Here is a 56,581-nt window from a genome sequence, read left to right on the forward strand (position 1 = left end):
TTCTGCTCATGATGCCCACCTCCGTCCCGATTAGACGCTGGTGTTGCACCGACCGGTTGAGATCGCCCCGTGCCTCGGCAGGAAAGGCCGGCCTTCCTGGCCGGCCCCGCTACGCGGCCTTATCCGCCCGCTCCCCTCACCTCCATCAAGTCGCGCCAAGGGCCGCCCCCGCCGCCTCTCCCCTCGTCGCGGCAGCTTGTTGTAGGAGCGCGCCTGCGCGCGACCGGTTATCGCGAACATCATCATCGTTTCGATATCACCGGTCGCGCGCAAGCACGCTCCTACAACGCCACTACTAAAGGGGTGGGAGCGGATCGCATCCGCGATGGGTGCTCGCGAACGCGCATCAATCGCCCCATAGCCATCGCCGACACGGTCGGCTCCTGCCCCTTCGGTAGCCAGTGCACACCTGCCCATGGCGTTGCTGACGCCCTGTAGGAGCGCGCCTGCGCGCGACCGGTTGTCGCGAACATCTTCATCGTTTCGATATCACCGGTCGCGCGCAAGGCGCGCTCCTACAGGGGAGCGGGGTTGCAGGATGGGTCGCCGACCGCCTGCCTGGCGCGGGCGGGGCTGCGTGGGTGACAAATGTCGTATCGGCGATGAACGTGCTTCATCGCTGTGTTGAAAGACAAGTCGATATCCGATGCACCGAGGTTGCTAGGATGACGGGCATCCCTATGGAGCCTTTCCCATGTCCTACCGCGCCGCCCCCGACCGTTACGACAACCTCATGCCTTACCGCCGCTGTGGTCGCAGCGGTATCGATCTGCCTGCCATTTCGCTCGGCCTGTGGCAGAACTTTGGCGGCACCGATGTCTTCGAGACCGGCCGCGCCATCCTGCGTCGTGCCTTTGATCGCGGCGTCACGCATTTCGACCTGGCCAACAACTACGGTCCGCCCGCGGGATCGGCCGAGGAAAACTTCGGGCGTGTTCTCGCCACCGACTTCGCGCCGTATCGCGACGAGCTGATCATTTCCACCAAGGCCGGCTGGGATATGTGGCCCGGTCCGTATGGCGGCATCGGCGGCAGTCGCAAATACCTCATCGCCAGCCTCGACCAGTCGCTGAAGCGCATGGGCCTGGACTACGTGGATATTTTTTACTCACACCGCGTGGACCCGACGACGCCGCTGGAAGAGACCATGCGTGCGCTGGCGCATATCCATCGCCAGGGAAAGGCCTTGTACGTCGGCATCTCCAGCTACTCGCCCGAACTCACCCGCAAGGCCGCCGCCATCCTTGCCGACGAGCACGTGCCGCTTTTCATCCACCAGCCGAACTACTCCATGTTCAATCGCTGGATCGAGGATGGCCTGCTCGATACGCTGGATGATCTCGGTACCGGTTGCATCGCATTCTCGCCGCTGGCGCAGGGGCTGCTCACCTCGAAGTACCTCGGTGGCGTGCCTGCCGATGCACGTGTCACGCGTGATGGCTCGTTCCGCAAGGACATGTTGAGTGATGAAAATCTCCAGCGTATCCGTGCACTCAACGCCATCGCCGAGCGTCGCGGCCAGACGCTGGCGCAGATGGCCATTGCCTGGGTGCTGCGCGATCCGCGTGTTACCTCTGCATTGATCGGCGCGCGCACCGTCGAGCAGCTGGACAATTCGCTGGATGCCGTAAAACAGCTGTCGTTCTCCGCAGAAGAACTCGCGGAAATCGACCGCCACGCCACCGATGGCGGCACCGACCTTTGGCGCGAATCCGCCGTTCTCCAATCACGTTGACTGTAGGAGCGCGCCTTGCGCGCGACCGGGCATGCGATATACCCCTTCGCGCGCAAGGCGCGCTCCTACAACGGCCGGTGTCGCCAGGACCGGGCCACTGGCGCGAATCCTCATCCGCCGACCAGATACAAGTCGACCACCTAAAGACTGTAGGAGCGCGCCTCGCGCGCGACCGTTTACCCTCAAGCGGGCAAGTCCACATCGCGCAGGTTGGCTTGCCGGCACGAACTCACGGGTGGCAGTGATCGCCGAGCGAATCGCACACATTTAACGTGGATGGTCCATTTATAAAGGACCATCCTCATGCGCTGTCCGTTTGCCGTCGTCGTGATCCTTGCTCTGGGCACTTTCAGTGAGGGCGCCTTATCGTCCACCCGCTACATCGTCCGGTTCTCCAGCCCACAGTCCGTCTCCGAAACAAAACCACCAGGAAAACGTGTCCGGCGATCGGCGGCACCGACCCAGGACATCGCCGCGAATCGGCTCAGATCGCTCGGCGCCGATGCAGCGGTATACGAACAAGAGGTGGCCGATGCCGACGCACTACGCGCACTTCCCGGGGTCGTTTCCGTCGAAGAGGATCGCCGCCTGCAGCTCACGGCCGTGACCGATCCGCTCTGGCGCCGCCAGTGGTACATGCACGATCCACGCTACGGCACGGATGCGGAAGTGGCCTGGCGTTACACACAGGGCGACGGTGCCGTGGTGGCTGTCGTCGATTCCGGCATCGTTTCTCATCGGGAATTCGAAGGACGCCTGTTGCCCGGTTATGACTTTCTGTCCGACGCGCAGGAAGCCCGCGACGGGGACGAAAGGGATGCCGATCCCACCGACGAAGGCGACTGGCGCGATCCGGGTGAGTGCGGATCGCTCGTGGCGCATCCGTCGTCCTGGCATGGCACGCATGTGGCGGGACTCGCGGTCGCGCGTGGAGGCAATAGCTACGGTGTTGTCGGCGTGGCTCCGGGGGCGATGTTGTTGCCGGTTCGTGCCGCGGGCATGTGCGGTGCCTGGACATCCGACGTGGTCGATGCCATCACCTGGGCGTCGGGTGGGGACGTGGAGGGTGTGCCTCCGGTCGAGCGGCGGGCCGATGTGATCAATCTCAGCCTGGGTGGTCCCGGTGCATGTGGTGAGGCGTTTGCTTCGGCCATCGCCGCCGCACAGGCGAGGGGGAGCGTCATCGTCGTCGCGGCGGGCAACAATGGCGTCAAGGCATCCACTTTCTCACCGGCTAACTGCCCGGGCGTCATTTCGGTGGGTGCGCTGGCGCGCGATGGCAGCCAGGCGTGGTACTCCAACCATGGCGACGGGTTGACGCTATCCGCACCGGGCGGCTCGAAGTCAGGCATCCGTCGGGACGATATCGTGTCCACGCTCGATCTTGGCCGCACGTCTGCAACGCGCCCGGTGTTCGGCTACCTGGCGGGTACGTCGATGGCCGCGCCGCAGGTGGCGGGGCTGGTGGCACTCATGCGCTCGGCCGATCCGCAGATCAGCGTAGAGGAGGTAAGGCAGCAACTGGTGGACAACGCGCGGCCCGTGCAGGGGCGCTGTCCGAAGGGCTGTGGCGCTGGCGTCATGGATGCCGGCGCCACCGTGGATGCCGTGGTCGAGGACCGGGCGCGTCGCGAGGCGACGCGCTGAATCAGACGGCTTCGAAGCGGTTGGCGTCGCGGTTCTTGCGCACCGTCTTCGGGTCCCACACGCGGCCGTTCATGGCGATGTACACGCCATCGGACAGTGTCTGCACGGCGCCAACGGCGCAGCCGATGTTGAACACGGCGTCAGAGCCCTGGAAGCGGGCGGGGTTCAGGGCACCGGTGAGCACGATGACCTTGCCCGGAATGCCTTCGAGCACCTTCGCCGTTTCCACCATGGTGTCGGTGCCATGGGTGACCAGTACGTGGCGGTGCGGTTGTGCCTCGATGGTGCTGCGCATGAGGGCGCGGTCTTCGTCGGTGACGTGGAGACTGTCCTTGCGCAGGATGGGGATCACGTCGAAACGGAATGCCACGCCCAGCTGGGTGAGGATCTCACCGATCTGCGGCGAGCCGATCTGGTAGTCGGACTTGTCGTCGAAGTAGACCTTGTCGATCGTGCCGCCGGTGGTGACGATGGTGAGATGCTGCATGGGCTGACCTGGGACTGGCGTGGAGCGGGGCGGCCATTCTACATGGCCGCCCGCACCTTCCGGGCGCAGGGTGTCGCCGGTCGGTCATACGCCAGCGTGGCGTCGTCGTCGGTGTGGGGCAGCGACAGCCGGTCCAGGCCCCGTGCAATAAAGCGACGGCAGGCCGCCAGCGGGCGATCATCGCCTGCCGCTTCTCCCCAGCCGGCCGAGCGCACCAGCAGGGCCGCAGCCATGCTCCGGGCCAGCGTGAAGGCGATGCCGCGAGCCGAGGCCTCGAGTGCGCCACGGTCCGAGGCGGTATCGGCGAGCAGCGATTCGGTGGCGTCCAGCGCCGCATGGATAGGCCGCAAGGCGGTCGAGCCGGCCGGCACCAGAGTGGCCACGGTTTCTCTCAAGGCAGGAAGGCCTCCGGCGCTGAGGGTTCGCAGCATGTCCAGGGAGAGCACGTTGGTGGTGCCTTCCCAGATGGCGTAAACCTGCGCGTCGCGAAGCAATTGGGGCAGGCCGGTGTCCTCGATATAGCCGGCACCACCGAAGCATTCCAGGGCTTCGGACACGACGGCGATGGATGACTTGGCCGTCCACAGCTTGGCCAGCGGAGTAAGCAGGCGAAGCAGGGCGGTTTCACGGGGAGAGGCTTCGCCCTGTTCGCTGCGACCCAACAGGTCGGCGACGAAGAACGCGAGCGAGAACGCGCCTTCGAACTCGGCCTGCATGTCGGCCAGGGTACGTGCGTGCAACGGCTGGTCGATGAGATACGCACCGAAGGCCTGGCGCCGATGGGCATAGTCGCGGGCCAGCGAGATTGCCCGGGCCATGCTGGCGACGGCGCACACGGCGTTCCAGGTGCGTGTGATGTTCAGCATGGGCGTCACCTGCCTTACGCCATGTTCGAGCGGTCCGACCGGTGTCGCGGGCAGGCCGTCGAGATGAATTTCAGCGGTGGGAAGCTCGTGCGTACCGAGTTTTTTCTTAAGCCGGTCGATGGTGATGCCGCGCCAGGCGCCGTGTTCGTCCTTCGTTTCCACGTAGAACAGGGCCAGGGCGGCGGTGCCTTTGCCAGCTCCCTCGGGGCGGGCCAGCGCCAGCGCAGCCTCACCCACGACGGCCGAGCTGAACCACTTGCGGCCGTACAGGCGCCACTGGCCGTCGGGATCGCGACGGGCCACGGTCTCCGTCTGGCCGACGTCCGAGCCACCATGGGTCTCCGTCATCCACTGACCGGACAGCCAGAAGGTGGCGGGATCGCGGCTGAGGAAATGGGGCAGGGCGCGGTCCATCAGTGCCTGCCCGCCTGTCGCGCGGATGGCCGTGGCGGCGCCGTCGGTCATCGCCAGCGGGCAGCAGTAGAACTCACTGGCCGGGTGATACAGATAGACGCGGGCGAACTGTTCCGTTCGCGCCCAGGGCGTCGAGGCATGGCCAGCGGCCAGTACGCCGTGCCGTGTGGTGAGGGAGGGGCCTTCTTCCCAGGCCGGCGTCAGGGCGATGCGATCGACGCGGGCGCCCCAGGCATCCCAGTTCGTGAGGACCGGTTCGGTGCGCGGCGTGCGCTGCCTGCGCTCCCAGGCATGGACGGCGTAGTCGCCCAGGGCGACCAAATCGGGAGTGGTGGTGGCGAACCGGTCATCGGGCAACGTGCGTGCGAGCCAGGCGCCGAGCACGCGGTCGTTGCGGAACGGGTGGGCCAGTCGCGGCGAGTCCTGAAGGAATCCCATCGTGCGGTCCTCTTCGTCGGTATCCGCGATCTAGCCTGCACCGCCGTGCAACGGAGGTCGAGACGCTGCGCAGCATTGGCGCAGGACGCGCCAGCGCGCCGCCGGCCATTCAGCGTCGGCGACGGACGCCGGCACCGAGCGTGCCGATAAGGAGCAGGGTAAAAAGGATCTCCAGCACGGCAAGCCAGCGGTCGGCCGTGGAGCTCCACACCTCCGATACGCCGTGGCAGAAATAGAACAGCGAAAGGATGCCCACCCACAGCAAGGCGCGGATGACGTTGGGCAGGGCCAGCAGCGGGAGCAGCAGCGGCGGCACCGTAAGCGCGAAGGCGACCCAGCGCGGAATGGATACCGGCGCGTAGAGCGAATACCACAGCACCTGGACCACCAGCAGGGCGGCCCAGGCGATGAGTCCGGTCTTCTGCGTGGCCGTGAGCGGCGACGTCACGCCGGCGTGCCCAGGCGGCGGGCGACATCCGCCAGTCGCTTGCCAAGCGCACGCGCCAGTTCGCGTTCAGCCTCGGAAATGGGCTGGTCGCCTCGGTGCCCGGCGACATGGCTGGCCCCGTACGGCGTGCCGCCGCTGGTGGTGCTGCTGAGGGCAGGTTCCGTGAAGGGGATGCCGACCAGCAGCATGCCGTGGTGAAGCAGGGGCAGGGCCATCGACAGCAAGGTGGATTCCTGTCCGCCATGCATGGTGCTGGTGGACGTGAACAGGGCGGCCGGTTTGCCGGCGAGCGCCCCCGAGGCCCATTCCGCACCCGTGGTGTCGAGGAAATGCTTCAGTGGCGCCGCCATGTTGCCGAAGCGCGTGGGGCTGCCCATCGCCATGCCCACGCATTCGATCAGGTCGGCCCGCGAGACATACGGCGCACCTTCTTCTGGCTCGGGTGGCATGGCCGTTTCGGTGACCGGCGCCACCGGAGGCACCTGGCGCAGGCGGGCGCGCATGCCCGGCACTTCCTCGATACCGCGCGCCAGCAGGCGGGCGAGCTGGGCCGTGTGGCCCGTACGGCTGTAGTAGAGTACGAGTACGTCGTGGGACATGGATGGTCGCCTTTTCGAAGGCGCTAGTCTCGCAGAACTGCCACACGTTCCCAATCGTTCGGGAAGAAAGGATGGACATGCGCTTGCGTTTCGATCGGGATCGCGCCCTCAGCTTCACTCGTTTCACCTGGTCGCGTTTCCTCGACGACAAATGCTTCGAGACGGCCGGCGCGCTTTCCTACACCACGCTGGTCTCGCTGGTGCCGTTGACGGTGGCGGTGTTCGCCATCCTGTCGGCGTTTCCCGTGTTTGCCGAATGGCGCGGCAGCATTGCCGACTATGCCTTCCGCAACTTCGTGCCGGCCACGGGCGCGAAGATCCAGGAATACATGCTCGCCTTCGCCGACAAGGCGAGCCAGCTCACGGGCATCTCCGTGCTGGTGATGCTGTTCAGTGCCGTCACCATGATGATCAGCATCGAAGACCGCCTGAACCGCATCTGGCGCGTGCGCAAGCCGCGCGGCTGGACATCGCGCCTGCTGCTGTACTGGGCGGCGCTCACGCTGGGGCCCATCCTCGTGGTGGGTGGCCTCGTCTTGTCGTCCTATCTCACGGCCTTGCCCATGCTGCATGCGGCGGCGGATCAGATCGCCACGCAGAGCACTTTGCTGAATTTCGTGCCGTTCGGCATCACGTTCGTGACGCTGTTGCTCATGTACACGATGGTGCCGAACCGGCGCGTGTCGTGGCGGCATGCCGCCATCGGTGCGCTGCTGGGTGCCGTGCTTTTCGAGATCGCGCGCTGGGGCTTCACCCAGTTCATCCGCCGCTCGCCGAACTACGAGGAAATCTACGGCGCGCTGGCCGCGATTCCCATTTTCCTGTTGTGGATCTACCTGTCATGGATCATCGTGATCCTTGGCGCCTCCATTGCGGCGTCGATTTCCGCCTTCGAGTACACCACGCCGCACGAGGCCTTACCCGATGGCGCCGAGTTCATCGGCCTACTGGTGGTGCTCCAGCATTTCGTCTGCGCGCAACGCCTGGGCGAAAGTGTCGATCCGGCCATCGTCCGCGTGCGCGAGCCTTATCTGTCGTCCAATGCCATCGCGAGTTACTTCGACGACCTGCAGAAGGCCGACATGATCCAGCGTGGCGAGGCCGGTGGCTGGTTGCTCAGCCGTTCGCTCGACGCCACCGAACTGCTGCGCGTGTATCGCTGCGCCCAGTACCGCCTGCCGCTGCATCCGCGCGAGCAGGTGGAGCGCCTGGGCATCGCGTTGCCGGCCGAACTGCTGGTACTTCTGGACAATCTCGCGCTGGCGCTGGATGCCACGCTGGGGGCCCGGCTGGATACACTGTTTCCTCCCCAAGTCGTCCGTTCCCCCAACGAGGACACCTTCGAATGATCCTGCGCTTCGCCGCCGCCCTGGCCCTGGCCGCCAGTGCGCCTGTCCTGGCCACCGCCGCCACGCCTACGCTCAAGGTCACCACGGTCGATGGCCATGCCTTCGACCTGTCTGCCCAGCGTGGCAAGTGGGTGATCGTGAATTACTGGGCCACCTGGTGCGTGCCCTGCATCAAGGAAATGCCGGATATCTCCGGTTTCGTGAAGGATCACAAGAACGTCGCGGCGATCGGCCTGGCCTTCGAGGACACCGACGTCAAGGAGATCAAGGCATTCCTGGCCAAGCATCCGGTCGTCTATCCGATCGCGCAGGTGGATGTCACCGAGCCGCCGAAGGATTTCGATCCGCCGCAGGGGCTGCCCACCACCTATCTCATCGCACCGGATGGTCACGTTGCCAAGCGTTTCGTCGGCCCGGTGGATGCAAAGAAACTCGGCGAGGCCATTGCCGGAGGAAAGTGAGATGAATGCCGCACGCTTCATCGTCAGGGGTCGGGTGCAGGGCGTGTTCTTTCGCGCGTCTACCCGTGACCGGGCCGTGACCTTGAAGCTTGCCGGCCACGCGCGCAACCTGCTCGATGGAAGCGTCGAGGTAGTGGCGTACGGCGAGGCGGTCGCCATCGATCAGCTGGAGGCATGGCTCCATCAAGGACCCCCGACGGCATCGGTAGAAGAACTCTACCGCGAAGAACTCCACCCCCACGAAGCCCCCGCCACCTTCGTCGTGAAATAACCCTGCCCACCACCTTCTTCGTGAAATAACCCTGTAGGAGCGCGCCTTGCGCGCGACAGGTTTTCGCGAAACCTTGATCACGATGGCGTTACCGCGATGATGGATGCTTACTCACGGCCGGTCGCGCGCAGGCGCGCTCCTACAGGGGATATCCATCGTGGTGCTTGCGCGCGAAGCTGTCGCGCGCCAGGCGCGCTCCTGCGGGTTAGTCGTGGGGGCCGGTGGCGTTTGCCGGGCGGGCCAGCATTTTTACAGGCACGGCTTCACCATCGGAGAGCTTGAACGTCACCGTGAGCGTATCGCCGGCTTTCACCGGGTGCTTCGCGTCCATCAGCATCACGTGATAACCGCCGGGCGAGAACGACGTCTTCTGCTTTGCCGGCAGCGGCACGCTGTCCACCATTTCCATGCGGCCCATGCCACCTTCGGTGCTGCTGCGATGGATCATCACGTCGCCGTAGTCGGCACTGTCCGCCGACACGATCGACAGCGCCCGGTCCGAGGTGTTCTCGAATGTCACGAAACCACCCGCAGGCAGCGTGCCGGGCAATACGCGAATCCATCCGTCCGATGCAATGACGGGCGAGGCGGTCGCCGGCGTTTTCGCTACAGCTTTGTTTGCGGGTTTGTCGCTGGCATGTGTGCCACCGGCGACAAGAACGAGCGCGAAGGCAAGGGAACGAAGCATCACGAGTGGTTCTCCAGCGTGGTGAGCAGCGTGAGATCGTGCACGATGTCGTCCTGCGAGGCCGATGGCGTGGCAAGCAGTCGGGCCTTGCCCTGCGCGTCGAAGATGAAGATGGCCGAGCTGTGGCTCACCTCGTAGTTGCCATCGCCACGGTCCGGTTCACGGGAGAATGCCGAGCGATAGCGCTTGGCCAGTTTCTCCAGTTCGGGGTCGGGGCCGCTGAGGCCGATGGCACGCTTGTCGAACGCGGTGACATAGCTATGCATCACCGACGGCGTGTCCCGCTTGGGATCGACGCTGACGAAAAGAATGCGCACGTTTTCCGCCGCCGGCCCCAGGCGGTCTAGCACCACGTGAAGCTGGGTCAGGGTGAGCGGGCAGACATCAGGGCAGTGGGTGTAGCCAAAGTACAGGATGGCAACCTTGCCCTTGTAATCGGCACCGGTCACGTTGCGGCCCTGGTCGTCCACCAGCTTGAAGTCGAGGTCGGGCAGGTGGCCGGAGACATCATTCAGACGCCACTCGGGCTGCGGTTCGCGCTGGCAGCCGGCAAGACCGGCCAGGGCGACGAAGGCGAACAGGGCCAGCACGACCCTGCGGAAAGAGGACGACTTCATGCGACACTCCGCGAGATATCGTCCGAAGCATACGCCACCCTTCCCGCCGTCATGGCTCCAGGAGACAGGAATTCCCCATGATGCGACATCGTGTCAACGGCGCCACGGCACTCACCGTCGCCCTGTCCGGCGCCACTGCCGTGATCCTCGGTGCTTTTGGGGCCCATGCCCTGCGCGGCCTGGTCGATGCGCAGGCGATGCAGCCGTGGCACACCGCCGTGCAGTATCACTTCTGGCACACGTTGGCCTTGCTCGCTGCCGCATTGGGCCTGCCGGCCGGCGGCGGTCGCAAGACGGCCATCGTGTCGTTTGCCGTGGGCATCGTGCTCTTTTGCGGCAGTCTTTACGTGCTGACGCTGGGTGCCCCGCGCTGGGTCGGCATCATCACGCCGGTGGGCGGCATTGCCTTCATCGCCGGCTGGCTGGCGGTGGGCTGGTCGCTTGCCCGGGGATCTTCCGGCGACTGACGCCTTCAGCGTTCGCTGCCCGCACCTGCCGAGCCAACGAAACCACCTTCGGCCGGACCAGGAAGGTCGATCAGGTTCGACGATGGCTGGGCCTTGTCGATGCGTATGTCTCGCAAGGTATTCATCGCGGCGAAGAAACGCCACGGGTCACCATTGCCGGTACCCAGGGCGATGTGCGTCGAGTCGAAACGTCGCTCGGCGGAATCGAAACTGATCCAGCGCCCGTCGATATAGGCCTGCGTCCAGGCATGCGGCACGAAGACGCGCGATGCACCTCCCATCCGTTCCACATAGGCGATGCCGGTAACCATCCGCGCCGGAATGCCGAGCGAACGCGCCAGTGCGGTGAGCAGAACGGCATGCTCGGTGCAGTCGCCACGACGGCTGTCCAGTGTTTCCAGGGCCGATGCGTAGCCCACGTCGAGGCCTTTCTGGTCGATGTAATCGGACAGGAAGGCACGCAGCTTGCGCATGCGCTGCAGGTCGGTTTTCGCGTCTCCGACGATCGATTTCGCGAAGTCCGCGATTCGGGGAGAATCGGATTGCACCCATGGGCTGGGTGCCGTGTCCTCGCCAGAGGGCGAGCTTTCCCTGCCAGGGCGTGCAAAGCCGATATCGACGTAATACATGCCATCGCCCAATGACGATACATGTTGTTCGTCCGTCTCGATGAACGGCTCGGGATGGTTGCCGCGCACGGTGATGGTGTAGCGCATCGGTGCGGAGCGGAAGTTCGGTGTCAGTGCCCGTGGCGAATCGATCAGCGCTGCACGCAGGATATCCAGGTCCTGGTCGGGGGCCTGGGCGCACGCCTGGTTGCAGGCGGTCATTTCCAGGCGGAAGCCAAGCAGGGGTGAAATGCCACGCCGGATGGCTCCCTGGTCGTCCACCCAAATATCGACCGGATGCGCCGAAGGTACGTTGACCAGCGATTGGCGCAGGTGATGAAGGTGCTCATGGCTGCCATCGGGCATCTCGATGGTTTCGTCGCCCACGACGGCGACATCCACCGTGGCGACCTGCTGTCTCACCGAATCGAAGTTGCGCACGCGATACGTCGTTCCTGCACGAAATCCGTGGGCGACCGTCGCCAGTCGCTGGCCCTCGATCAGTGCCGCCCCGGTTGGCCAGATCAGCAGGTTGACCTGCGATTCGCCGCCGACGGTGTTCGATACCTGGAAGGTGCCGTCCTGACGGGAGGTTCCTTCCACCACGCTCTCCTTCGACGACATGTTGCTGTTGGCATAGAAGGCCAGCGGGGTGCCGTCGGGCGCCTCCACGGTCTTCACCGTGGTGTGCGTCACCAGGGGCGTGTGGATGCGGGTCAGGCGGAAGTCGAGGGTCTGCGTCGTGGTGACGGCATCGGGCGTGACGTCGCGATCGATTTGCAGGCTTCCCACCTTGCGGCCGTCCAGCAGGACGGTCATCCAGCGACGTTCGGCCAGGGCCGGCTGGATGGCAAGGCACGAAAGTACGGCGAGAACGGCAAGACAGCGTCTCATGGGCGTACGTCCGGCAACGGGGACAGCTGCATCTCATCACGTTCGCAGCCGGAGTCAAGTGCCGACGGAGACAGGGGGATCAGCCGGTACACTAGGCGTTTCCCGACCCCGGCAAGGCCTCCTCATGCATACCTTCGGCACCCCCCATTCCGATAACGCCCTGCGGGTGCTGCTGCTGGGTTCCGGCGAGCTCGGCAAGGAAGTGGCCATCGAACTCCAGCGCTTCGCGGTCGAGGTGATCGCGGTCGATCGCTACGCCAATGCGCCCGCCATGCAGGTGGCCCACCGCAGCCATGTGATCGACATGCTCGATGGCGCCGCCTTGCGCGCCCTCATCGAGCAGGAAAAGCCACACCTGGTGGTACCGGAGATCGAGGCCATCCATACGCCGACCCTGGTCGAGCTTGAAAAGCAGGGACTGAAGGTCATTCCCACGGCAAAGGCAGCGTGGCTCACGATGGACCGCGAGGGCATCCGTCGCCTTGCGGCGGAGGAACTGGGCCTGCCCACCTCGCCCTACCGGTTCTGCGATACGCGCGAGGCCTTTCTCGCCGCTGTGGCCGAACTGGGCACGCCTTGCGTGGTGAAGCCGGTGATGAGTTCGTCCGGCAAGGGGCAGAGCGTGGTCCGCCGCACGGAGGATGCCGACGCCGCCTGGGAATACGCGCAGTCGGGTGGCCGCGCGGGCAAGGGCCGGGTGATCGTCGAGGGGTTCATCGATTTCGATTACGAGATCACCCTGCTGACGGTGCGCCATCGTGATGGGGTGTCGTTCTGTGCGCCCATCGGGCATCGCCAGGAGGATGGTGATTATCGCGAGTCGTGGCAGCCGCAGCCGATGAGCGATGCGGCGAAGGCTGCCGCCGAGGGCCAGGCCGATGCCATTACCGCCGCGCTGGGTGGCTGGGGGGTGTTCGGCGTGGAGTTCTTCGTGCGCGGCGACGAGGTCATTTTCTCCGAAGTCAGCCCGCGTCCCCACGATACTGGTCTGGTTACGCTTATTTCGCAGGATCTTTCGGAATTCGCCCTGCATGCGCGCGCTATCCTGGGCCTGCCGGTTCCCGAGATTCATGCCTTCGGTCCGGCGGCATCGTGCGCGGTGCTGGTCGAGGGCGAGGGTCATGCGCCCACCTACCACGGCATCGCCGAGGCGCTGGCCGAGACCGGCACCATGCTTCGCATCTTCGGCAAGCCTGAGGTGCGTGGCCGTCGTCGCATGGCGGTGACCCTGGCGCGGGGAGGTAGCATCGACGAGGCCCTCGAGAAGGCCAAGCGGGCCGCGACGAAGATCCGCGTGCAGCTTTGAACCAGTGAATACCGCTCCGCCCGGTCGCGCGCAAGGCGCGCTCCTACACGAGCGCCATGTAGGAGCGCGCCTCGCGCGCGACCGGGCCGGAACGAAGCCCAGCCACTGTAGGAGCGCGCCTCGCGCGCGACCGGCGAAGCCGAAAGCAGAGGATTAACCGCCCTACAACGCCCGTTCACACGCGAATGTTAAGCTCCGGTGCTGGTAAGGACGATCCATTCCCATGAGCGGACGCAGAGATTCCCACGACCACCACGGCCGTACCGAGCCCACGCTCGGCCGGCTCGACGACCTGGACAAGCCCACACCGCCGCCCGCGGACGACGGCCTGCCCCATATCGTCATCGACGAACCGCGCCGTCGCGGCGGGCATGCGCCCGTGCCGCCGCCGAAGCGTCCGCGCAAGCGCGGTTGGCTCATCCCGTTCCTCGTGCTCGTGCTCATCGGCGCAGTCACGGCCCTGTGGCTGCAGCAGGATCGCCTGCGCACCATGCTGCCGCGCACTGAACTCAACGATCTGCTGACCCAGGCCAACCAGGCACTCGATGCCGGCCGCCTCGACGGTAGCAACGGCGACAGCGCCCGCGAACTCTTCGAAAAAGCCCGCGACCAGCAGCCCGACAGCGATCAGGCCCGCGACGGCCTGCGCCGGGTGGGGCAGGCCGAGGTGGCCCGCGCAGACGCCGCGCTCAGTGCCGGCCACCTCGATGAGGCGGAAGCCGCGCTCAATGTCGCCCGCGAACTCCTGGGCGGCGGCAGCGATATCGAACAGCTCAGCCAGCGCCTCTCCACCGCGCGCAATCCGCAGTCGCAGACAGAAACCCTGGTTGATAAGGCGCAGCAGGCACTCGCCGCCGGCAAGCTCGATGGCGACGACGGTGCGGGTCCGCTCTATCGTCGCGTGCTGGACGCCGACAAGAGCAATGCCGTGGCGGCGCGGGGCCTCGACAAGGTGGGCGACGGTCTCGCAGCGCAGGCGCGCCAGGCCATTGCCGACAATGACAAGGCAAAGGCCAACGCCCTCGTAGACCGCATCGCCCTGCTGGTGCCCAACTATGGCGACCTCCCCGCACTGCGCGCCTCGCTGGCCGAGACCCGCAAGCAGGACGACCAGGCCGTGGCCGCGCTCGTGCAGCAGGGTACCGACGCCATGCGCGCCGGACGCTTCACCGGCGAGGGCGACGACAATGCCCTGGCCCGTTTTCGCGCGGCCCTTGCGCTCGACCCCGACAACGCCGACGCGAAAGCAGGTCTCGGGCAGGTGGCCCAGGCGCTCATCGTGCAGGCCAATGCAGCCATCGACAGCGAAGACGACGATCACGCTGCGAGTCTGCTCGACGAGGCGGCCAAGCTGGCGCCGAAATCGGCAGAGCTGGTCGCTGCGCGCGCCCGCATCGCTGGCGCCGACCTGAGGAGCGCCGCACCCGCCGCGCCGAAGGCCGGCAAGTTGCCCATGGCGCAGGCGGGCGGCCAGCAGGGCGATACGGCCGAAGCATCGCTGGCCGTCAGCCCCGAGCAGAAAGCCCGGGTCGCCGCGCTGGTGCAGCGGGCGCAGGCTGCCGTCGGCCGTGGCGAGATCATGGATCCACCCGGTGACAGCGCCTACGACCTTTATCGCAATGCGCTGGCCATCGACGGCAACGACCCGGCGGCCCGCGCGGGGTTGCAGGGCCTTCCCGCGCAGGTGGAAAAGCTGATGCTCCAGGCGGTTTCCAACGGCAACGTGAAGCGCGCGGAAGATCTCTACGCGACGATGTCCGACCTGGCGCCAGGTGATGCCTCGCAGGGCGAAATGCGCCATCGCCTCGGCAGCGCCTGGATCGACAACGCCTTGCAGCGCGCCTCGCAGGGTGATCGGCAGGGTGCTTTCACCTCGCTCGATCGGGCCCGCCATTACGTCCCAGACGATCCCCGCCTGCAAAGCGCTTACGAGCGCATCGCGACGGGACGCTGAGTCAGCGCATGACGATTCTTGTCATCGGTGCATCCAGCCAGATCGGCCATTACCTCCTGCCCCGGCTGCATGGCCTGGGTAACGAGGTGCTCTGCCTGAGTCGCAGCGCTCCGGAAGGCAACTCAACATGGATCAAAGGTGGCTTGCCGCATGCCATGCCATCGCTGCCGCGCCTGCGGGCCATTCTGTCCTGTGGCCCGCTGGATTGCCTGGCCGAGTGGCTGTCCGCGACACGGCTGGAAGGCACGCCCCATATCATCGCGACATCGTCGATGAGCGCCGAAAGCAAGCGCGACTCCGATGTGCCTGCCGAGCGCGACCTTTCACGGCGGCTGCGTGCCGCAGAGACACTGCTCAGTGCTTCCTGCGCATCGCGCGGCATGCCCTGGACCTTATTCCGGCCCACCCTGGTCTACGGTGCGGGGCTCGATAACAGCCTGACGCCGATGGTGAGGCAGGCCACCCGTCGCCGTGTGTTTCCCCTTCCGGGTGGACGGGGCCAGCGCCAGCCGGTGCATGCCGACGACATTGCGGCAGCCATGGTGGCGGCCCTCGTTCGTAGCCAGGCGCGAGGCAAGACCTTTCCCATCGGCGGAGGCGAGCGTCTGGGGGTCACTGAAATGTTCCGCCGGGTGCGTCGCAGCAGTGGCTTTGCCACCGTGCCGATCCCCGTACCGGGTTTTGCCCTGTCGCTGGCCGCATGGCTGGTGCCGCGCGTGCGTGGGCCCATTCAACGGCTCGATAGCGACCTGATCGCCGACAATACCGCCCTTGAGCAGGTGCTGGACGTGCATCCGAGGCCGTTCCGGCCGGATCCGGCCATGTGGCGTCCTCCCGCCTGACCCCGATCGCCACCGCATTGCCAGCATCCGTTCAGATGGGCGCCGGGGGTATGCCCCTATGATCCCCACTCATACCTACTTCCCCAGGACCTCCCCGCGTTGGCTTTCCTGACTCGTCTCGGTTCCTTCCTGCGTACGGCGTGGCCCTGGCTGCGCATCCCGTTCTGGCTCGTGATGGGCCTGCTGTTCGGCTTCCTGCTGCCCTATACGCTGATCCTGAATTCGCGTCTGCAGGAGCGCTTCAATGATCTCGTCTTCGCGGTGCCCACGCGCGTCTACGCGCGCCCGCTGCTGCTGGAGCCGGGCCGGGCGATGACGCCGACCACCCTGGAACTGGAGCTGACCTTCGCCGGCTACACGCCGGAGGGCAACGGCAAGGTGCAGGGCAGCTATTCGAAGAACGGCGCCCGCTTCATCATCGCGTCGCGCGGTTACTCGGGTCCGGATGGCGGCGAGCTGCCGCACCGTATCCGCGTCGTGCTGGGCAACGGCACGGTGGCCTCGCTGGTGGACGACACCAACGACAAGCCGATCAAGTCGATCCATCTCGATCCGGCGCGTATCGCCACCTTCTACGGCGCGGCGCAGGAAGAGCGCCGCATCGTTCGCCTCGACAACGTGCCGCCCCTGCTCGTGCAGGGTTTGCAGGCCGTCGAGGACCGTGACTTCAAGAACCACATCGGCCTGGATTTCTCGGCCATCGCCCGCGCGTCCTTCGCCAACCTGCGCGCAGGACACACGGTGCAGGGCGGCTCCACCCTCACCCAGCAGCTGGTTCGCAACCTGTTCCTCGATCGCAGCCAGAACATGCTGCGCAAGGTGAACGAGGCGATCCTCTCGCTGCTGATGGAGGCGCATTACTCCAAGGGACGCATCCTCGAAGCCTATGTGAACGAGGTCTTCCTTGGTCAGCAGGGCAACCAGGCCGTGCATGGTTTCGCGGCAGGTGCGGAGTTCTTCTTCGGCCGTCGCATGGAAGACCTGCGTCCGCAGGAAATCGCACTGCTCGTGGGTCTCGTGAAGGGCCCCAGCTATTACGACCCGCGTCGCTATCCGGACCGGGCCCTGTCGCGCCGCAACCTCGTGCTGCAACAGTTCCACGACACCGGCCTGCTCGACGACGCACAGCTGAAGACGGCACAAGCCTCGCCGCTGGGTATCGCGGCCAATGCGCAGCTGCCGCACAACCGTTTCCCTGCATTCATGCAGTTGGTGCGTGCGCAGATCACGGCCGACTTCGACGAAGCCGCATTGCGCGACGGCAGCCTCAGCATCTTCACGACGCTCGACCCCGCCGCCCAGCTTTATACGGAGCAGGCGATCCTCACCACGGTGAAGGGCCTCGGCAAGCGTGGCGAAGAGGCGCAGGCCGCCGCCGTGGTTACCGACACCAGCAACGGCAGCGTGCTGGCGATGGTCGGCTCGCGCGATCCGGGCGAGCAGGGCTTCAACCGTGCGCTCGATGCGCGTCGCTCCATCGGTTCGCTGGTGAAGCCGCTGGTCTACCTCGTGGCGCTGTCGCAGCCGTCGAAGTGGTCGCTCGCGTCCATTGTCGATGACGAACCGGTCAACATGATGCAGCCCGACGGCACGCCATGGACGCCGAAGAACGACGACCGGCAGATCCACGGCCAGGTGCCGATGCTCGACGCCCTCGTGCATTCGTGGAACCTGGCGACGGTGAACCTCGGCATGCAGGTGGGCGTGGCACGCATCAAGGGCTTCCTCGAATCCTTTGGCCTGGAGAACGTCAACCCCAGCCCGTCGCTGTTGCTGGGCGCCATCGACCTGTCACCGTTCCAGGTAGCGCAGCTTTATGAATTCATCGCTTCGGACGGACACGCCTTGCCGCTGGTGGCGGTACGCGGCGTGGTCGATGCGAAGGGACAGACGATCAAGCGCTACGAGGTGAAGGGTGGCGAAGGCGAATACCAGGCGCCTACGCGACTCATCAAGTGGGCGATGCAGCAGGTGGTCAACGGCGGCACGGCCTCGGCCATCGGTAACTCGGCGCTCGGCGTGTTGCATGCGGCGGGCAAGACGGGCACCAGCGACAGCCAGCGCGACAGCTGGTTCGCGGGTTTCACCGGCCAGCACCTGGCCATCGTCTGGATGGGCCGCGACGACAACAAGCCCACGCGCCTGTACGGCGCCACGGGCAGCATGCGCGTGTGGCAGGAGCTGTTCCGCAAGCTGCCGACGCGTCCGCTGTCCACGGACCTGGGCGACGGGCTGGAAATGGCCTGGGTGAATCCGCAGACGGGCAAGCGTACCGATCCGTCCTGCCAGGGCGCCCGGCAGTTCCCGTTCGTGGCCGGTTACGTGCCGGAAAGCGAGGAGGGCTGTTTCTGGCAGCAATTCAAGGGTATGTTCGGCGGCGGCGACGCGGAACCCGCGCCGGCCGTTCCCAGTAATCCTACGGATTGACCCATGTATCGCCTTCGTATCTGCGCCATTGCCACCGTCGCGCTCGTCGCCGCCTGCAGCCAGCCTGCGCCGCCGCAGGCCACCCGTCCCAGCAAGCCCAACTACGACATCGTCGCCCAGATCCGCGCGGCGGGTGAGCGCGAGAAGTCGGCGATCGAAGTCGCGCCGCTGCGCGATCCGGGCGTGCAGGGCCTTGAACAATCGGCCCTCGCCGATGAGCGTGCGGGCAAGTACGACGATGCCGACACCAAGCTGGTGCAGGCCCTGAAGATGGCGCCGGAAGCCCCGGAGCTCATCCAGGACCGCGCGGAAGTCGCCGTGCGCAAGCAGGACTACGCCACCGCCGAGAAGCTGGCGAAGCAGTCCTTCGAAATGGGCCCGAAGTCGGGCAGCCTTTGCGCGCGCAACTGGCAGACGGTGTACGAAATGCGCCTGCAGGCCGACGACCAGGCCGGTGCAACGACCGCGCATGGCGAACTGGCCAAGTGCCACATCGCAGGCCCCAACCGCTTCTGATCGCATCGCAGGAGCGCGCCTCGCGCGCTAGCGATACCCCTGTAGGAGCGCGCCTCGCGCGCGACCGGATATGCGACACCCTGCAAAGGTCTTCGCCATATCCGGTCGCGCGCAAGGCGCGCTCCTACGGTGTCAGTTGTTGTTCCGGATTATCCGGCCGTGCTCATGCACGGTATCCACCAGCACCTTCACGTTGTCCGGATCCACTTCCGGCGTGATGCCGTGGCCCAGGTTGAACACATGGCCCGGGTGGTTGCCGAAGGCATCCAGCACGGCGCGTGCCTCGCGCATCACGATCTCCGGCGACGCACGCAGCACGGCCGGATCGAGGTTGCCCTGTAGCGCCACGCGCTCACCGATGCGGCGGCGCGCCTCGCCTATGTCGATGGTCCAGTCCAGGCCCACGCCCGTACAGCCGGTGTCGGCGATGGCCTCCAGATGCCCGTTGGCACCCTTGGAGAACAGGATCACCGGCAGTTCGCGGGCCACGGCGTCGGCCTTCAGCGCATCGACCACCTGCGCCATGTAGCGCAGCGAGAACTCGCGGAACGGCACCGGGCCGAGCAAACCGCCCCAGGTGTCGAACACCATCAGCGCCTGCGCGCCGGCATGTGCCTGCGCGATGAGGTAGGCGGACACCGAGCGAGCGATCACGTCGAGCAGGCGATGGGCGAGGGCGGGTTCGTTCCACGCCATGGCCTTGACCCGCGCGAAATCGCGCGAGCCCTGGCCTTCGACCATGTAGCAGGCGAGTGTCCACGGGCTGCCCGAGAAACCGATGAGCGGCACGCGGCCGTGCAGCTCCTTGCGGATCAGGCGAACGGCATCCATCACGTAGCGCAGGGCGCCATCCATGTCGGGCACGGTCAGCCGCTCAATGGCGGCCGCGTCGCGCACCGGATGCGCGAACTGCGGACCCTCACCCTGCGCGAACGAGAGGCCGAGGCCCATCGCATCGGGGATGGTGAGGATGTCGGAAAACAGGATCGCCGCATCGAGCTCGAAACGCTCCAGCGGCTGGAGCGTGACTTCGCAGGCGTATTCCGGATGCGTGGCAAGCCCCATGAAGCTGCCGGCCTTCGTGCGAGTGGCGCGGTATTCCGGCAGGTAGCGGCCTGCCTGGCGCATCACCCAGACCGGCGTGGTGTCGGTGGGTTCGCGACGCAGCGCGCGAAGGAAACGATCGTTGCGGAGGATGTCGGTGGTCACGGTGCCGACTCCTGGCCCTGGCTGAACATCACTTTCAGGCCCTTCTTCAGTTGTGCGTCACGGGCACGGACGAAGGCCACGAGGGCCTTGTCGTACTCCAGGTAGACATCGCGCTTGAGCGAGGCCTTTCCGCCCTGCACGCCGCTTTCGCGGTAGAGGGTCCAGCCGCCGAACAGATCCTGTTCGAGCGAGATCTGGACATACCGGGGTGCTTCCGCTCCCGGTTCAGGCAAGGTTTGCAGGTAGATCCGCATCGGATGATCCGAACAGCGCATGGCCGGCCATTGTAGGCGCTCCCCCTGGGGGGCGCACGCCGTGCGTCATTGCAGCACGGCGAGCACATCGGCGTCGGGTACGCCGGAAACGATCTCGGCCTTGCCGATGCCTCGCCAGAGGATGAGCCGCAGCGTGCCGGCGGTGTTTTTCTTGTCCAGGCGCATCAGGTCGAGCAGGCGGCTGGCCGTATGCACTTTCGACGGCTCCACGGGCAGGCCCAGGCGTGTAAGCAGGGCGACGAGTCGCTGGGTGTCTTCCGCGGGCGCCATGCCGAGGCTGGCGGACAATCGCGCCGCCAGCACCATGCCGATGGCGACGCCTTCGCCGTGCAGGATCTCGCTGTAGTTGCCGGCGGTTTCCAGCGCATGGCCGAAGGTGTGACCTAGGTTGAGCAAGGCGCGTTCGCCCTGTTCGGTTTCGTCACGGGCGACCACGCCGGCCTTGTAGCGACACTTGCGGGCGATGGCCTCCACCAGCACGGCGGGTTCGCGTCGCGCGAGTGCGTCGGCGTTGGTTTCCAGCCACTCGAAGAAGGGCAGGTCGCCGATGGCGGCGCCCTTCACCACCTCGGCCACGCCGGCCAGGTATTCGCGCTGTGGCAGCGTGGCGAGCAGGTTGGTATCGGCCACCACCGCGCGCGGCTGGTGGAAGGCACCGGCGAGGTTCTTGCCCACCGGCAGGTTGACGCCGGTCTTGCCGCCCACCGACGAATCGACCATGGCCAGCAGCGTGGTCGGTACCTGGATGAAATCGATACCACGCATCCAGCAGGCCGCCGCGAAGCCGGCGAGGTCGCCCACCACACCGCCGCCCAGGGCGATGACGCAGGCATCGCGGGTCGCACCCAGCGCACCCAGTGCGTCGAGTACCCGGCCCACGTTGGCGAAGGTCTTGTGCGTTTCGCCGTCGTCGAGCAGGAAGGACGACCAGTGCAGTCCTTCCAGGCCGCGTGCCAGCGCATCGAGATAAAGCGGCGCCACGGTGGTATTGCTGACCACGAGCACATGGCGGCCGCGGATGCGTTCGCGCCAGCGGGCGCTGTCGGCGAGCAGGCCGGGGCCGATCCAGACGGGGTAGCTGCGCCCGGCAAGGGCGACGTCGACGGTATCCATCAGCGGCGTTTCCAGTGGCGTTCGAGGAGGGCGACGGCGCGCGGGGCGGCGTCTTCGACGCTTTCGTGGCGGCCGTGGAAGATCAGGTCCGCGATTTCCTCGTAGAGGTGATTGCGTGCATCGGCCAGGGCTTCCAGCCGACCGCGACGATCGGCGCCGGCGATCATCGGGCGGGCCGTGTCGTGTTGCAGGCGGTCGAGCTGTTCGTCGACTTCCACGCCGAGCATCAGCACGGTGCCACGGGCCATCAGGTGTTCGCGGTTGCCGGGATCGAGCACGGCGCCGGCACCGGTGGCGAGTACGATGCCGTCGCGACGGCTAAACTCGTCGAGGTGCGCGCTCTCGCGCGACCGGAAACCGGCCTCGCCTTCGCGTTCGAAGATCGTCGCCACCGTGGCGCCGTAACGCGATTCGATTTCCACATCGAGGTCGACGAACGGCAAACCGTAATGCGCCGCGAGGCGCTGTCCGATCGTCGTCTTGCCGGCCCCCGTGGGGCCTATCAGGAAGAGGTTGGGCGAAGGATTCATCGCTCCCATGCTAGCAACAAGGCCGTCCTCCGGATATGAAACGATCCTCGTCGCGGGGGCGGGCGATATCGGTCTGCGCGCGGCGCGCCAGCTTGCCCTGCGCGGGCATCGCGTCTATGCCATGCGCCGACGGCCAGTGCCGCTGGCCGGCGATCCGGTGACCTGGCTGAGCGGCGACCTGACCGACCCTGCGACATTGCGCCGCCTGCCGGTGGTGGATGCGGTGATCTTCGCCCCCGCGCCGGATGGGCGCGACGAAGCACTTTACCGGGCGCTGTTCGTGGACGGACTGCGTAACCTCCTGAAGGCCCTGCCAGACCCGCCCCGGCGCACGGTATTCGTGTCGTCCTCGGCGGTGTATGGCGCACAGGGCGAGGGCTGGGTCGACGAGGACACGCCTCCCGATCCGCCCGGCTTCAACGGCCGCGTGTTGCTGGAGGCCGAGCAGTGGCTGGCGACGCAAGGCATCGGTGGCGTGGCAGTGCGCTTCGCCGGGCTCTACGGACCGGGGCGTACGCAGCTGCTGGATCGCCTGCGCGAGGGCAAGGTCGTGGTACCGCGCGGACAAGAGGTGTTTGCCAACCGCATCCATGTGGACGATGCGGCGGCCTCTCTGGTGCATGTGCTGGCGCTGGACAAGCCGGCCTCGCTTTACGTCGGCGTGGACGACACACCGCTGCCGATCGACGTGTTGTACGACCATCTGGCCGACCTGCTGGGCGTGCCGCACCCGGCCGACGGGCCCGGCCCGGCGGGTGTCGGTAGCAAGCGGCTGTCGAACGCACGGTTGCGGCAGAGCGGCTTCCACTGCCGCTGGCCGGATTCCCGCGAAGGCTACACATCGCTGCTCCCGCCCCTGTAGGAGCGCGCCTCGCGCGCGACCGTTTATCGCGATATCGCACGATTCGACCCCGTCGGTCGCGCGCAAGCACGCTCCTACAACGCTATGTTGCTACCGGAGGGGGAGTCGACCGTGTCGGCGATCCGCCGGTCGCGCGCAAGGCGCGCTCCTACAGGGTGGGGTGGCGTTTGTGGTCGAGGGGGATGCACCAGTCGGCGTTTGCGCCCAGTGTGGCCAGGGCGTGCCGGCTCAGTCGCTCGTAGTGCTGGAGAAAGCGCGCCAGTGCCGCTTCGTCCATCGCACGTGGCTCGCCACGCTCGCGCAGGGGCCGTTCGGCCTCGTCGCGCCAGCCCGCCACGACATCCCAGGACGGCGCCTGCAACACCACCAGCGCATCCAGCTGGTGCCAGATGGATGCGTAGCGGGTCAGCTGGCCGTTCACCCAGCGCCGCCAGCGACCGTCGGCATCCTCGTCGCGCTCCAGCGCATTGATGGGGCGCTCCAGGGCGGATTCCGTTTCCGGCCCGACCCCGAGGCACCAGCCTTCCAGCACCACCAGTCGCGGCGCCCCGGCGACCGTGGGCCACAGGTGGGCGTCGTAGCGGTCATCGTGACCCTTGTCGAATCGCGGTACGGCAATCGGGTTTTCAGGCGACGCCTTCGCCAGTGCATCCAGCGTGGTACCGAGCAGGGACAGGTCGTGGGTGCCGGGTACGCCACGCGTGCGCAGCAGGGGATGGACATCGCGGCCCAGCGCGTCGCGTTCGGCGTGGGTCAGGTAGACGTCGTCCAGGGACAGCGCCACGGCACCCCAGCCACGATGCCCGGCCTCCGTGACGAGGGCGGCGGCGAGGGTGCTCTTGCCGCTGCCCTGCAGGCCGGAAACACCGAGCACGAAAGGCCGACGCGACGGCTCGATCCCCGCGACGAAACGTCCAAGGACGGCCTGGGCCAGCGTGCTAGCATCGGGGGCTTCCATGGCCTGAAGCATAGCCCACCGTCATGCTCACTCCCGAGATCCTCGATACCTTCCGTGGCCTGCTCGACGAAGCCAGGGCCAGCGGCGACCGCGAGCCCACGGCGATGAACCTCGCCACCGTCGACGGCACTGGCCGCGTGCATTCGCGCATTGTCCTGCTCAAGGCCATCGATGAGCTGGGCCTGCGTTTTTTTACCAACTACGAAAGCGCCAAGGCCGGCGAGATCGCCGAACACAAGCAGGTCGCCCTCTGTTTCCACTGGAAGCAGATCCGCGAAGGCATCCAGGTGCGTTTCGAAGGCCGCGCGTCGAAGGTCGGCGATGCCGAGTCCGATGCCTACTTTGCCAGCCGCCCCCGTGGCAGCCAGATCGGTGCCTGGGCTTCAAAGCAGAGCCAGGAACTGCCCGACCGGCAGACCTTCGAAGAGCGCGTGGCCCACTTTGAGAAGGAATTCGCCGGCCGAGACGTGACGCGTCCGCCGCACTGGGGCGGCTACCTCGTGGAACCGGATCGCATCGAGTTCTGGTACGGCGCCACCTTCCGCCTGCACGAACGCATCGTGCACACCGATCACGGTACAAGCTGGACAAGCCGCCTGCTTTATCCGTAAGAGGCCCGGTCAGCCCGGCATGGGTATCCAGCGACCATGCCGGCGCACTTCCAGCGCGTTGAAGCGGCGCTTGTAGTCCATCTTCGGGTGCCCGGCGATCCAGAAGCCCAGGTACACATACGGAATGCCGCGCCGCCGCGCCAGCGCCACCTGCTGGAGGATGCCGAAGGTGCCCAGGCTGCGCGCGGCTTCGTCCGGGTCGTAAAACGTATAGACGGCCGAAAGCCCGGCCAGCAGCACGTCAGTGACAGCCACACCGAGCAGGCGGTTTTCCTTGCGGAATTCGAGGAACAGCGTGGGACTCCACGGCGCGCTCAGGAAGCGCTGGAAATCTTCCGCATCCGCCGCATCCATGCCGCCGCCGCTATGCCGCGCATGCAGGTAGCGCTCGTAAAGCGCGTGCCGTTCGGCGTTGTAGCCGGGCATCGACTCCACCACCGTCAGGTCTGCATTGCGCTTCAGGCCGCGGCGCTGGGTACGGTCGGGCTCGAAACGCTCGACGTCGATACGGCAGGGCACGCAGGCCTGGCAGGAGACACACTGCGGCAGATAGAGATGGCCACCCGCGCGACGGAAGCCCTTGGACAGTGCCGGACCGTAGAGCCGGTCCAGGTGAGGTGCCCCCGGATCGACCACGAGATTTTGCGCCGTCCGCTCGGCGTAATAGCCGCAGGTATGCGGCAGGGTTTGGAACAGGCGGACGCGGTCGGTCATGCCCCCATGTTATAGCGCCGCCCGCCCCACATTTGTAGGAGCGCGCCTTGCGCGCGACCGGCCTAGCCCAAGGGATGATGCACCGACATCCAATGGGTAATTCCCCCATTGCGATCAGCCACGGCCTCCAGCTCGACCTGCCCCGGCACGAGCGTCTCGTCGTCCCGCCGCAGGCTGATGCGTACCGCCGCGCGGGCATCCAGCGACTGCGCCAGCGCTTCGGTATCTCCGCCCAGCAAGGCCGACATGGGCAATCCCGCCACGGCTTCCGCCATGCGTCCCGTGAGACGGCTATAGGCGGCGTTGACGAAAACCACGATGCATTCACGCCAATCGGCGCTGGACGCATCGGTGATGACTACCGCATCGGGAAGGCGTCCCAGCGAGGCACGAAGCAGGGCAAAACTCTGCTGGTAGTGTTTGCGCTCCATCATCTCGATGAGCACGCGCAGGCCGCGCGCGGAATCCAGGTGCTGGCGCGACCAGGGGCGGGAGCGGCCCCGCACGGTTTCCTGCCAGGACGCGAAACTCTGCCGTGGCGACAGGCGGGCGCCTGCGATGTTCTCCAGCTTTGCCAGCGCGGGATTGCCCGCCCAGCGTACATGGCGCACCTGTTCCGTACGCGTCCAGATCACCGCATTGTGTGCGTCGACCTGGAGCGGCATGAAGATGATGCCGGCCGCGAGCCCCGTGACCTCGGCGCCGGCAAGCTCCGGATAACGGCGACCGATCTCGTCGGTGTTGAGCACGCCGGCAATGCCATCCTCGCCCGAGGGCTGGCCAGTACCCACGAAATCGCGGATGCGCAGCAGGGTGGCTTCGTCAGGAAGGATGCCGTGACGCATGACGCGATTGCCAGCAAACACAGCCACGCCGTCGGCATCGACCACCTCGAGCAGTTCGGGTGCGAGCGAGGCGAGCAGGTCAGGATCGATCTGCTCGCTTTCGTTGAAGGCAGTGATCAGCTTCTCGCGGACCGTGAGCAGGGTGCTTTCGACATCGATCTTTTCCAGCTCCTCGATGGCCGACACGCGCGTGGCGAACGCACGGGCCACGCCATCGGCCACTTCGCGCATCTGGTGGTCCGCGAAGAACGGGCTGTAGTGGTGGCAGGAAATCAGGCCCCAAAGCCGGCCACTGGTGATGATGGAGGCGACCAGCGTGCCGGTGACGCCCATGTACCCGAGGTATTCCAGGTGCACGGGAGAGACGCTGCGCAGCGACACGTCGGAGAGGTCGGTGGCGTCGCCGGTTTTCGGATCGGCCGCCGGCAGGATGCGTGCCGGCGTGTACTTGCAGTCGCTGATCTGGCGCACGCGATTGCGCAGGTAGAGTGCGCGCGCCTGCACAGGAATGTCGGTGGCGGGGTAGTGCAGGCCGAGATAGGCCTCCAGGTCGTCGCGTCGCGCCTCGGCCACCACCTCGCCGTGCCAGTCATGGTCGAAACGGTAGACCATCACGCGGTCGTAGCCGAGCACGTTGCGGATGACACGCGCCACACGGGTCGCGGCGCGTTCCACGTTGGGATCGTTTTCGAGCTTGCGGGCAAGATCGTAGGCGACCCGGATCGGGTCGTCCTCGAAGTAGGCCTCGCGCGGTTCGATCTCGATCATCCAGCGCGTGTCGTACGCGTGCACGGCGGCATGCCAGGTGCCATCCGTGCGGCCATGCGGGAAGAACACCGGCACCCACGCGCTATGAGCGGGGCGCTCGTCGTCATCGAAAAGGCCCAGTGGCAGGGTGAGCACGTCGTCGAGCGGTGCCCCTTTCAGGGCGTCGTTTTCAACGCCCAGCAGTTCGTTGGCGTTTTCACTGGCCTGGAGGATCTCATGCGTGGCTGCATCCACGACCAGCAGGACACCATGGGGCTGGATCGAACCGGGAATATGGATGGGTTCGCGGTCGCAGGCGGTGAGGTCGGGCAACTCAGACATGGGCGACAGCATCCTCGAGGGTCTGTTGAAAGCGCGCGAACATGGAGCGGGCGCCCGTCAGGGCGTCGTGTCGCGCGTCATCGTCGGGCAGGGCGGCATCCAGTACGGACTGGAAGCGGCGCCAGTCGGTGGGCGAGGTCTCGCCCATCGCGTAGAAGTGGTGCGGGTGCGAGGGAAGCATCGCACGCAGGTGTTTCACGATGACGCGAGCACCCAGTGAAGAGCCTTCGATGACATAAAGCTCCCCCCAGCACACGGCATCACCGCAGGAGCGCGCCTCGCGCCAGCCGGCGGTGTCACTGTAGGAGCGCGCCTTGCGCGCGACCGGTCGCGCGCAAGGCGCGCTCCTACAGAGATCGGCTTCGAGGGAGGTGACCCTGGATGCGTAGCCCCACTGCTCCTGGATCGACAGCAACCACTCACCACGCCCGGTTTCCCATGCGCGGAACAGCTCCAGCTGTGCACCGAGTACCGCTTCGTAGGCTGACTCATCCAACGCCGCCCCCATCAACCACCGCATACCCGCCGTGGCCTCGGCCGCCTCATGGGCGTCGCGGGTCTGTTCGCGCAGGAATCGGTGGGCGGGCGTGGCTTCGGCGACGCCGCGCATTCAGAGGACCTGGGTGGCCTTCAGCACCACGACCAGCATGACGCCGGCGACGATGGCCAGCACCATGAGGCGTACCCGTGCGGCCGTGCGCTGCGCCGGCGGCCGGTAATCCGGCCTGCGGTGAAGCTGGAGTTCTTCCTGGAAGCGCACGACCGGCTCGATGCCGATGTCCTTCAGCAAGGCGCGGGCACGCGGGAAATCATCCGCATGCTTGACCCATACCTGCGGCCACGACTCACGGTCGTCCTGGCGCTGCGAATAGCTGAAACGCTGATAGCTGGGGCGTTTCCAGTTCGACCGGTTCGTGACCGTGGTTTCGATCTCGTGCTCGCCGAGAAGGGCCACGATCCGGTCGATGTTTTCCTGGCGGGGAGAGGTATAGATCTGGCGCATGCCCGGGATTCTACGGGATTGCGCCAGATCGCGGGTCAGCGTGCCAGCAGGCCCTTCACTTCGTCGAGATGGCCGTCGTTCGGCAGCGGCGGCTGGCCGAGCAGGTGCATCACGAGGGGGTACACGTCGATGTTCTGGAACGGCGCCACGGTCGCTCCCTGGCGGAAGCCGGGGCCGCGGCCGATGAAGAGCGCGCGCATGGTGGGATCGAGGTTGTCGTAGCCGTGTTCGCCCAGCGACATCGGGTCGGTGCGTTTTGCCAGGGCGTCGTGACTGATGATGGCCCAGCCGGTGTCCGCGAGGCAGAGAATGGCCGGCACACGGCGATGGGTGCCGTAGTTCAGGCGCTTGGGCAGGTCTTCACGGCGATAGCAGTGCATATGCTCGTGCGGACCCAGCAGGCGCGCGATGGCCTGGGAGGCGTCGTGGCCCGGCTTCGGGTTGAAAGTGGCCATCACGCCGTAGGACACCGCATCGAGGGCATCCAGGTCGGTTGCTTCGTCGGCGAACACCGTATTGCCCTTGGGCACCGGCGCCATGCCGTGGTCGGACACCACGATGATGTTCATCGTGTCGTAGAGGCCGCGACGACGCAGCTCGGCCACCAGGTGGCCCATCGCATCGTCCACTTCGCGCAGGGCGTCGTTCACCTCCGGCGAATCCGGACCGTGCTCGTGACCGGCGTGATCCACCGTGTCGAAGTAGAGCGTATCGAAGACAGGCTTCGGACCCGGCTCGTCGATCCACGACAGCAGCTTGTCCACGCGCTGGCGCGAGGTCAGCCGGCCGTCGTAGGGAATCCAGTGGTCGGGACGCACGTTGTGGATGGCGGCCTCGGTACCCGGCCAGAACATCGTGGCCGTGCGCAGGCCGCGCTTCTGCAAGGTGACCCAGATCGGTTCGGCATCGGCCCACCAGCGACCGTCGCTGGTGGCGGCGGGCAGCGACAGGCTGAATTTCCCCAGCGCCGGATCGACCATCGTGTTGTTCACGATGCCATGGTGGTCGGGCACCAGGCCCGTGACGATCGTGTAGTGGTTCGGGAAGGTGAGCGAGGGAAACGACGGGAACATGTACGCCGGACGGGCGCCTTCCGCCGCGAGCTGCGCCAGATGGGGAGTGAGACCGCGATCCATGTAGTCGGGCCGGAATGCGTCGATCGAAATCAGCAACACCGGGGCGGGGGAGGATGCGGCGGGCCTGGCGGGCTGCGTGGAGCAGCCGGCCAGCACCACCACGAGCAGCGCGATGGCAACGCGCCACGAGGTGGGCAACGTGACGTTCATGGGGGCAGACGTAGGCTCTGGTTTCGTAACAACCGCCTATTTTGGACCACGAGCATGACTAATTCATCACGCAAGAAACTGTTGCTGGCGTGCCTGGTGCTCCTCCCGGCCGCTGCCATGGCCCAGTCGCAGCAGCAGTCCAACGTTCCCGCAAGGGCCGCCGCGCCCGCACCGAGGCCGGCCCCCCAGCCGCCGAGCCAGGCACAGCATGACTGGCAGCGGGCTGCGGACCGTGGCGCGATCCAGAGCCAGCAGCGCCAGGCCGACCTGCAGAACCAGCTGCGCCAGAACAGCATGAACCAGCAGATCAATGGCACCACGGACCCGAACCAGCGCAACCAGCTGCAAAATGCCTCGCGCGCGCAGCAGCAGCTCGATCAGTCGCGCCAGGATGACGCTGCACGGCGCTACCAGGAGCAGCACCCCACCCAGCCGCCGCCGGCAGGTAGCAGCGGCCACTGACCAAGCCGCTGGTCATTGCTGCATCGCGTATGGCGAGGCGCGGAGTGGCGCGACCATAATCGGGGCTTCCCCAGGATCATGGAGCCCCCGATGACGGCCGTGACGCGCATCGACACCACCCGCACCATCCGCGCCCCGCGCGGCACGGAACTGACCTGCAAGAGCTGGCTCACCGAGGCGCCGTTCCGCATGTTGCAGAACAACCTCGATCCCGAGGTCGCCGAGAATCCGGCCGAACTCGTGGTCTACGGCGGCATCGGTCGCGCGGCCCGCAACTGGGAATGCTTCGACGCCATCCTGCGCGCCCTGCGCGAACTGGGCGACGACCAGACGCTGCTGGTGCAGTCCGGCAAGCCGGTCGGCGTGTTTCCGTCGCACCCGGATGCACCGCGGGTGCTCATCGCCAACTCCAACCTCGTGCCGGCCTGGTCGAACTGGGAGCACTTCAACGAGCTCGATCGCAAGGGCCTCATGATGTACGGCCAGATGACGGCCGGTTCGTGGATCTACATCGGCTCGCAGGGCATCGTGCAGGGCACCTACGAGACCTTCGTGGAAATGGGCCGCCAGCACTACGGCGGCAACCTGGCCGGCCGCTGGATCCTCACCGCCGGCCTGGGCGGCATGGGCGGCGCGCAGCCGCTGGCGGCCAGCCTCGCCGGTGCCTCGTCGCTCACCATCGAATGCCAGCAGAGCCGCATCGATTTCCGCCTGAAGACCCGCTACGTGGACGAACAGGCCACCGATCTCGACGACGCCCTGGCACGCATGGATCGCTACGCGAAGGAAGGCCGCGCCGTCTCCGTGGCCCTGCTGGGCAACGCGGCCGACGTGCTACCCGAGCTGGTGCGCCGTGGCGTGCGTCCCGATGCCGTCACCGACCAGACCAGCGCACACGATCCGGTCAACGGCTACCTGCCGTCGGGCTGGACGGTCGAGGAATGGCTGGAGCGTCGCAAGAGCGATCCGACCGGCACGGCCCGTGAGGCCAAGCGCTCGATGCGCCGTCACGTGGAGGCCATGCTGGCCTTCCACGCCCAGGGCGTGCCCACCTTCGACTACGGCAACAACATCCGCCAGATGGCCAAGGACGAGGGGCTGGGCGAGGCCTTCGCCTTCCCGGGTTTCGTGCCCGCCTTCGTACGCCCGCTGTTTTGCCGGGGCGTGGGTCCGTTCCGCTGGGTGGCGCTTTCGGGCGACCCGGAGGACATCTACAAGACCGACGCCAAGGTGAAGGAGCTGATCCCCGACGATCCGCACCTGCATCGCTGGCTGGACATGGCCCGTGAGCGAATCAGCTTCCAGGGTCTGCCGGCGCGTATCTGCTGGGTCGGACTGGGCCAGCGCCACCGTCTGGGCCTGGCCTTCAATGAGATGGTTCGTAAGGGTGAGCTGAAAGCGCCGGTCGTGATCGGCCGCGATCACCTGGACTCGGGCTCGGTCGCGAGCCCCAATCGCGAGACGGAGGCCATGCGTGACGGCAGCGATGCCGTGAGCGACTGGCCGCTGCTCAACGCCATGCTCAACGTGGCCGGTGGCGCCACCTGGGTCAGCCTGCACCATGGCGGCGGCGTGGGCATGGGTTACAGCCAGCACAGCGGCGTGGTCATCGTGTGCGACGGTAGCGAGGCTGCCGACAAGCGCATCGCCCGCGTGCTCTGGAACGACCCCGGCACCGGTGTGATGCGGCATGCGGATGCGGGCTACCCGGAAGCCATCGCCTGCGCGAAGGAGCAGGGCCTGAACCTCCCGATGCTGGGCTGAACACCCCCCTGTAGGAGCGCGCCTCGCGCGCGACCGGTGCGGAGCCGAATATGCTCGCTCCGCACCGGTCGCGCGCGAGGCGCGCTCCTACAACCGCACTTACCGGCCGTTGGCCCACTGGGCCACGTACATCTGCGGGTAGATGCGCTCCAGCGCCAGCACCTTCGGCCGGTCGTTGATCGCGATGTAGATGGCATCCGGGTTCAGCCGCATATAGTCCTGGTGCTCGCCCTCGGCCAGGTAGAAACCCTTCAGCGGCGCTACCTGGGTCACGATCGGCCGCGCAAAGGCATGCGCTGCCGTGAGCTGGGCGATGTATGCATCGGCCACCGTCTTCTGCTCGGGTGTCGCATAGAAGATCGCCGACCGGTATTGTGTGCCGGAGTCGGGCCCCTGCCGGTTGAGCAGGGTGGGGTCCTGGACCACCGAGAAGAACACCTGCAGCAACTGGCCGTAACTGACCTGTCCGGGGTCGTAGACGACCCGCACGGATTCGGCGTGGCCGGTGTCGCCCTCGCTCACATCGTCGTAGTTGGCGTGCCTAGCGTCGCCGCCCGAGTAACCGGTGCGGACGCTCTTCACGCCCTTGACGTGCTGGAAGACGCCTTCCACGCCCCAGAAGCAGCCGCCGGCAAAAACGGCGCTGGCCTCGCCCGTGGCAGGGGCGGTGTCCTGTGCGGGAGGAGGGAGCCGAAGGCCGTCTTCCCGCGCCGAGGCGCTGGAGCAGGCGGCAAGAGCGAGGACGAGGACGGAAAGTGCGCGGACCATGAATCTCTCCTTCGGACAGTGGCTTACCGCAGCAGACCGGATAGTCGTCGTTTTCCTGACAAGCTGGCGTCTTCAGTTCGCCGGGAACTGGCCGATAAGCCTCCGGTCAACCGTAGGTGGTCTGTCATGGCGCAATTTCGGCATTCTGTTCAGCTGGCATTGACGCCGGCCAGACGGTGGCACGACCATGCGGCGCGCCATGCCGGGGCCGTCGCCCGATGGCTGGCGTGCTGGCAGGTAGATCCAAAGGAGCAGTAGCAAGTGGCGTACGATCTGGTGGAGAGGCGTGTCTTCGTGTCCGACCTGGAAGTCGGCATGTTTGTCAGCCGTCTCGATTGCGAGTGGTCCGACACGCCGTTCCCGTGGCAGGGCGTGCCGATCACGTCACGCGAGGACATCGAGAAGCTCAGCCGGTTCTGCAAGTTCGTCTTCGTGGACATGCAGCGACGGGTGATGCCTGCGCGCGTCGTCACCAGCACGGCCCCGCGCCCGGCGCTGAATACCCGTCTCATCTCGCAGTGCACCTATACCGACACCGCGACGGCGGCGGAAGAACTGCCGCATGCGGCCGTGGCCTTCGAGCGGATCAATACCTTCGCCGGGAAACTGCTGGCCGACGTGCAATCCGGCCGCACCTTCGACGCGGCGGAACTCAGCGCCTGCGTGGCTCCCATGGTGGCCAGCCTGCTGCGCTGCCCGGATGCCTTCCTCTGGGTGGAAAGCCTGCGCCGCTACGACAGCTACACCTACCGCCACGCCGTGGGCTGCGCCAGCCTGGCGGCGGTGTTCGGCCGGCACATGGGCATCGAGCAGGAGGCGATCGTCAGCCTGGCGGCCGGCGGCCTGCTGCTGGACGTGGGCAAGTCGCGCTGGCCCGATGACCTGCTTCATCGCGAAGGCCCCCTGAGCGAACCGGAGTGGGCGATCGCCCGCCGGCATGTCGACGACGGCCTGCGGATCCTCGACGGCTCCGGCGTCACCGACAACGAAATCCGCGACATGGTGCTCACGCACCATGAACGCTTCGACGGGAGCGGCTATCCTCATGGACTGGCGGGCACCGCCATTCCACTGGCCGGTCGCATCGCAGCCATCGTGGACACCTATCATGCGATGTCCACGCCGCGTCCCTACCGGGCGGCGGTGTCACAACATAATGCGATCCGGCAGATCTACGCCGGTCGCGACCGCGAGTTCCAGGGGGAGCTCGTGGAACAATTCCAGGCCTGCGTCGGTGTCTATCCCACAGGCTCGTTGGTGGAACTCAACACCGGAGAGGTCGCCGTGGTGACGATGCAGAACCAGACCAGACGGCTGCAGCCGCATGTGGCGGTACTCACCCGGACCGACAAGCAGAAGCTCGATCGCCCGGTCATCGTCGACCTGCTCAGCCAGGACGGAGGCGTCCGCCGCGAAATCCAGCGGACGCTGGCGCCGGGGAGTCATGGCGTCGAGCCGAGGGAGTCCCTGGCCTCATGAGCGAGCGTAGCCACATCCTGCCGGCCGTGCAGGTGATACTGGATCGGGCATTGCCCGAGACCGGCCTGTGTGCGGTGCTGGTCGTGCGCATGAAGGGCATGCGCGAAATGCAGTTGCGCTTCGGCTATGGCTTCGGCAACGAGATCATGCTGGCGGCCCGCGAACGCATCGTCGATGCGCTGCGCCATATCGACAAGGTATTCGTCGCCGGCGACGACAACTTCGTGATCGTGCTGCCTGCCGTGCGCAACCGCACCCATGCCATGCTTGCCGCCACTCGCATCGTGGGGGCTTTTGACACGCCGCTGCCGCACCCGGAGCGCCCCTGGCATGGCCGCGTGGTCATCGGCGTGGCCATGCACCCGGACCACGGCAACTCCGCCGAATGGCTCTACCGCCGCGCGGAGATGGCGCACGACGACGCGGTTCGCCTGGGCGAGCCTTTCGCCATCTACGAACCGGACGTAACGCCGGTGGAAATCCTCTACGGCGAGTTGCGCGAGGACATCGAAAGCAACCGCCTGCACGTGGCCTTCCAGCCCCTGCGTGACCTGCGCAGCGGCGACATGGTGCGGGTGGAATCACTGGCCCGCTGGAGCACGCCGATGCACGGCGATGTCGCACCGGGCGACTTCATTCCCTTCGCCGAGCGCAGCGACCTGATCGTGCCGCTCACGCGCTGGAGCCTCAATGCGTCGCTCAGGCATGTCGCGGCATTGCACCGGGGCCGGTGTCCGCTCGACGTGGCGATCAATCTCTCGCCGAAGGTGTTCGTGGAGCACGGCTTTGCCGAGCACATCCTGAGTGCACTGGAAATATGGGGTGTGCCGGCGGAATCCGCGATCGTGGAAATTACCGAAACCGCCCTGCTCACCGATCTCGACATGAGCGTGCGCGGCCTGCGTCGCCTGCGTGATCGCGGTGTGCGGGTAGCCATCGACGATTTCGGGACGGGCTATGCCTCGTTCGCCTATCTGCGCCATTTTCCTGCGACCGAGCTGAAGATCGACCGCTCCTTCGTCAGTGCCATGACCAGCGACGTACGTACCGAGCAGCTTGTACGCGCGATGGTCGAGGTGGCCCATCGCCTGGGCATGGAAGCGGTGGCCGAAGGCGTGGAAAACGAGGAAACCCTGCTGCGCCTGGTAGAGATGGACTGCGACGTCGTCCAGGGCTATCACATCGGCCGCCCGATGCCGGCCGACGAATTCGTCGCCGAGCGCCTGGCGGCATCTTCGATGGTGTAACCCCATCCGTGGTGAGTGCATGGGGCAACAAGACCCCGTCGTTCCAGCGAACGCTGGAACCCAGCGCCCCGGTTCACCAGCAAACACCGCCACGCCTCATCGGCTCGTGCGTAGAAAGCCCTGGCGCGAAAACCCGCTGCACCGTACTGGATCCGAAGCTTTCACAGGGATGACGTGAAGATATTCTGCACCGCGGGATTCTACCGATGGGTGGACAGCTCGATGTAGTGCTCATGCAGCACTTCGACCCGTTTCGCCAGTGTGGCCTCGTCGCCATCGTTGACAATGACATCGTCGGCAATGGCCAGACGTTCCTCGCGGGACGCCTGTGCCGCGATCATCTTCTCTGCCAGCGTCTCATCGATGCCGTCACGTTTGACTAGGCGTTCGATACGAAGGCCTTCGGGAGCATCCACCACCAGCACCCGGTTCACCCACGCATAGTGCGCATGGTTTTCCACCAGCAGGGGAATGGAAAGGACGCAGTAAAGTCCGTCACTGGCCTCGACCGCATCGCGCAGCCACTGGCGGATGCGCGGATGGAGAATGCCTTCGAGCGTGGTCCGGGCCGAGGGATCAGTGAAAATGTGCTGGCGCATGGAGGCACGGTCCAGGCGACCCTCGGCGTCGAGGGCCTCAGCACCAAAAGTCCGGGCGATCTCGGTCAGCGCCTCTGCCCCTGGTTCGACGACGGCACGCGCCGCGACATCGGCATCGTAGGTGCGCACGCCGAGAGCTTCGAAGCAGCGTTCCACGGCGCTCTTGCCCGAGGCGACGCCACCGGTCAACGCAACGACGAAGCGACTCACGCGAGCCCCGACATCCGCAGGTAGGTGTCCAGCAGTCGGTCACCGACCAGCAGCCAGACCCAGCCGGCCGCTGCGATGTAGGGACCGAAGGGCATGGGCACATCGCGCCGGTGGCGGTTCAGTGCCATGAGCGTGCCGCCGACCAGTGCACCGATGAGCGAGGACAACAGGACGACGGGAAGAATGGCAGACGGCCCCATCCAGGCGCCCAGGGCGGCCAGGAGCTTGAAGTCGCCATGCCCCATGCCTTCCTTGCCCGTGAGCAGCTTGAACAGCCAGTAGACGCTCCACAGGCTGAGGTAGCCGATGAGTGCGCCGAGGATGGCCGAAGAAGGAGCGATAGGCAGGGTCTGCCAGGCGGGGATCAGTGTCAGGCCGAGCCCGAGCCAGAGCAGCGGATAGTTGAGCTCGTCCGGCAGCAGCTGGGTGCGGGCGTCGACGCCGGACAGGGCGATCAGCAGGCAGGTAAACAACAGCGCAGCCAGGGCGCCGGGCGTGGGCCCGAAGCGCCACACGATCAGTGCACTGCCCAGGCCGGTAAGCAGCTCTACCAGCGGGTACTGGGCAGAAATGCGTTCACCGCAGTAACGGCAGCGCCCACGGAGGAACAGCCATCCCAGCACCGGGATGTTGTCGCGAACGGCAAGGCGGTGCGAGCACTGCGGACAATGGGACGGTTCGAGAGCGACTCCCGGCGGCTTGGGTTCGTCCACTTCCGGCAGTTCGAGCACCTCCCTGGCCTGCCGACGCCATTCCCACTGCATGCGGACAGGTGTGCGAAGGATGACCACATTGAGGAAGCTACCCACGATCAGGCCGAAAACGGCGGCGAAGGCGATCCAGAGGGGAAGCGGCAGTTCCGGCATAGCGAGTCCGTGTAGAAGAAAGGCCCTCCCGCCGTCAGGGCGGAAGGGCCTGGTATTGTGCCCCTGAAAGGATCAGGTCGTGCCCGCGATCTTGAAGATGGGCAGGTACAGGGAAATCACCATGCCACCGACCAGCGTGCCGAGGATCACCATGATGAAAGGCTCCAGCAGGCTGCTCAGCGTGTCCACCGCGTTGTTGACCTCTTCCTCGTAGAACTCGGCCACCTTGAACAGCATCGAGTCGAGTGAGCCGGCCTCCTCGCCGATGGCCGTCATCTGCACCACCATGTTGGGAAAGAGGTTGGTCTGGCGCATGGCCAGCTGTAGCTGGTGACCCACGGAGACGTCGTCACGCATCTGCAGCACGGCTTCGCTGTAGACGATGCTGCCGGTGGCCCCGGACACGGCCTCGAGGGCTTCCACCAGCGGCACGCCGGCCTGGAAGGTCACGCCCAGCGTCCGGGCGAAACGAGCCAGTGCGGACTGGCGAAGGATGTTGCCGATGACGGGCAGCCTGAGCGACAAGCGATCGAGGAAATGCGCGAATTTCTTCGATCGTTTTTTTCCCATGATGAAGGCGACGACCAGGCCCACCATGCCGCCAATGACCAGCCACCAGTACGCCTGCATGAACTCGGATGCCTTCACGACCACGAGGGTGGGCACCGGTAGATCGGTACCGGCGTCCTTGAACGTCTGCTGGAAGACCGGCACTACGAACAGCAGCAGGATCATGGTCACCAGGATCGCGACCACGAACACCATGGCAGGGTAGAACAGGGCTTTCTTGATCTTCCCTTTGATGGCCTCCACGCGTTCCTTGTAGGTGGCAACCGTGTCCAGGATGGTGTCCAGCACACCGGCCTGCTCACCAGCATGGACGAGGTTCCGGTAGAGCTCATCGAACTGCAGGGGGTACTGGGCCAGGGCCTCGTGCAGTGAAGCACCGCCTTCGATGTTCGTCTTGACGTCGGTGAGGATGTTCTTGAAACGGATGTTCTTCTGGCCACTGGCTATGATGTCGAAAGCCTGCACCATCGGTACACCCGACGCCATCATCGTGGCGATCTGTCGGCTGAAGATCGCCACGTCGCGGGGTTTGACCGTCGAGCCGGCAGCCCCGAACAACGGTTTGGGCTTTTCCCTCACCTGCTGAGGATTCATGCCCTGGCGGCGCAGTTCTGCTTTCACCAGGGAGGCGTTCTTGGCCTGCATCTCGCCGTTCATGCGCTTGCCGCGCTTGTCCAGGGCACTCCATTCGTACATCGCCAGCTTGGCGACGTCAGCGCGGGCGGCACCAATGGCCTTGTTGTTCTTGTTGGCGGTGGCAAGTGCCATGTGGCGAAGGTCCCCGGAATCAAACTATTGCCGGGGCGCCCTGAGGGCCCCGTACCGTCGGATAGTCTGAACGACTTTCCGCTTATTTTTCTGCCATATAGCGCACATCCTGACGCTACCGGCCGGTCGTATCAATCCTTGGTGACGCGATTGATCTCGGCCAGGCTGGTGACGCCGTTGCGCACCTTGAGCAGGGCGGAGGCCCGCAGGTCGTTGATGCCCGCCTTGCGCGCCACCTCGGCGATCTGCAAGGCGTTGCCGCCTTCCAGAACAATCTTCTGGATGTCCTCGACCATGGGCATGACCTGGTAGATGCCGACACGGCCCTTGTAACCGTCGTTGCATCCATCGCAGCCGACGGGCTCGTAGACGGTCATGCCGGCATCGATCTCCTCCTGCGTGAAGCCCTCGGCGAGCAGTGCCGCGGCTGGCAGGTGGACTTCGCGCTTGCAGTCGTGCAGGCGGCGGGCCAGGCGCTGGGCGATGATCAGGGTGACCGACGAGGTGATGTTGTAGGGCGCGATGCCCATGTTCATCAGGCGCGAGATGGTCTGCGGCGCGTCGTTGGTGTGCAGGGTGGAGAGCACCATATGGCCGGTCTGGGCGGCCTTCACGGCGATTTCGGCCGTTTCCAGGTCGCGGATCTCGCCGACCATGATGACGTCCGGATCCTGGCGCAGGAACGAGCGCAGGGCCGCCGCGAAGGTCATGCCGCGCTTGGTGTTCTGCTGGACCTGGTTGATGCCCTCGACGCGGATTTCCACGGGGTCTTCCACCGTGGAGATATTGCGTCCCTCGATGTTGAGGATGTTCAGCGCGGTGTACAGGGAGACTGTCTTGCCCGAGCCGGTGGGGCCGGTGACCAGGACCATGCCGTAGGGTTTGTCGATGGCATCGAGGTATAGCTTTTTCTGGTTTTCTTCATAGCCGAGCTTGTCGATGCCGAGTTTCGCTGACGAGCCGTCGAGAATTCGCAGCACGATCTTCTCGCCGAACAGCGTGGGCAGCGTGCTCACGCGGAAGTCGATGGCCCGGGTCTTGGTCAGGTTGAGCTTGATACGGCCGTCCTGCGGCACGCGGCGTTCCGCGATATCCAGTCCGCTCATCACCTTCAGGCGCGAGGCGATGCGGTTGCCCAGCTTGATCGGCGCGTTGGCCACGATGCGCAGGATGCCATCCATGCGCAGGCGCACGCGATAGACCGCTTCGAACGGCTCGAAATGAATGTCCGAAGCTCCGCGCTTGATCGCGTCGACAAGTATCTTGTTGACGAACTTGACGACCGGGGCATCGTCATTCGCGTTGGCATCGATGCCGGTGGAACTTCCGTCGGCCTCGTCCTCGCCGCTTTCCAGCGAGAGTTCGTCCAGACCTCCGCCGTCCTCGAAGCCGGGGACGTTGCTGGTCATGGTCGAAAGGGCGTTGTCGATTACACGCCGGAGTTGGGCGCGCTCGACCAGCACGGGCTCCACCATATGGTTGGAGTGGAACTTGATCTCGTCCAGCGCATGCGACTGCATGGGATCGGCGATGCCGACGAAAAGACGCTTGCCCCGGCGGAACAGGGGCAGGGCCTGGTGCTTGGAGACCAGGGCTTCCGTAACCAGGTCCAGGGGAAGGTTGGCCGGCGTCATGGCCGACACGTCCATCAGCGGCATGCCGAATTCGGCGGAGGCCACCTGCGACAGGCGGCCGCTGTCAACCAGGTTGTGGTCGACCAGCCACGATGAAAGGGACACTCGCTTGTCGGCGGCGTCCTGGACGGCCTTGCGGACGTCGGCTTCCGGCAGGACGCCTTCACTGACGAGCCGCCGAGCCATGCCCGTCAGTCCGGCGAGCATGGGTTGCTGCATGTTTGAAACCATGATGGCTTCCGTTTACCCCGAGATTCGGGGGCAATCTACTCCAGAACGTGTGACCGGTCACGTCACCGGAGGTTAATTTCAGGGCCGGAGAAGGGCCTGTGACAGCGAAGGGCGGCGCTTTCGCTTATCATCCACGGGTTAACCGGGGAACATCTCTTGAGCCGTATCAGCATCATCCTTCCCGCGAAGAACGAAGCCGCAGCGCTGCGCGACCTGCTTCCCCGCCTGAAGCGGGCCCAGCCCGGCGCCGAGATCCTGGTAGTCGACGACGGTTCCACTGACGATACGGCCGCGCTCTGTGCAGGTCTGGGCGTCATTTGCCTGTCGTCACCGTATTCCATGGGCAACGGGGCGGCGATCAAGCGAGGTACCCGGGCGGCCAGTGGCGAGATCCTCGTATTCATGGACGGCGACGGCCAGCACGAGCCAGCCGACATCGACCGCCTGGTGGCACGCCTGGAGCAGGGCTACGACATGGTGGTCGGAGCCCGTGATTGGGCAAGTCAAGCCGGGGTGGGGCGAGGTCTCGCGAACACGCTCTATAACTGGCTGGCAAGCCGCATGACGGGGCAGCCTGTTGCCGATCTTACCTCCGGGTTCCGCGTGGCCCGGGCGAACCGTTTTCGTGAGTTCCTGCACCTGCTGCCCAACGGCTTCTCGTACCCCACCACCAGCACCATGGCGTTTTTCCGAAGTGCGTATGGCGTGGCTTATGAGCCGATCAAGGCGGCGCAGCGGATAGGCAAGAGTCATATCAGGCCCTTGAAGGACGGCCTGCGGTTTCTGTTGATCATCTTCAAGATCGCCACGCTCTATTCACCGCTGAAACTCTTCGTGCCGGTGAGTGCGTTGTTCTTCGGACTTGGCGTGGTTAATTACGCGTGGACCTACCTGAGCGTTGGGCGACTCACGAATGGAAGCACCCTGCTCTGGATCGCCGCCGTGGTGGTCTTTCTCATTGGCCTGGTTTCGGAGCAGATTACGGCCTTGACCTACCGCCGGGATGACTGATCTCGCCAAGCGGCCTCGCCTGCTTGTTCTCTCCACGACTTATCCCCGCTGGCGGGATGATCACGAGCCGGGTTTCGTGCATGAATTGGCAAGGAGGCTGACCGATCGTTTCGACGTGGTGGCGATCGTGCCTCACGCCGAAGGCGCTTTACGTCGGGAGGTCCTTGACGGAGTCACTGTGTTTCGATACCGCTATGCGCTGGAGCGCTGGGAAACGCTGGTGCAGGATGGCGGCATCACCACGCATCTGCGACGCTCTCCGTGGAAGTGGTTGCTGGTTCCGGGTTTCTTCGCCATGCAATGGTTTTCTGCACGATCCGCACTGGTGGCGGGAACCGTTGTGCATGCCCACTGGATCGTGCTGCCGGGTATCGTGGCCCGCCTGCTACGCAAGCGCTACCTCGTCACGTCCCACGGGGCAGACCTGTTTGCCTTGCGTGGCAAGCTTGCCGTTCGCCTCAAGCGCTGGGTGATGCAGCGAGCAGATGCTACGACGGTCGTCAGCCGGGCGATGCTGCCCATGGCCACCGAACTGTCAGCGGGGAAGTTGCCGGTGGTGGCGCCGATGGGGGTAGATCTTTCGGTCCGCTTCACGCCTGATCCGGCAATCCTGCGTGAGACCGATCGTATAGTATTCGTTGGACGACTGGTTGAAAAGAAGGGGCTGGATGTCCTCTTGCGTGCTATGCCTGCGGTGCTCGCGGAGCGACCGCATGCCCATTTGTGCATCGTAGGTCATGGGCCACTCCTGGAAACACTGACCGGGCTCGTCCGTCATCTTGATATAGGTCACGCCGTGACCTTCGTGGGGCCAGTGCCATCGATGGCTTTGCCCGAGCACTACCAACGGGCATCGCTCTTCGTCGCACCATTCCGTCCGGCTTCTTCGGGTGACCAGGAAGGACTGGGTCTTGTGCTGGTTGAAGCTCTCGGCTGTGGCTGCCCGGTGGTAACGACGGATGTCGATGCGGTGTCGGACGTTCTGGAGGGCATGTCGGGAGTGGTGCAGGTGCCTTCCGGTGATGAAAGGGCACTGTCATCGGCGATTATCGCCAGTCTGCAGGATCAAACGGTAGTCGAGGCCGTGGCATCAACTCGTTCCATACTCGTGGATCGATTCGACTGGAATCACGTTGCCCGCCGTTATGGTGACATCCTGTCGGGGCTGCTCGACGATCAGGGAAACTAATCGGGAACGTGGGGCCTTATTCTCGTGAGCGGCGGGTACCGTCCATGAAGGCCGCTGCAACCGTGATTCGCACCAGAAGCGCCTTTATCCGGAATGGAATCCAGGGGGCGGCTAGCCAGCTTTCCCATCTCGTCAGATGGCGAAGGAAGAACCAGGCGCCTGCGGCAATTTCTCCTCGCCAGGGATGGATTCTTGCATCAATGGCGGCATAGCCCAGACCACGATACTCATCGGGATACAGATCGGAAAAGCGCAGGGATGTCACGGCCCCGGCTTCGCCCATTTTTCGGCAAACGCCTTCTAGTGAAAGCGTGTCGCGATGCGACACAGCGGCCAACGGCGCACACACGAACCGCGCCCCCGCATTTGCGAGCCGGATGGCGAGGTCGCGATCCTCGAATCCGTAGCCGATATAGGCTTCGTCGAAACCGCCGGCGTCGATAAACGAAGAGCGCGCGATCATTACGTTCTGTGTCGTGAAGGTGGCTGACGGCGTATGCATGGCCAGCGCGTTTCTGCGGTGTGTGGCTGCGTCCTGATAGTCGTGCCAGAACCCATCATCCTGCCCGACGATTCGGCCAATCGAAACCTCGGCCGCGGTAATGGCTTGCACGTGGTCGACGAGGAAGTCTTCGCCGATGGGTATGCAGTCACTGTCCAGGAAAAGAATATAGCGGGCATCTGACGTCATGGCGGCCGCATTTCTGGCACCCGACCGGCCCCGGTTGTCGGCAAGCCGAATCAGATCGATGCGATCACCGAACGACTGCTCGATCATATCGGGAGTGCCATCGCCGGATCCGTCATCGACGACCCGGATACGTACTTTAGTATCGAGCGGTGGTCTGCACGCCAATAAGGCATCGATGGCCATGGATGCCTTGTCGGCGTTCCTGTACATGGGAACGACCACATCCAACCGTTGTGGGGCCGGGAAATTATCGGACACGCGGATCGGTTTCCATGAAAGGAGGCTATGAAGGTCCTGGCCCTCAAAGCGGATTATGGGGGGCCAGGGTACCTGTGCGGTAGTGCTGGGGTCGTGCTGCCCGTTATGATTTCCCGTGGCGCCTTCTCGCGTCCGGCCAACGGCATTTCGTCCTGTGAATTCCCGTATTACTACCGTCATACCTACCTATAAGCGGCCAGCACTCCTGCTACGGGCCGTTCGCAGTGCATTGGGGCAGGGTTCCGCCGAAATTCGTGTACATGTGCTGGATAACGCCTCCGGTGACCTCACCGGTCCGCTCATACAGCGCCTGGCAGAGAATGATCCCCGTGTGGTGTATAGATGTCACGCTACGAATATCGGGGGCATCGCGAATTTCGAAGCTGGACTGAACACGGTCGACACGGAATTCTTCTCCATTCTCTCGGATGACGATTACCTGTTACCAGGATTTTATGCAAAAGCAATCGCCGCACTCGACGCACACCCTGAAGCGGCATTCTGGGCGGGAACGACGCTGAATGTGGACGAGAACGGAGTTGTATTCGATGCCAGGGTGGCGAAATGGAGCAGACACGGCTATTTCAGGGCTGGCGAGACGATGCTGGCGATGACTGGCGGCATGGCTCCGCTGTGGACGGGTATCGTATTTCGCCGCACGGTGCTGGAAAGCATAGGCCTGCCTGATCGCGAAGCGCTGGGACCAGCCGACCTGGATTTCATCCTCCGGGTTGCGGCTCGTTCTCCCTTCATCGTTGAAGCGCAAGCCGTGGCGGTCTTCACACTGAGTGTGTCGTCGTTCGGCGCCACCCAGCCCCTTTCTTCGTTCTGGCCGGGTTGGCTGCATGTGATCGCCAAGGCGCGCTGCAATGAAGACTTGCCAGAGGGCTCGCGGAAGGCCCTTGCACGGGCACTGGAAGCCGATGCGCGAAAAATGCTTTATCGTCGTGGGATTAACGCAATGGTGAACGGCCGACACGACTTCGCAACTGAAGCATCAAGCCTGTTGCGGGCGCAACCGGATGGCCGTTCGCGGGGCTGGATGCTTTTCGTTGCCGAGTGGTTGGCACATCATGTTCCCATTATCCGGCGCGTCATGGACCATACGTATCGTTTTCTGGAGCGTCGCCTGCTGGCATCGCGAAAGGAACTTCAGCGGCGATATGGTCCGCAGCTGATCGGCGTGGAAGACCTGCCTAACGATGCCTTGGCACGCGATCCATAAGGGCGAACAGGCGTCGACGGGATTCCGTGACGCTGAGCGATGCTGACAGCAGAGTCAATGCGCTGACAAGAACCAAGCAGGCCAGTCCCTGAAAATTACGCTGTAATGATGGCGTAATCCATGCGCACAACGCAGCAACGCAAGCGGCGGTCAGTGTAGGGGGCAATACCGTGTCGCGGAGCCAGCCTGCAAGTTCTCCTGGCAAAAGTCTTCGGTGCATGAGAGGCAGTCCGACGGTCAGCAGCACAAGGTTGGTGACGAGCCAGAGGTAGGCCGCACCATCGACGCCGTATGTACCAATGACGTAGATACCCAGCGGAACGGAAATCGTTAGCGCCAGCAGGTTCGTGCCGATGGTCAGTCGTGTCCAGCCATGCGCAAGTTGCATTGCATAGGGCAGGTTCATCAGTCCGTTGAGGAAGGTGCCTGCAACAAGGATCGCCAGTGGCATGGCTACGATATCGGCAGCCTTCGTGTCTCCGGTCCAAAGGAGCAGAGTGGCATGTGGGAAGGCGATCAGCACGGCTGTAGCAGAGGCTACGACTATGCAGAGGTACCGCGTGGATGATTTGTAAAGCTCGCGCAGTGCCGTCGCATCGCCAGCCGCGACGAGGCGGCTGAACCGGGGATACACGGCATTGAACATCGGCTGGATCAATCGTCCCAGGCCGGCAGCTACCGTGATGGCCAGGGTGAAGTAGCCCACTTCCTGTAATGGCCGCAATGTCGACAGGAGTAACCGGTCCAGTTGTGTCAAGGCGATCGAGAGTGCCGTGATACCGACCAGGCCAGCGGCAAACCGTTTTGTTGCCACAAGTTCCTGGAGGACGAAACGCGCACGTCCCGGTGGCAGGGCGCGCCATACCATTCCGGCTGTCAGCAGGGAATGGGTCGTACCTACCACGGCCTGCCAGATCATGAAGGCCTGGACCGAGCGGTCGACCAGCAGCAACACCGCCACGGCACCGGCGCTGCGCAACGTGGCGAACACGGCGTTGACGACGTTGGCGGCAGGTTGCCGTTCCAGGCCCGACAACGCGTTGGTATAAAAGGCCGCCGGCCACTGGAGCGCGATGGCGATGCCCATCATTCTTATGGCATGCGTAGCTTGCTGTACGCTAAGTTCTTTTGGATGCAGCCATTCACTGGCCATCCAATACGCCATGGTAGAGATGATGAGTGCGATGACAAGTGCGACAGGCCAGATAACCCATTCCAGTGTGCGCACAAAGGAGCGCATGGATGCTTGTGTACCTTCAAGTGCGCTCCGGCGGGCCAGCTCCCTGTTAACTACGCCACCCAACCCCATGTCGAGCAGCAACGCCATGGCTTGCAGGCTCAGCATGACGCCAACAAGGCCGAAGGCTTCGATGCCTAGCGCATCTGCGTACATCGGCACGAATGCAATGGCGACAAGTGCTTGCCATGCCTGACCCAGATAGTTGGCAATGATATTGGTGCGGACAAGCGTCATGCGTCAGAGCCGGCGTAGATAGCCGTCGGGTGCCACGGTGATGAGCAGTTTGTTCTCGATGGACTTTTCCACGGCCAGGGCAAGACGTTCGCCATCCTGAGCAGTCACCTCGTTGCTTGCCAGATACTCCAGATAAGACCAAACCGCGGTTTTGGGGCTGTTCCCGGGCGCCCACGGGCGATCCGGATACAGTGTGCCTGGCAGGTCTTCCACCACGGTATCGAAGACGACGCAGTAGCTACCTTTCGAGGTGAGAGGTGCATACGCCTTCAGTTCGGCGAGCACGTGTTCATGGGTATGGTTGGAATCTAGGATGACGAGAATCCTTTTGTACCCGCGTGCAATGGCGTGCACAGCCTCGATAGTCTCGGGAGAGACCGACGAACCTTCAATCATCGTTATGAGGTGCGCCATCGGATGACTTTCGATGGCGCTGCGGTTGTGTGCACGGATATCTATATCCAGGCCGATGACCCGGCGATGGGAGATTTTTGGGTCAAGCGCACGGCCCTCCTCCACGGCTTCCGTGTAGTCGAGCAGGGCGAGCATCGAGGCGTGAAGGATGAGCGACCCGCCGTGGGCAATGCCTGCTTCGATGATGAGATCCGGACGCGCTTCCCAGATAAGTTCCTGCATTGCGACCATATCCTGCGGATATTGGATGATCGGTCGGCCGAGGGCTGTGAAATGATAGGAATAGCGATGCGGCAGTGAGCGGAGCAGCCAGTCCGAGGTGATGTTCCTGAGTTCGGTATCGTGACCGAGAGCTTCGACGTTCGCAGCCCTTTCCAGTTCGAATTGCTTGATGGGATCCATGGTCTTGCCAAGTCTCTGAAGTATTAGATGGATGAACGCAAAGGACGCGCCGGGTTGCCGGCGACAGTCTCACCCGATTCGATATGACGTGTGACGACAGCTCCGGCTCCGACAATGGCGCCCTGCCCAATATGCAAGCGAGGCAGCACGACGGCGCCCGCGCCGACAAACACATCGTCACCCACGACGACCTCTCCGGCGAGACGCGCGCCTGGTCCGATATGCACGCCATGTCCGAGCACGCACTCGTGATCCACGCTTGCCGAGGTATTGATGATCACGGCGTCACCCAGGCACGTTCCTGCGGCAACGGCGGACATCGCCAATATCTGACAACCCGCGCCGAGCTGTGTATCGGACGCAATGAATGCCCGTGGGTGAACGACCGTTAGGGGGGTCAGCCCATGGCTTATCAACCATGCCTGCATGTGCCGACGGTCAGCACCTCGCGCTCCGCCTATGGCGACACAGAAGTAGAGATCGCCCGGACCGTCGTATCCTGATTTCCAGTCGAGGAAACCAGCCTGGCCGAGGTGCAAGGGAACGTTGGTAAACGGCGGTGCGATGTCGCGGTTGTCGAACAGGGCGACGAGCTGCAGGTCGAGGTAGCCGAGCGCTTCGCGCAGCACCCGGGCCTGGCCCGTCGCACCCCAGAAAATGACGGATTTCATTGCATCTCAGCCAGGGCCGATCGAAGGCATGCGATTACCCGGTCCTGGTCTTGCCGCGTCAGGTCATGGTAGCTGGGCAGGTTGATCGCACGCGGCGCAATGGCCCGGCTGACGACATTCTCGGGAACGTCATCGAACATAGGTAGTGATGACAGCGGCCAGAAAAAAACACGCCCGTCGATGTTCGACTCGCGAAAGCGGGACAAGAGGATATCCCGATGGAACGCCATGTGCTCTGGAAAGACGACCGTAGGCATCCAGTATCCGTTGCGGGTCCCCGCCGGCTCGGGATTCATCGGCAAGCCCAGGTCAGACAGGTTCTCGCGGTAGTAATCGAAGATATGCCGCTTTGCAGCCACCAACTCTTCGACACGCTCCAGCTGGGCACAGCCGATGGCTGCCTGGATATTGGATATCTTGTACTTGAAGCCAATCTGGGCTGGCCAGAACTGGCGTGGCTCGCCGCTGGCCCTGCCATGGTTCGACAGTGTGAGCACCCGCCGGTAGAGTGCATCGTCGTTCGTGACGAACATGCCGCCCTCTCCGGTGGTAATGGTCTTGGTACCGTGGAAGGAAAATGCACCGAAAGCACCCATCGAGCCTGCGCGGCGGTCCTGCCACATGGATCCGATGGCTTCGGCGGCATCCTCAATGACGGCGATGCCATGTTCCTTGCCGATCTGCCGCAAGCTATCCATGTCGCAGAGGTTGCCGTACAGATGCACTGCGAGAATGGCCTTGGTCCGTGGCGTGATGGCACGCAGTACTGCCTGGGTATCGAGGCACCAGCCATCCGGCGTCACATCGACGAACACAGGAGTCGCACCCAGGTGCACGACAGGTGCTGCGGAAGCGATCCAGTTGATGTCGGCAAGGATGACTTCGTCACCCCGGCCTATCCCCATGGCTGCCATGCCCAGGTGCAGTGCACCGGTAGCGCTTGACGTAGCGATGGCGTGCCGTGTGCCGATGTGCGCGGCGAAGGCGCGCTCGAAACGATCAATGTACTCGTAGCAGCGCTCTCCCCAGCCATGGGTCGCCGCATCGGCCGCATAAGCCGTTTCCAGTGCAGTGATGGACGGCTTGGTGTAGTGGATCTTGGGCGGCGCGCTCATGAAACCTCCAGGGACGGCACGGCGACGGCGAACTGACCGCCCCATTCGCGGATATAGGCAAGCTGGTTCGTAATCTCGTCCCGAAGGTTCCACGGAAGGATGACTACGATATCAGGCCGGTCATCGCGTAGCACCTGTTCAGGCACCACGGGGATGCGTGAGCCGGGTAACCAGCGCCCCTGTTTGTGGGGCGATGCATCCACCACATAACGCAAAAGGTCTGGCCGGACGCCTGCGTAGTTGATGAGGGTATTGCCTTTCGCGGCAGCACCATAACCGGCGACGCGCAGACCCTTACGTCGACATTCAAGAAGGAAGGCGATGAAGTCGTTCTTCACCTTGTCGGCGGCGTACTGGAAGCGTTGGTAATACGAAAGTTCCAGCATGCCGGCCTGGCGTTCGTCTTCCAGGATCTGTTCCACCGACGGCAATGGTTCACGTACGCCTGTATGTGATGCCCATACCCTCAGGGACCCTCCATGAGTCGGCAGCCGCTGTACATCCCAGATCTCCAGGCCATGCATGTCGAAAAGGCGGAGCACGGCGTGTAGTGAGAGATAGGAGAAATGTTCGTGGTAAACCGTGTCGAACTGCCTGTTGGTGACCAGTTCCATGAGGTGAGGGAACTCGATGGTCACGGTGCCCGTTGCGGCGAGGGCCACACGGAATCCTTCGACAAAGTCGTTCACGTCAGGCACGTGTGCAATCACGTTGTTGGCGATGATCAGGTCCGCCGGCTGCTTTGCATCGGCGTACTCGCGTGCGAAAACGCTTCCGAAGAACCGACCAATGGTCTCGATACCCCGGGCACGGGCCGCATTCGCGGTGCTGGCGGTGGGCTCGATTCCGACGCAAGGTATATTGCGGGAGGCAACGTACTGCAGGAGGTATCCATCGTTGGACGCGACCTCCATCACCAGGCTGGTGTCATCCAGCAACAGGCGTTTCACGGCCTCTTGTACGTATCGCTCTGCATGGGCGAGCCACGATGCGGAGAATGATGAGAAATAGACGTAGTCGTCGTCGAACAACGCGGTATGCGAGCGGATTTCACCTACCTGCACGAGCAGGCACTGGTGGCACGTGAAAAGCTTGAGCGGATACCATGCTTCGGGAGCCAGCAGGGTTTCTGCGGTGAGAAACGCATTGGAGGGAGGTGCGGAACCCAGATCGAGGAACACATCCCCGAGTACTGTTCCGCACAGGCGGCAATTCATGCGATGACTCCAGGGAAGTCGTTTGTTAGCGGAGGAGTCGCCAGGTCACGCGCGGATACGATACCCGTGGCGAGGGGCCATGCGATGCCGACACGTGGTTCGTCGAAGCGGATCCGCCCGTCATGCTCCGGACTGTATGCCGCGGAATGCATGTAAAGCAGCTCTGCATGGTCTTCCAATAACTGGAAGCCATGGGCGAATCCTTCCGGGATAAGGAGCATGCGCTCGTTGTCTTCGCTGAGCTCCTCGCCATGCCATTGCAGAAAGGTAGGAGAGCCGGCGCGAAGATCGACGGCTACGTCGAATACGCGGCCGCGAAGGCAGCGTACGAGTTTCAGTTCGCTCGCAGGAGGATGCTGGAAATGCATGCCGCGAATGGCTCCACGGCCATGCGTGGCCGACAGGTTGGCCTGCTGCCAATGGATGCCTGGGCGTATCGGTGTCAGTTCGTCTTCGCAGAATGTGCGAACGAAGCGGCCCCGCTCGTCGCGCATGGGATCGGTCCGTATGACATGCAGACCTGCCAGTGCAGTCGGGAAGATGGTCATTCGGCCCATGGCGCACCTTGTGACTTTGCTTCGATCGTGTAAGCGTCTAGGTCCCTGGCCGTGCCAAGTGTGCCATCGTCATGGAAGGCGCGGTACCACTGAATTGTGCGGGCGATCGCCGTCTCCGGCGTCCAGACCGGGCGCCATCCGAGCTTTGTTTCCGCCAGGCGCGAGTCCAAGCGGAGTACCGCCGCTTCATGCGGATGATGATCCGTGTCATGCGCGACGTCAAAACGTGGCCATTGCAGTCGGGCCGCTTCGACGATACTGGTGACGGGTAGGTCAGCATCGGGACGTGGACCGAAGTTCCAGGCGTTCGAATCAAGCCCTTCTTCCCAAGCCGTCTCAGCCAGGCGAAGGTAGCCGGACAGTGGCTCGAGCACATGTTGCCACGGCCGGATGGCCTGTGGGTTTCGAATAAGAAGGGTGTTGCCGGAGACACAGGCGCGAACGATGTCCGGTACCAGCCGATCCTCGGACCAGTCGCCACCGCCGATCACGTTGCCTGCGCGCGCCGTGGCCATCCGAACCTGCTGGCCGAGGAAACTCTTCCTATAACTCTCCGTCACCAGTTCCGCACAGGCCTTGGACGTGCTGTAGGGATCATGCCCGCCCAGGGGCGCGGATTCCGCATAGCCCTGCGCGGTGTCGTGCTCGGCATATATCTTGTCGGTGGTGGCGTTGACGAATACGCGAACGCTATCCGTTGTTCGGATGGCTTCAAGCAGATGTACGAGCCCCATTACATTCGTGTCGAATGTTTCGACGGGCTGGCGATAACTACGCCGTACGAGCGGCTGCGCGGCAAGATGGAACACGATTTCGGGCTGCGCGTTCACGACGGCGGTGGCGACCGCCTTCGCATTCCTGAGATCGATGCGCAGGTCCGTCACATCGGGGAGCGCCAGCAGATCCCAGTGGGAGGGCGTCGTTTCCGGAGCCAGGGACAGGCCGGTTACGCGAGCGCCGAGTTTCGTAAGCCACAAGCTCAGCCATGACCCTTTGAAACCGGTATGACCGGTGACAAGGACGCGCTTACCGCGAAAGAGATCATTGAACATGGTCAGGGCCAGACTTTCCACGGTGCCTGACCGCTCTGCCACAACTCTTCGAGGCGGATCTTGTCACGCAATGTGTCCATGGGCTGCCAGAACCCCTGATGGGTATAGGCCGACAGCTCGCCCTGACGCGCCAGCGTTTCGAGCGGTTCTTTTTCCCATACCGTGTCGTCGCCGGAAATCAGGTCGAGGACCGAGGGTTCAAGAACGAAGAAGCCACCGTTGATCCATGTGCCGTCACCCGACGGTTTCTCCCTGAAGTTCGTGATGCGGCTGCCATCCATGTCCAGCGCGCCAAAACGTCCGGGGGGTTGTACCGCCGAAATGGTCGCTTTCGTGCCGCGCTCCTGGTGGAACGCGACGGTGCCCGCGATATCGATATCTGAAAGGCCGTCACCATAGGTAAAGCAGAACGTCTCGTTTTCGATATAGCGGGCGACGCGCTTCAGCCGGCCCCCGGTTTGCGTCGTTTCGCCGGTGTCCACGAGCGTGATACGCCAGGGTTCTGCATGCTTCTGATGTACTTCGAGACCGTTGTTTGCAAGGTCGATGGTCACGTCGGACATGTGAAGGAAGTAGTTCGCGAAGTACTCCTTGATCATGTAGCCCTTGTAGCCCAGGCAGATCACGAAGTCGTTGATGCCGTGATGCGAATACACCTTCAGGATGTGCCAGAGGACGGGGCGACCCCCGAGCTCGATCATCGGCTTCGGGCGAAGCATGGTCTCCTCGCTGATGCGGGTGCCAAAGCCCCCGGCAAGTATCACGGCTTTCATCGATGAATCGTCCTCCCGGTCGGTTTCGCCATTATAGGCGGTCCATTACCGGCTTTCGGAGGCCCCGTCGGCGCTTTCCCGGCGGGAAAGACGTGCATTCAGCGTATCGAGATCGGTATCCAGCCGGCCAGCCACGTTCAAGGGGCGTAGTGCCGCGATCTGCTTCCGGGCATCCTCGAATTGGCCGGCGGAGATCAGCAGGCCGGCGTAATTGATGCGGTAAGCTGGCTCGTCGGGGGCCTTCCGGACTGCCTCGGCGGCGAGAACCAGGGCACGCTTGCGGTCATCCAGTACCGACCAGGCGTACTGCGCAAAGGCACCCACCAGCCGGGCACTTCCGGTGTCATCCCTTGAAGCCAGCTCGAAGGCGTGCACGAGCTTGTCCGAAGGAATCGCGCAGGCACCTGAACGTGCGCAGGACTCCAGGGCCAGCAACGAGCTGTCGTCCTGCACGGTGGCCCGTTGCGCGGCCAGCTTGCGATACATGCTCTCCCACCAGGCGTCTTTGAGCGGCAGGGACATCTTTGCGTTGAGGAAGATCAGTGCCTGCTCGGGAAGAATCGATGACCCCGGCAGGGCGGCAGATCGTTCGAGCGCAATCCTGGCCTGCTCGGCCAGGGGAGATCCCGACTGGTAATGGGACGCGATGATCAGTGCCCGACCCTGTTCGTACTGTGCCCGGGGCGAGGAGGGTGCCCGTTCAGCGAGCTCCGAGGCGAGCGGCAACGCAGCTCGCCAGGCATAAGCGGTTCGCGCGGTGAAAATACCCCAGGTGGCAACAAGAAGGCAGCTCGCGATCACGACGATGATGCGAAGGGAGCGGCGCGCCGGGTAGAGACCGCTCATTGCCAGGTCGCAAAGCACCATGAGCAGGCCGATGCTTGCCGGATAATTGCGATGCTCGTAGATCAGTTCGAGGGGAATGATGGTCGCCGTCAGCGTATGGCAGGCGAAGAACCAGATGATACCCAATGCCATCAGGGGGCGTCGTTTACGTATCGCGAAGGCCAGGGCGAGCGCAGCGGCGATGGCCAGAATCGACGCGAGCGTGGTACCTGGGGTAAGCAGTCCGGTGCTCTGCAGGAAGTCGTCGTGATAGAACGACAGGCCATTCCGTGAAGGCGCCAAGGTCCAGATCACATAGTCGACGATGATCCGGGGCTCCGATAGCAGTCGTGTCGCCAGGGTGAAGTCGCGTGTCGCCCAGGCGTCCGGCGACAGGATCCGCGGCACGATCACTCCTAGCCCGACTAACATCGGTAGCAGCAGGATCAGCGCGAACAGCGCCACCACCCCCTGCTGGTACCGTCCGGTACCATTCCTGAAGCGAAACAGCACCCATTCCATCGCGCAGGCATATAGCGGGAGCAGGATGGCCGTTTCCTTGAATCCCACTCCCACGATGGTTGCCAGCAAGAGGATTGCCGCAAGGACAAACGAGCCGCCTTTGCCGTTGAACTGCCTCTGGCGTAACACCACGTAGCCAAGCAGCCCCGCCAGCACGCAGAGCTGTGCGGCGGATTCCATGCGCTGGACGACGTAAAGCACGGCCGTGAGGTTGATCGGCAGGAGGAGCCAGGCCAGGGCGACCCCGGCTGCTGTCAGCATGCGGTCCCGAGGGGGTGACGCAAGGCGGACGATGGCCAGAATGCGGCCCATCAGTACGAATAGCAGCCAGCCGCTCGCAATATGGATGGCCAGATTGGTGCCTTTCATGGCCGGTGCGTCGAGACCCGAAGCAAGGAAGTTCAGGGCAAACGAAAGCGAGGCAAGAGGCCTCTTGAGCTCGCTGGAGGGTGAGGACAGAGCGGCGGCAACCAGTTCTGGTACGGAAGCGTGGGCTGGCTGAACGAGGGCGTTGTCGACGATATTGGGATAGTCGTCGAAAACGAAACCGCCGCCCAGGCCGGGCGCATAGGCCAGGAAAGTCATCACTGCCAGGATGGCCATGCAGGCCAGCTGGCGCAGGTGGCTTGCCAAAGGGGTGGAGGCGTCTGGCTTCACGGCCGTCGCGTCGTCTAACGGGGGCGGCGGCGTGGTATCGCTGGAACTCAAGGCGGCCTCGCGGGCGAATTTCCGTCGGGCATCCTAGCATCAATGGCCCAGGGTGGCCCTTCGGGCCTCCCTTACACGTTCATGGATGGCCCGGCTCGGAGGAGGCACCGATGCGGCCGCCGGCAAGTGCTTTGGAAAACACATCGACGGCCTCGACCAGATCGGCGTCGCCCGTGTTCATTCGGGAGCGCAGGTTGGCCAGTACTGTCTCGCAGACGTCGCGACGTCCGAGACTGGCGTTGAGCTGGAAGAGCAGGACGCCGATGCCTGTGTTGTAGCCGCTGTCGATCCAGGCCCGGTGAGCATCTGCCTCGGCCTGCACCAGATTGCCCGTTGCCCCTTCCATGCGTGCAAGGTTGTATCGCGAGCGCCAGATAAACTGCGACGTCGGAGCGGATGCATCGTGGTCGATCCAGCGACGTCCCGCGATGGCCAGCCGTTTGGCGTCCAGGCGTCCGAGCTCCGCAAAGGTAGCCAGGCGCTCCCAGTAGCGCATCGAGTTCATCGTGATCGGCATGTCCGTCCGCCGTTCGAACTCCTCGTAGATCGCCTCAGGAACGGGCAACTGGGCGTTGCAGTAGGCAATGAAACGCCAGATGGTGGCATTCATGCCTTCGGTGGGCGGATCGAGGCGTTCCTGCAGGTCGATATGGCCGAGCGCGGACCGAGTGTCTCCCCGTTCGATGGATAGTGCAGTCAACGTTGCCTGCAAGCGCGGCGACGTCGGGTTGTACGCCACCTGCATCTGGTAGAGCGTGTCGATGTTGCTCCAGCTGCCGACCTGCACCCAGGTGGCCGCTGCGTAGATGGCCAGGATCAGAAAGGGGCACAGGGCGACGGTCCGCCGGAAAGAGGCGGTGGCATGCGGGTGGTGCAACCACAATGTGCGCCCCATACCGACGAAGACGATCAGGATGCCAAGGTCGGGCAGATAGTTGCGATGCTCGAAATAGAGTTCGAGAGGTATGATCGTCGATTCGAGCAAGTGTCCGATCAGAAAGAAGCCGATGCCGAACGACACCAGCGGATGCTTCCTCCGTGCCTTGATCGCAACGCCGATCGCCAGCAGCCAGGCCAGAATGGCGAGCGCTGTGGTCCAGGGAGTGAACCATCCGGTCGAAAGCACGTAGTTGTCGTGGAACAGCCCCATGTCCTGGCCTACGGGCAGGAGCATGGTCTTCACATAGGACCCGAGTACGCGCGGCTCAGTGAGCAGGCGCTCGCCAAGTGTGAATGGCCGGCCCTGGAATCCGTCGATGATCAGGTTCGGGTGGAGCGCCAGCCAGCCGATGATGAGGATGCCTGGCAACACCACCGTGAGGAGAAAGAAAGCCGTGACGGAGCGAGGGCGTTGATGCGTTTCGCTGGAGCGGAAGAAGACCATCTCGATAAGCATGGCAAGGGGAAGCGCGAGTACCGCGTTTTCCTTGGCCAACGCGCCCACGCCGACGATAAGGGGGACGGCGATCCAGAGACCTAGAAGTGGGGCCAGTCCCCGGTTGCGCTCGATGTGCTGCCGGAGATACACGTACAGGGTCAGTGCTAGCAGGATGAACAACGCCCCCAACTGGGCCATGCGCTGGACGATATAGAGCACCGTACTGACGTGCAGGGGGAGAAACAGCCACCATGCAGCGATGAACAGGGCGGTCGTGGAAGCGACGCTGCACGTGATCTCTACGCGACGCAGCACCTGGCGGCACAGCACGTAGGCAAGCAGTCCGCAGAGAATGTGGATGACAAGATTCGTTGTCTTGAATGTCTGCGGGTACATGGCGCCGCTGCGCGCGGCGTCCATCAGGAAGGTCAGCATCGATACCGGGCGACCCAGTGGACCTGAATGGTTTTCGAGGGCCGAGTGCCAGTCGAGCCTGCCGTTGACCCATCGCTGGATGGTCTCCAGGTTCGGTGGATCGTCGACCAGGTAGGGGCCATGCAATCCGTTCGCGTAGATGAGAGCCGTCAGAGCTGCGATGGCCAACAGGATGGCAATTCGCGCTGTGCGGCTACGCTCGAACAAATCGATCATGGATTGATTCCGGGGGATGGAAAAAGAAAAGCCCCGCCGGATGGCGGGGCTTTTCATGATGCAATAGCTAGGCGATCAGCGGCAGCTTGCCGGAGCATACTGCGGCTGGAGCGAGCTGGAGCACTTCCAGGTGATCGCGCCCGTTGTCGTGGTGGGGGTAAGGGAGAGGGTCTGACCGTTAATACCCGTACCGATACCCTGATAAGTGACCTTTACGACGCCATTGGCTTGGATGGCGATAGCTGACACGTAAGTGGTAGCAACCGTGGTGTAACCAGCTGCGGTGTTCGTGCCCGGCATCACACCCTGCGACTGGAACGT

At 64.4% G+C, this 56,581-nt stretch carries 54 protein-coding genes (1 of these 54 cut by a window edge); 20 read left to right on the top strand and 34 right to left on the bottom strand.

Annotation, left to right across the window (positions count from 1 at the left end; translation table 11 throughout):
* The first annotated feature begins 694 nt into the window (after nt 1-694).
* On the top strand, nt 695-1,735 hold the full coding sequence (gene mgrA, locus HBF25_RS21290; RefSeq protein WP_166952637.1) for an L-glyceraldehyde 3-phosphate reductase: 1,041 nt from the start codon (nt 695-697) through the stop codon (nt 1,733-1,735).
* Between the two features lie 303 nt (nt 1,736-2,038).
* Nucleotides 2,039-3,382 carry a S8 family peptidase gene (locus HBF25_RS21295; protein WP_166952640.1) on the top strand — a complete coding sequence of 448 codons (1,344 nt, stop codon included), beginning with the start codon at nt 2,039-2,041 and terminating at the stop codon, nt 3,380-3,382.
* Nucleotide 3,383: 1 nt separating this feature from the next.
* Here HBF25_RS21295 and HBF25_RS21300 read toward each other — a convergent pair whose 3' ends face one another.
* The 4 genes from HBF25_RS21300 to wrbA form a co-directional block, all read right to left on the bottom strand.
* On the bottom strand, nt 3,384-3,869 hold the full coding sequence (locus HBF25_RS21300) for an asparaginase domain-containing protein (protein WP_166952643.1): 486 nt from the start codon (nt 3,867-3,869) through the stop codon (nt 3,384-3,386).
* Nucleotides 3,870-3,907: 38 nt separating this feature from the next.
* Complete coding sequence (locus HBF25_RS21305) at nt 3,908-5,587, bottom strand: acyl-CoA dehydrogenase family protein (RefSeq protein ID WP_166952646.1); 1,680 nt, start codon at nt 5,585-5,587, stop codon at nt 3,908-3,910.
* 109 nt (nt 5,588-5,696) lie between these two features.
* A complete protein-coding gene (locus HBF25_RS21310; RefSeq protein ID WP_166952649.1) occupies nt 5,697-6,035 on the bottom strand; it encodes a DUF2069 domain-containing protein in 339 nt (112 codons plus the stop codon).
* On the bottom strand, nt 6,032-6,634 hold the full coding sequence (gene wrbA, locus HBF25_RS21315) for an NAD(P)H:quinone oxidoreductase (RefSeq protein ID WP_166952652.1): 603 nt from the start codon (nt 6,632-6,634) through the stop codon (nt 6,032-6,034). The genes HBF25_RS21310 and wrbA overlap by 4 nt, the downstream gene beginning before the upstream one ends.
* Nucleotides 6,635-6,711: 77 nt before the next feature.
* Here wrbA and HBF25_RS21320 point away from each other — a divergent pair, with 77 nt between their 5' ends.
* Genes HBF25_RS21320 through HBF25_RS21330 form a run of 3 tightly spaced genes read left to right on the top strand, consistent with a single transcriptional unit; the run spans nt 6,712 to nt 8,715 of the window.
* Nucleotides 6,712-7,983 (top strand): YihY family inner membrane protein, encoded by a 1,272-nt coding sequence (locus HBF25_RS21320; RefSeq protein ID WP_166952655.1) that lies wholly within the window; start codon nt 6,712-6,714, stop codon nt 7,981-7,983.
* On the top strand, nt 7,980-8,444 hold the full coding sequence (locus HBF25_RS21325) for a TlpA family protein disulfide reductase (protein ID WP_166952658.1): 465 nt from the start codon (nt 7,980-7,982) through the stop codon (nt 8,442-8,444). Before HBF25_RS21320 ends, HBF25_RS21325 begins: the two co-directional genes overlap by 4 nt.
* A 1-nt stretch (nt 8,445) precedes the next feature.
* Nucleotides 8,446-8,715: an acylphosphatase gene (locus HBF25_RS21330; protein ID WP_166952661.1), complete on the top strand. Its 270-nt coding sequence runs from the start codon at nt 8,446-8,448 to the stop codon at nt 8,713-8,715.
* A gap of 205 nt (nt 8,716-8,920) precedes the next feature.
* Here HBF25_RS21330 and HBF25_RS21335 read toward each other — a convergent pair whose 3' ends face one another.
* Both HBF25_RS21335 and HBF25_RS21340 read right to left on the bottom strand, forming a co-directional pair.
* Nucleotides 8,921-9,403: a copper chaperone PCu(A)C gene (locus tag HBF25_RS21335; protein WP_243853369.1), complete on the bottom strand. Its 483-nt coding sequence runs from the start codon at nt 9,401-9,403 to the stop codon at nt 8,921-8,923.
* On the bottom strand, nt 9,403-10,020 hold the full coding sequence (locus tag HBF25_RS21340; protein WP_166952668.1) for an SCO family protein: 618 nt from the start codon (nt 10,018-10,020) through the stop codon (nt 9,403-9,405). Before HBF25_RS21340 ends, HBF25_RS21335 begins: the two co-directional genes overlap by 1 nt.
* 80 nt (nt 10,021-10,100) lie before the next feature.
* Between HBF25_RS21340 and HBF25_RS21345 the strand changes: the two genes are divergently transcribed.
* Nucleotides 10,101-10,487, top strand: coding sequence for a DUF423 domain-containing protein (locus HBF25_RS21345; RefSeq protein ID WP_166952803.1), 387 nt, complete (start codon nt 10,101-10,103; stop codon nt 10,485-10,487).
* Between the two features lie 5 nt (nt 10,488-10,492).
* Here the strand turns inward: HBF25_RS21345 and HBF25_RS21350 are convergent, their stop codons facing one another.
* The gene (locus HBF25_RS21350; protein WP_166952671.1) at nt 10,493-11,989 is read right to left on the bottom strand and encodes a transglutaminase-like domain-containing protein; all 1,497 of its coding nucleotides are present in this window, start codon (nt 11,987-11,989) and stop codon (nt 10,493-10,495) included.
* Nucleotides 11,990-12,113: 124 nt separating this feature from the next.
* Between HBF25_RS21350 and purT the strand changes: the two genes are divergently transcribed.
* The 5 genes from purT to HBF25_RS21375 all read left to right on the top strand — a co-directional run bounded on the left by purT (nt 12,114) and on the right by HBF25_RS21375 (nt 19,034).
* A complete protein-coding gene (purT, locus tag HBF25_RS21355; protein WP_166952674.1) occupies nt 12,114-13,295 on the top strand; it encodes a formate-dependent phosphoribosylglycinamide formyltransferase in 1,182 nt (393 codons plus the stop codon).
* 223 nt (nt 13,296-13,518) lie between these two features.
* Nucleotides 13,519-15,249: a UDP-N-acetylglucosamine--peptide N-acetylglucosaminyltransferase SPINDLY family protein gene (locus HBF25_RS21360; RefSeq protein ID WP_166952677.1), complete on the top strand. Its 1,731-nt coding sequence runs from the start codon at nt 13,519-13,521 to the stop codon at nt 15,247-15,249.
* Nucleotides 15,250-15,257: 8 nt separating this feature from the next.
* Entirely contained in the window at nt 15,258-16,091 is an 834-nt protein-coding gene (locus HBF25_RS21365; RefSeq protein ID WP_166952679.1) for an SDR family oxidoreductase, read from the top strand.
* A gap of 99 nt (nt 16,092-16,190) precedes the next feature.
* Complete coding sequence (gene mrcB / locus HBF25_RS21370) at nt 16,191-18,518, top strand: penicillin-binding protein 1B (protein ID WP_166952682.1); 2,328 nt, start codon at nt 16,191-16,193, stop codon at nt 18,516-18,518.
* A 3-nt stretch (nt 18,519-18,521) separates the two neighbouring features.
* Nucleotides 18,522-19,034: a tetratricopeptide repeat protein gene (locus tag HBF25_RS21375; protein WP_166952685.1), complete on the top strand. Its 513-nt coding sequence runs from the start codon at nt 18,522-18,524 to the stop codon at nt 19,032-19,034.
* Between the two features lie 132 nt (nt 19,035-19,166).
* Here HBF25_RS21375 and hemE read toward each other — a convergent pair whose 3' ends face one another.
* The 4 genes from hemE to HBF25_RS21395 all read right to left on the bottom strand — a co-directional run bounded on the left by hemE (nt 19,167) and on the right by HBF25_RS21395 (nt 22,161).
* Complete coding sequence (hemE, locus tag HBF25_RS21380) at nt 19,167-20,243, bottom strand: uroporphyrinogen decarboxylase (RefSeq protein ID WP_166952688.1); 1,077 nt, start codon at nt 20,241-20,243, stop codon at nt 19,167-19,169.
* Nucleotides 20,240-20,497, bottom strand: a complete 258-nt coding sequence (locus tag HBF25_RS21385; RefSeq protein ID WP_166952691.1) for a WGR domain-containing protein — start codon at nt 20,495-20,497, stop codon at nt 20,240-20,242. The genes hemE and HBF25_RS21385 overlap by 4 nt, the downstream gene beginning before the upstream one ends.
* A gap of 66 nt (nt 20,498-20,563) precedes the next feature.
* A complete protein-coding gene (gene aroB, locus HBF25_RS21390) occupies nt 20,564-21,631 on the bottom strand; it encodes a 3-dehydroquinate synthase (protein WP_166952694.1) in 1,068 nt (355 codons plus the stop codon).
* Nucleotides 21,631-22,161, bottom strand: coding sequence for a shikimate kinase (locus HBF25_RS21395; RefSeq protein ID WP_166952697.1), 531 nt, complete (start codon nt 22,159-22,161; stop codon nt 21,631-21,633). The genes aroB and HBF25_RS21395 overlap by 1 nt, the downstream gene beginning before the upstream one ends.
* A 7-nt stretch (nt 22,162-22,168) precedes the next feature.
* Here HBF25_RS21395 and HBF25_RS21400 point away from each other — a divergent pair, with 7 nt between their 5' ends.
* Nucleotides 22,169-23,023: an NAD-dependent epimerase/dehydratase family protein gene (locus tag HBF25_RS21400; protein ID WP_166952700.1), complete on the top strand. Its 855-nt coding sequence runs from the start codon at nt 22,169-22,171 to the stop codon at nt 23,021-23,023.
* Between the two features lie 148 nt (nt 23,024-23,171).
* Here HBF25_RS21400 and HBF25_RS21405 read toward each other — a convergent pair whose 3' ends face one another.
* Complete coding sequence (locus HBF25_RS21405) at nt 23,172-23,981, bottom strand: kinase (RefSeq protein WP_243853366.1); 810 nt, start codon at nt 23,979-23,981, stop codon at nt 23,172-23,174.
* Nucleotides 23,982-24,004: 23 nt separating this feature from the next.
* Between HBF25_RS21405 and pdxH the strand changes: the two genes are divergently transcribed.
* Nucleotides 24,005-24,592, top strand: coding sequence for a pyridoxamine 5'-phosphate oxidase (gene pdxH / locus HBF25_RS21410; RefSeq protein WP_166952703.1), 588 nt, complete (start codon nt 24,005-24,007; stop codon nt 24,590-24,592).
* Between the two features lie 9 nt (nt 24,593-24,601).
* Here the strand turns inward: pdxH and HBF25_RS21415 are convergent, their stop codons facing one another.
* The 5 genes from HBF25_RS21415 to HBF25_RS21435 form a co-directional block, all read right to left on the bottom strand.
* Nucleotides 24,602-25,306: an arginyltransferase gene (locus HBF25_RS21415; protein ID WP_166952706.1), complete on the bottom strand. Its 705-nt coding sequence runs from the start codon at nt 25,304-25,306 to the stop codon at nt 24,602-24,604.
* Between the two features lie 62 nt (nt 25,307-25,368).
* Nucleotides 25,369-27,249 carry a GAF domain-containing protein gene (locus tag HBF25_RS21420; protein ID WP_425483518.1) on the bottom strand — a complete coding sequence of 627 codons (1,881 nt, stop codon included), beginning with the start codon at nt 27,247-27,249 and terminating at the stop codon, nt 25,369-25,371.
* The gene (locus HBF25_RS21425) at nt 27,233-27,850 is read right to left on the bottom strand and encodes a biliverdin-producing heme oxygenase (RefSeq protein WP_166952712.1); all 618 of its coding nucleotides are present in this window, start codon (nt 27,848-27,850) and stop codon (nt 27,233-27,235) included. The genes HBF25_RS21420 and HBF25_RS21425 overlap by 17 nt, the downstream gene beginning before the upstream one ends.
* Nucleotides 27,851-28,243: a putative signal transducing protein gene (locus tag HBF25_RS21430; RefSeq protein WP_166952715.1), complete on the bottom strand. Its 393-nt coding sequence runs from the start codon at nt 28,241-28,243 to the stop codon at nt 27,851-27,853.
* Between the two features lie 35 nt (nt 28,244-28,278).
* A complete protein-coding gene (locus HBF25_RS21435) occupies nt 28,279-29,529 on the bottom strand; it encodes an alkaline phosphatase family protein (protein ID WP_166952718.1) in 1,251 nt (416 codons plus the stop codon).
* Nucleotides 29,530-29,583: 54 nt separating this feature from the next.
* Between HBF25_RS21435 and HBF25_RS21440 the strand changes: the two genes are divergently transcribed.
* Complete coding sequence (locus HBF25_RS21440; RefSeq protein ID WP_166952720.1) at nt 29,584-29,991, top strand: hypothetical protein; 408 nt, start codon at nt 29,584-29,586, stop codon at nt 29,989-29,991.
* Between the two features lie 90 nt (nt 29,992-30,081).
* Nucleotides 30,082-31,755 carry a urocanate hydratase gene (gene hutU / locus HBF25_RS21445; RefSeq protein ID WP_166952723.1) on the top strand — a complete coding sequence of 558 codons (1,674 nt, stop codon included), beginning with the start codon at nt 30,082-30,084 and terminating at the stop codon, nt 31,753-31,755.
* Nucleotides 31,756-31,854: 99 nt separating this feature from the next.
* Here the strand turns inward: hutU and msrA are convergent, their stop codons facing one another.
* Nucleotides 31,855-32,523 (bottom strand): peptide-methionine (S)-S-oxide reductase MsrA, encoded by a 669-nt coding sequence (msrA, locus tag HBF25_RS21450; RefSeq protein WP_166952726.1) that lies wholly within the window; start codon nt 32,521-32,523, stop codon nt 31,855-31,857.
* A gap of 261 nt (nt 32,524-32,784) precedes the next feature.
* Here msrA and HBF25_RS21455 point away from each other — a divergent pair, with 261 nt between their 5' ends.
* Together HBF25_RS21455 and HBF25_RS21460 are read left to right on the top strand one after the other, a co-directional pair.
* Nucleotides 32,785-34,002 (top strand): HD domain-containing phosphohydrolase, encoded by a 1,218-nt coding sequence (locus HBF25_RS21455; RefSeq protein ID WP_166952729.1) that lies wholly within the window; start codon nt 32,785-32,787, stop codon nt 34,000-34,002.
* Nucleotides 33,999-35,249 carry a putative bifunctional diguanylate cyclase/phosphodiesterase gene (locus HBF25_RS21460; RefSeq protein ID WP_166952732.1) on the top strand — a complete coding sequence of 417 codons (1,251 nt, stop codon included), beginning with the start codon at nt 33,999-34,001 and terminating at the stop codon, nt 35,247-35,249. Before HBF25_RS21455 ends, HBF25_RS21460 begins: the two co-directional genes overlap by 4 nt.
* 200 nt (nt 35,250-35,449) lie before the next feature.
* Here HBF25_RS21460 and coaE read toward each other — a convergent pair whose 3' ends face one another.
* The 4 genes from coaE to pilB all read right to left on the bottom strand — a co-directional run bounded on the left by coaE (nt 35,450) and on the right by pilB (nt 40,127).
* Entirely contained in the window at nt 35,450-36,058 is a 609-nt protein-coding gene (coaE, locus tag HBF25_RS21465; RefSeq protein ID WP_166952735.1) for a dephospho-CoA kinase, read from the bottom strand.
* Nucleotides 36,055-36,924 carry a prepilin peptidase gene (locus HBF25_RS21470; protein WP_166952738.1) on the bottom strand — a complete coding sequence of 290 codons (870 nt, stop codon included), beginning with the start codon at nt 36,922-36,924 and terminating at the stop codon, nt 36,055-36,057. Before HBF25_RS21470 ends, coaE begins: the two co-directional genes overlap by 4 nt.
* A 72-nt stretch (nt 36,925-36,996) precedes the next feature.
* Nucleotides 36,997-38,262: a type II secretion system F family protein gene (locus HBF25_RS21475; RefSeq protein WP_166952740.1), complete on the bottom strand. Its 1,266-nt coding sequence runs from the start codon at nt 38,260-38,262 to the stop codon at nt 36,997-36,999.
* Nucleotides 38,263-38,393: 131 nt separating this feature from the next.
* A complete protein-coding gene (pilB, locus tag HBF25_RS21480) occupies nt 38,394-40,127 on the bottom strand; it encodes a type IV-A pilus assembly ATPase PilB (protein WP_166952743.1) in 1,734 nt (577 codons plus the stop codon).
* Between the two features lie 156 nt (nt 40,128-40,283).
* Between pilB and HBF25_RS21485 the strand changes: the two genes are divergently transcribed.
* Complete coding sequence (locus HBF25_RS21485; RefSeq protein ID WP_166952746.1) at nt 40,284-41,138, top strand: glycosyltransferase family 2 protein; 855 nt, start codon at nt 40,284-40,286, stop codon at nt 41,136-41,138.
* Nucleotides 41,131-42,327, top strand: a complete 1,197-nt coding sequence (locus HBF25_RS21490; protein WP_166952749.1) for a glycosyltransferase — start codon at nt 41,131-41,133, stop codon at nt 42,325-42,327. Before HBF25_RS21485 ends, HBF25_RS21490 begins: the two co-directional genes overlap by 8 nt.
* A 16-nt stretch (nt 42,328-42,343) precedes the next feature.
* Here HBF25_RS21490 and HBF25_RS21495 read toward each other — a convergent pair whose 3' ends face one another.
* Nucleotides 42,344-43,276 carry a glycosyltransferase gene (locus tag HBF25_RS21495; protein WP_166952752.1) on the bottom strand — a complete coding sequence of 311 codons (933 nt, stop codon included), beginning with the start codon at nt 43,274-43,276 and terminating at the stop codon, nt 42,344-42,346.
* A 154-nt stretch (nt 43,277-43,430) separates the two neighbouring features.
* Here HBF25_RS21495 and HBF25_RS21500 point away from each other — a divergent pair, with 154 nt between their 5' ends.
* Nucleotides 43,431-44,501 (top strand): glycosyltransferase, encoded by a 1,071-nt coding sequence (locus HBF25_RS21500; protein ID WP_166952755.1) that lies wholly within the window; start codon nt 43,431-43,433, stop codon nt 44,499-44,501.
* On the opposite strand, the gene HBF25_RS21505 is transcribed toward HBF25_RS21500, so the two are convergent.
* The 11 genes from HBF25_RS21505 to HBF25_RS21555 all read right to left on the bottom strand — a co-directional run.
* Nucleotides 44,473-45,975 carry a lipopolysaccharide biosynthesis protein gene (locus HBF25_RS21505; RefSeq protein WP_166952758.1) on the bottom strand — a complete coding sequence of 501 codons (1,503 nt, stop codon included), beginning with the start codon at nt 45,973-45,975 and terminating at the stop codon, nt 44,473-44,475. The two genes, HBF25_RS21500 and HBF25_RS21505, sit on opposite strands and share 29 nt — an antisense overlap.
* A gap of 3 nt (nt 45,976-45,978) precedes the next feature.
* Nucleotides 45,979-46,791: a cephalosporin hydroxylase family protein gene (locus tag HBF25_RS21510; RefSeq protein WP_166952761.1), complete on the bottom strand. Its 813-nt coding sequence runs from the start codon at nt 46,789-46,791 to the stop codon at nt 45,979-45,981.
* A gap of 23 nt (nt 46,792-46,814) precedes the next feature.
* Nucleotides 46,815-47,462, bottom strand: coding sequence for a NeuD/PglB/VioB family sugar acetyltransferase (locus HBF25_RS21515; protein ID WP_166952764.1), 648 nt, complete (start codon nt 47,460-47,462; stop codon nt 46,815-46,817).
* Nucleotides 47,459-48,577 (bottom strand): DegT/DnrJ/EryC1/StrS family aminotransferase, encoded by a 1,119-nt coding sequence (locus HBF25_RS21520; RefSeq protein WP_166952767.1) that lies wholly within the window; start codon nt 48,575-48,577, stop codon nt 47,459-47,461. Before HBF25_RS21520 ends, HBF25_RS21515 begins: the two co-directional genes overlap by 4 nt.
* Entirely contained in the window at nt 48,574-49,794 is a 1,221-nt protein-coding gene (locus HBF25_RS21525; RefSeq protein WP_166952770.1) for a class I SAM-dependent methyltransferase, read from the bottom strand. Before HBF25_RS21525 ends, HBF25_RS21520 begins: the two co-directional genes overlap by 4 nt.
* Entirely contained in the window at nt 49,791-50,342 is a 552-nt protein-coding gene (gene rfbC / locus HBF25_RS21530; RefSeq protein WP_166952772.1) for a dTDP-4-dehydrorhamnose 3,5-epimerase, read from the bottom strand. The genes HBF25_RS21525 and rfbC overlap by 4 nt, the downstream gene beginning before the upstream one ends.
* Complete coding sequence (rfbG, locus tag HBF25_RS21535) at nt 50,339-51,424, bottom strand: CDP-glucose 4,6-dehydratase (RefSeq protein ID WP_341778364.1); 1,086 nt, start codon at nt 51,422-51,424, stop codon at nt 50,339-50,341. The genes rfbC and rfbG overlap by 4 nt, the downstream gene beginning before the upstream one ends.
* On the bottom strand, nt 51,406-52,176 hold the full coding sequence (gene rfbF / locus HBF25_RS21540; RefSeq protein ID WP_166952775.1) for a glucose-1-phosphate cytidylyltransferase: 771 nt from the start codon (nt 52,174-52,176) through the stop codon (nt 51,406-51,408). The genes rfbG and rfbF overlap by 19 nt, the downstream gene beginning before the upstream one ends.
* Before the next feature lie 45 nt (nt 52,177-52,221).
* Complete coding sequence (locus HBF25_RS21545; protein ID WP_243853368.1) at nt 52,222-54,231, bottom strand: tetratricopeptide repeat protein; 2,010 nt, start codon at nt 54,229-54,231, stop codon at nt 52,222-52,224.
* 79 nt (nt 54,232-54,310) lie between these two features.
* Nucleotides 54,311-56,260, bottom strand: a complete 1,950-nt coding sequence (locus tag HBF25_RS21550) for a hypothetical protein (RefSeq protein WP_166952778.1) — start codon at nt 56,258-56,260, stop codon at nt 54,311-54,313.
* A 75-nt stretch (nt 56,261-56,335) separates the two neighbouring features.
* Nucleotides 56,336-56,581: the 3' portion of a pilin gene (locus HBF25_RS21555; protein WP_166952781.1), read on the bottom strand. It continues 168 nt past the right edge of the window; only the last 246 of its 414 coding nucleotides appear in the window; the start codon falls outside the window, past its right edge; its stop codon occupies nt 56,336-56,338.

Source organism: Luteibacter anthropi (assembly GCF_011759365.1).
Lineage (GTDB): Bacteria > Pseudomonadota > Gammaproteobacteria > Xanthomonadales > Rhodanobacteraceae > Luteibacter > Luteibacter anthropi.

Bases quoted from the DNA above. Each gene is read 5' to 3' on its own strand.
- HBF25_RS21360 (WP_166952677.1), top strand. From the start codon at position 13,519: ATGAGCGGACGCAGAGATTCCCACGACCACCACGGCCGTACCGAGCCC.
- hutU (WP_166952723.1), top strand. From the start codon at position 30,082: ATGACGGCCGTGACGCGCATCGACACCACCCGCACCATCCGCGCCCCG.
- HBF25_RS21400 (WP_166952700.1), top strand. From the start codon at position 22,169: ATGCTAGCAACAAGGCCGTCCTCCGGATATGAAACGATCCTCGTCGCG.
- HBF25_RS21405 (WP_243853366.1), bottom strand. From the start codon at position 23,981: ATGGAAGCCCCCGATGCTAGCACGCTGGCCCAGGCCGTCCTTGGACGT.
- rfbF (WP_166952775.1), bottom strand. From the start codon at position 52,176: ATGAAAGCCGTGATACTTGCCGGGGGCTTTGGCACCCGCATCAGCGAG.
- HBF25_RS21490 (WP_166952749.1), top strand. From the start codon at position 41,131: ATGACTGATCTCGCCAAGCGGCCTCGCCTGCTTGTTCTCTCCACGACT.
- HBF25_RS21350 (WP_166952671.1), bottom strand. From the start codon at position 11,989: ATGAGACGCTGTCTTGCCGTTCTCGCCGTACTTTCGTGCCTTGCCATC.
- msrA (WP_166952726.1), bottom strand. From the start codon at position 32,523: ATGGTCCGCGCACTTTCCGTCCTCGTCCTCGCTCTTGCCGCCTGCTCC.
- HBF25_RS21305 (WP_166952646.1), bottom strand. From the start codon at position 5,587: ATGGGATTCCTTCAGGACTCGCCGCGACTGGCCCACCCGTTCCGCAAC.
- wrbA (WP_166952652.1), bottom strand. From the start codon at position 6,634: ATGTCCCACGACGTACTCGTACTCTACTACAGCCGTACGGGCCACACG.
- HBF25_RS21520 (WP_166952767.1), bottom strand. From the start codon at position 48,577: ATGAGCGCGCCGCCCAAGATCCACTACACCAAGCCGTCCATCACTGCA.
- HBF25_RS21365 (WP_166952679.1), top strand. From the start codon at position 15,258: ATGACGATTCTTGTCATCGGTGCATCCAGCCAGATCGGCCATTACCTC.
- HBF25_RS21460 (WP_166952732.1), top strand. From the start codon at position 33,999: ATGAGCGAGCGTAGCCACATCCTGCCGGCCGTGCAGGTGATACTGGAT.
- HBF25_RS21335 (WP_243853369.1), bottom strand. From the start codon at position 9,403: ATGCTTCGTTCCCTTGCCTTCGCGCTCGTTCTTGTCGCCGGTGGCACA.
- HBF25_RS21440 (WP_166952720.1), top strand. From the start codon at position 29,584: ATGACTAATTCATCACGCAAGAAACTGTTGCTGGCGTGCCTGGTGCTC.
- pilB (WP_166952743.1), bottom strand. From the start codon at position 40,127: ATGGTTTCAAACATGCAGCAACCCATGCTCGCCGGACTGACGGGCATG.
- pdxH (WP_166952703.1), top strand. From the start codon at position 24,005: ATGCTCACTCCCGAGATCCTCGATACCTTCCGTGGCCTGCTCGACGAA.
- HBF25_RS21475 (WP_166952740.1), bottom strand. From the start codon at position 38,262: ATGGCACTTGCCACCGCCAACAAGAACAACAAGGCCATTGGTGCCGCC.
- HBF25_RS21425 (WP_166952712.1), bottom strand. From the start codon at position 27,850: ATGCGCGGCGTCGCCGAAGCCACGCCCGCCCACCGATTCCTGCGCGAA.
- HBF25_RS21430 (WP_166952715.1), bottom strand. From the start codon at position 28,243: ATGCGCCAGATCTATACCTCTCCCCGCCAGGAAAACATCGACCGGATC.
- HBF25_RS21325 (WP_166952658.1), top strand. From the start codon at position 7,980: ATGATCCTGCGCTTCGCCGCCGCCCTGGCCCTGGCCGCCAGTGCGCCT.
- HBF25_RS21470 (WP_166952738.1), bottom strand. From the start codon at position 36,924: ATGCCGGAACTGCCGCTTCCCCTCTGGATCGCCTTCGCCGCCGTTTTC.
- HBF25_RS21525 (WP_166952770.1), bottom strand. From the start codon at position 49,794: ATGAATTGCCGCCTGTGCGGAACAGTACTCGGGGATGTGTTCCTCGAT.
- rfbC (WP_166952772.1), bottom strand. From the start codon at position 50,342: ATGACCATCTTCCCGACTGCACTGGCAGGTCTGCATGTCATACGGACC.
- HBF25_RS21295 (WP_166952640.1), top strand. From the start codon at position 2,039: ATGCGCTGTCCGTTTGCCGTCGTCGTGATCCTTGCTCTGGGCACTTTC.
- HBF25_RS21375 (WP_166952685.1), top strand. From the start codon at position 18,522: ATGTATCGCCTTCGTATCTGCGCCATTGCCACCGTCGCGCTCGTCGCC.
- HBF25_RS21435 (WP_166952718.1), bottom strand. From the start codon at position 29,529: ATGAACGTCACGTTGCCCACCTCGTGGCGCGTTGCCATCGCGCTGCTC.
- HBF25_RS21550 (WP_166952778.1), bottom strand. From the start codon at position 56,260: ATGATCGATTTGTTCGAGCGTAGCCGCACAGCGCGAATTGCCATCCTG.
- HBF25_RS21345 (WP_166952803.1), top strand. From the start codon at position 10,101: ATGCGACATCGTGTCAACGGCGCCACGGCACTCACCGTCGCCCTGTCC.
- mgrA (WP_166952637.1), top strand. From the start codon at position 695: ATGTCCTACCGCGCCGCCCCCGACCGTTACGACAACCTCATGCCTTAC.
- HBF25_RS21510 (WP_166952761.1), bottom strand. From the start codon at position 46,791: ATGGATCCCATCAAGCAATTCGAACTGGAAAGGGCTGCGAACGTCGAA.
- HBF25_RS21515 (WP_166952764.1), bottom strand. From the start codon at position 47,462: ATGAAATCCGTCATTTTCTGGGGTGCGACGGGCCAGGCCCGGGTGCTG.
- HBF25_RS21340 (WP_166952668.1), bottom strand. From the start codon at position 10,020: ATGAAGTCGTCCTCTTTCCGCAGGGTCGTGCTGGCCCTGTTCGCCTTC.
- HBF25_RS21415 (WP_166952706.1), bottom strand. From the start codon at position 25,306: ATGACCGACCGCGTCCGCCTGTTCCAAACCCTGCCGCATACCTGCGGC.
- HBF25_RS21320 (WP_166952655.1), top strand. From the start codon at position 6,712: ATGCGCTTGCGTTTCGATCGGGATCGCGCCCTCAGCTTCACTCGTTTC.
- HBF25_RS21385 (WP_166952691.1), bottom strand. From the start codon at position 20,497: ATGCGGATCTACCTGCAAACCTTGCCTGAACCGGGAGCGGAAGCACCC.
- HBF25_RS21300 (WP_166952643.1), bottom strand. From the start codon at position 3,869: ATGCAGCATCTCACCATCGTCACCACCGGCGGCACGATCGACAAGGTC.
- aroB (WP_166952694.1), bottom strand. From the start codon at position 21,631: ATGGATACCGTCGACGTCGCCCTTGCCGGGCGCAGCTACCCCGTCTGG.
- HBF25_RS21330 (WP_166952661.1), top strand. From the start codon at position 8,446: ATGAATGCCGCACGCTTCATCGTCAGGGGTCGGGTGCAGGGCGTGTTC.
- purT (WP_166952674.1), top strand. From the start codon at position 12,114: ATGCATACCTTCGGCACCCCCCATTCCGATAACGCCCTGCGGGTGCTG.
- HBF25_RS21505 (WP_166952758.1), bottom strand. From the start codon at position 45,975: ATGACGCTTGTCCGCACCAATATCATTGCCAACTATCTGGGTCAGGCA.
- HBF25_RS21395 (WP_166952697.1), bottom strand. From the start codon at position 22,161: ATGAATCCTTCGCCCAACCTCTTCCTGATAGGCCCCACGGGGGCCGGC.